The organism is Flavobacterium cellulosilyticum, assembly GCF_004349355.1.
GTDB lineage: Bacteria > Bacteroidota > Bacteroidia > Flavobacteriales > Flavobacteriaceae > Flavobacterium > Flavobacterium cellulosilyticum.
Genome location: NZ_SMFK01000001.1, coordinates 288,358 through 346,028 on the forward strand (window position 1 = coordinate 288,358; position 57,671 = coordinate 346,028).

Consider the following 57,671-nt stretch of genomic DNA (forward strand, 5'->3'; position numbering starts at 1 on the left):
TTCGATTTTTGCTGGGGTTCTTGATGTTTCCACCAAGAGCGTTGGTAATAGGGGTCGGTAAAATAAATACCTCCTTTGGAATCTACCCAAAGATCATTGGGACCATTGAATTTTTTACCTTCAAAATTAGTAAGAAGCACGGTTACTTTTTTATCCACATCAATGCGCCATATTTCATTTTTTTCATCGGCAACAGCCAGCAAATTTCCTTGGTTGTCAAAATAGAGTCCGTTGGAACGACCGGATGGTTTCATATATTCCAAAACTGTATTATCAAGAGCGTTCCATTTTAGGATGCGGTCATTGGGCTGATCTGTAAAATAGACATCGCCATTTTTGTCTGCGGCAGGGCCTTCTGTAAATTCAAAACCGTCGGCAACTAAAGTAAGTTGAGCTCCATCAGCAATTATCGCTGAGTTTTTGTTTTTTTGAGCTTTGCAAGATATATTTACTATCATAAGCAAACTGATGCCAATTAAATGTAAACAATGGTTTGATGACTGTTTATTTGTTATTGTTTTCATCATGTTATTCCTTTTCTATTTTCACTTTTAATCCCTCTAGAAAACCAAAATAGGCAGGTTTTGGCTTTAAATCATCATCATAAATAGTAGGCCAATCTTTCATATTGAAAAAGCCTTTAATCCAAGAATCTCTATCTGTAAAATCCCATAATGTAATTCCAAATTGCTGTTTTTTCGGAACGATGCTACGATACATCAAAACTAGATTTTTATATTTTTCAGCCTGGGCCTGTTTCATTTCATTTGTTAGTGAACTATAATTTTCAATACCACCTGATCTTTCGTCATTGTGTGTATTAAAAATAATATCCACTTCAGACAAATGAATTTGCAAGCCTGTTTCTGCAGCTTTCTTCAATGAATAGGCGATAACTTCATCTGGTGTATCCATACGAATATGCATTTGAAAACCAATACCATGAATGGGCACACCCTCTTTCTTAAACTCTTCGACCATTTTCAAAACGGCATCTAATTTTGTCGTATCACGCTCAATATTGAAATCGTTATAAAACAATACAGCAGCGGGATCCGCTTCATGAGCATACCGAAAGGCATTTGCTATGTATTCTTTACCCAAATTATTGTACCAGAAGGTTTTTCTATATTCACTACCCTTAGATTCAAAAGCTTCGTTGACAACATCCCAGCCAGCTACTTTGCCTTTGTATCTACCTACATATTTATGAATATACTCTTTCATAAATTCCCCCAGCCATACGTTGTCTTTGGCACCTTTTTCTTCTACCCATTTAGGGGTACTGCTGTGCCAAATAAGATTATGACCAAAAAGACGTTGCTTGTGCTTGTTGGCGTAATACAATATGGTATCGGCCTTTTTCCAATTAAACTGGTTTTCAGCAGGTAAAATTTCACGCATTTTCATATCGCTAGTAGCTGTTATACTATTGAAATTTGAAATCTGCAACGCCATTAATGCTTCGTCATTGATCAATTTATTGATATTAATTGCTGTACCAATTGGAAATTCTGAAACGTTTTTCAGACCTGCCAAATCAGTTGATTTTTGGTTTAAACTTTTACATGCTGTAAAGGAAAACACAATCAAAATAACATGGATTATTTTAATTTGAGGATAATTTTGTTTTTTAGATATCATGAGAATATAATTAATATTATTTATAAAAAACGAATTTAAAAACCTTTATACTGACTCAGATCGTCGGTTGGTTTCAATTCCTATTGAACATTAAATAGAAATACTTACTAAATTATTTAGGTGTCTGTATGTGGATAAATATTGGTTTCTCCATTTCCGTTTTATAAGCCTCCAATACAAATGCATTTTTTTCTATACGGGCCTCTTTCCAATCATGCCATGGAAAACCATTTTTGTTAGACCAATATTCCCAATCCCAATTGATGTAGCAAAATGCCTTTATCCCTGGATTATCATTTAACATTTCGAAAAAAGGTTTGAACCATTTATCCCAAGAAATTCTACCATCCAAAACTCCAACAAATCGTGGTGTACACTCGCCAATCATCACTGGTTTTTTATGAATATGCGCTGCATCAAAAAAGTTTTTTAAGCCACTATGATCAAATTCTTCAGGACTAAAAACATCAATACCCCACCAATCTACATATTGATCACCAGGATAATAGGCCATTAACTTTTCAAGACCTATAAAATTTGCAGAGCCACCACCCGAGCACCAAACCGCAGCCGACTTTATATTTTTTTCCTTAAATGCTTTGAAAATAGTTATAAATACTATTTTATAACTTTTAGGTGAATACCCATTCCAGTCGCATTCAAACTCGTAGCCAATTCTGGTAAAGGATGGTCTATCCAAATCCAAAAGCACCTTATAAAATGCTTCCAATTGCGCATTGTATTTTCCGTTGGCAACTTCTTTATCTAAGGCTGCTCTAGTATCCTTACCGCCAATACATCCTAACCCAATTTGGGGCATCATCCCTTTGGGCAAGCTATCTCAAACATGTTTTAAACTTTTCCCCCAAGTTTCAATCCTTTTTACTGGAGCGGTTATATTAACATACGTCATATAAATTGCTGGCATTTTATCTTGACCAATAGCATTTACATAATCATTAAAACCCTTTTTATCCTGACCAGCACCGTGATAAATTCCTGTTTCGGGTTCGTACTTAGCATTGTAAAACTCACGGATAATCTTATTCTCTTGGGCATTACCTTTTAAACCCTCTAGAAAACCATAATAGGCAGGTTTAGGCTTTAACTCTTCATCATAAATGGTAGGCCAATCTTTCATTTTGAAGAAACCTCGAACCCAAGTATCACGATCCGTAAAATCCGATAATGTAATCCCAAATTGCTGTTTTTTCGGAACGATGCTACGATACATCAAAACTAGATTTTTATATTTTTCAGCCTGGGCCTGTTTTATTTCATTTGCAAGCCTGTTTCTGCAGCTTTCTTCAATGAATAGGCGATAACTTCATCTGGTGTATCCATACGAATATGCATTTGAAAACCAATACCATGAATGGGTACACCATTTTTTTTAAATTCTTCGACCATTTTTAAAACGGCATTTAATTTTGTAGTATCACGCTCAATGTTGAAATCGTTATAAAACAACACAGCAGCGGGATCCGCTTGATGGGCATAGCGAAAGGCATTTGCTACATAGTCTTTACCCAAATTATTGTACCAGAACGTTTTTCTATATTCACCACCTGAAGATTCAAAAGCTTCGTTGACAACATCCCAACCAGCTACTTTGCCTTTGTATTGGCCTTTTTCCAATCAAATTGGTTTTCGAGGTTTTAGATGTATAATAAGACTTCTTCAACATAGAGAAATTCATTTAAAAACTAAATTATATTTCAATTTAAAAGACTCCTTTTTTGAAGAATCAATTATTTAATAGTAACCGCCAAGATACTTACAATATCCTTAGCCGATGTGGCCACAGATAATACAAATTCGCCCGGTTCAACTTTCCAACTCGATGCTTTTTCATCGTAGAAAGCCAAATCTTTTACTTTTACTTTCATTTCTACTGTTTTTTGTTCACCAGGAGCCAAGAAAACTTTATCAAAAGCTTTCAATTCTTTTTTAGGTCTTAAAACCGAACAAATTGTTTGACTTGAATACAACTGAACAACCTCAGCTCCATTGGTTTTACCCGTATTTTTAACATTTACTTTCACTATAATTTCATCCTCTTGATTGTATTCTTTTTTGTTTGTAGTTGCGTTTGAAATAGCAAAGGTAGTATACGACATTCCGTACCCAAAAGGAAATTGAGGCACAATACCTTTGGTATCAAACCAACGGTAACCCACCAAAATATCTTCGTCATAATTCACTTTCAGATCATGCCCCGGATAAGCTCCCATGGCGTGTGCTGGCGATTGGCTTAAAGTTATTGGAATAGTAAAAGGCAATTTTCCTGATGGGAATTCTTTGCCACTCAATACATCAACAACAGCATTTCCAGCTTCCATACCTCCGTACCATCCCCAAACTAAAGCAGGAACACGTGATTGGATACCGGCTAATTCTAATGGAGAACCTGCTATAATTACCACTATCGTTTTAGGATTGGCTTTGGCCACTTCTTGAATTAAGGTTTCTTGTCCGTATGGCAAACGCATATGCAATCTATCGAAAGATTCAGAATCAAAATCATGATTCAAACCTGCAAAAACAATAGCCACATCCGATTTTTTGGCTTGGGCCACCGCTTCGTTTATTAGATTCCAATCTACTTTATCGGTATTCAATTGTCCTATGTTACTTCTTTCTGCTACAAAAGATTGCTTTTCATAGCCTTGTGCAAAGTTTATTTGCACTGTTTTACCAAATTTTTCGGTCATTGCCTGAAGCGGAGTCACTTCGTATAAGGCTTTTATTTCTGAACTAAATCCGCCACCACAATGTTTACGAGTTGCATTGTCTCCAATTACCGCTACCGATTTCAGGGCACTCATATTCAACGGTAAAATTTGCTTTTCGTTTTTCAGTAAAATAACCGCTTCTACTGCAGAACGATAAGCCGATTGCTGGTGTTCTTTTGTATTTATCGAACCTGTTTGACGTGTTTTTGGATCTAATACTTTGGTTTTTATCATCACTCGCAGAATGTTGGCCACTTTTTCGTTGATCAAACTTTCTTTCAAGCGACCTTCTTGCACCGATTTGATCAACGGATCTGCAAAATACCAATCGTTGTAATTGTCTTTTTCGGTTCCCATTTCTAAATCCAAACCAGCCAAGGCCGCTTGGTCTGTACTATGAACAGCATCCCAATCGGACATAAACACTCCTTTGAAATTAAACTCTTTGCGCAAGATGGTTCTACCCAAATAATAATTCTCAGTGCAATACTCCCCTCTAAACTTATTATAACCCCCCATCACTGTTAATGCACCCGCATCTACAATTGAAGATTTAAAACCTGGTAAATAGATTTCGCGAAAAGCGCGTTCGCTCATATTTACATCAATAACAAAACGATTTTCCTCTTGATTATTGGCTACAAAATGCTTTACACAAGCCGCAACTTCCTGAGTTTGCAAGGCTTGAATATAATTGATAGAAAGTTGTGATATGAGGTAAGGATCCTCACTCAAATATTCGAAATTTCTACCACAAAGTGGCGAACGAATGATGTTGATTCCGGGACCTAATAAAACATCTTTTTTACGAAAACGAGCCTCTTCACCCAAAACAACACCGCGTTGTTTGGCTAATTCCATATTCCAACTGGCAGCCATGGCTGTACCCGGAGGAAAACAAGTAGAGGAATCGTTGGTTTGTCCCGTATATTTCCAATTATGGCGATTCATTTCTGCTCTTACCCCATGAGGGCCATCAGACAATGCCCATTCTGGAATTCCAAGTCGTTTTATATCAGAAATATAAAATTTTGAATTCCCATGCAACAAGCTCACTTTTTCTTTTAAAGTCATTTTTTTAATCAATTGTTGAATTCTTTTTTCTGTCGCAGCATCCTGTTGGGAAAAGGAGTTTTGAAAAAATAGGGAAAGTAAAACAATAACAATAAATCGTAATCTCATATCATCTTCTGTGTTTGTTAACCTCAAAAGGTTATATTAAAAAAATTGAACTCCTAGATGCCTTTTAAATTGAAATTAAAAAAAACACTCTAAATTAATGTGTTTCCAAAAATAGAAGAATAACAACTATCAAAATGGCACAAATCAAGCATATTATAAAACAAATGAAGCAGATATAGCAAATAAGCCCTTATACAGCAAGTGTTTTAAAAAAAACAGGCCTTTATCACATTGGTATCGCCTACTCATTCGCAAAACCCATGTGATTCTTCATGTTACTGTTTTTTGTTATGGATTGGGTACTATTAATTTATTTGCTGCCAGTTCGCCACTCGGAATAGGCCAAATATAATTACTACTAGATGGCAACACCAAAGGAGCTGTACCGATAGATCCTTTTTTGGCAGGCAAGGTTTGCACTTTTCTTTGCAAATCCATCAAACGGAAACCTTCTCCCAAAAATTCGATATCCCGTTCTTTTTGAATAGTTGCAATAAGCCCTTCTTTTGTTGCTACATCAATTACGGGAAACAAATAATTAGGGTCCGAACGATTTCTTACTGCTTTTAGTAAGGCTAATGCGGTAGCTAAATCATTGGTGCTGGCAGCAGCTTCGGCATAATTTAGCAAAACTTCTGCATAGCGAATAACAGGCACATAATCTCTAAATGGAGCTGTTGTGACATTAAACTTTTTTACTATTTTTTGATTGGCCACATTGGTACCAATTAAACTTGCACGAGCATCCGAACTTGAATTCAATGCAGGATCGCTTGCCACACCTGCAGCAGCTAAAAAGAGAATTGGCTGCGTTACATAATTATAAGCTAAGGCAAATTGCGCCGCAGGAGTTTCTGTGGTTGAATTTGCGAAAGGAATAGAAAAAATTGCTTCGCTTCCGGTATAACTACCTCCAAAAAGACCTGCAAAACTAGCTTCTAATTTTAGGGTCAAACCTTCTCCTGTATACTGAAAAGGAGCTGTGGCAGATACTATTTTTTGGGATTCGGCAATCACTTTTTCAAAATTGTTCTGCACTAATAAAACCCTTGTTTTTAATGCTATCGCTGTGACTTTTTTTGCTCTTGAAGCATTCAACAAGGACGTGCTGTAACTCAACGGCAAATCAATTTCGGCTTCGTCTAAATCTTTTAGGATTTGCGTATAGACTTTATCCACCGTACTTCGAGCCAAATCATTATTTCCCGAAGTCGTAATTGGCGTTAATCGCAAAGGCAAACCCAAAGCATTTTTGTCTTGATTATAAGGTTTGGCATAAGTTTGAACCAAACTAAAATAACAAAAGGCACGAATAAACTTGGCTTCGGCAATATAATTTTTGGCCAAAGTGCCAGGAATTACATTGGTTTCATTCATCTTGCTAATTAGAATATTCGAAGCATTTATGGCAGTATAACCCACCGACCACACATTGTTTACAAAATCATTTGTCGATGCCATATTCTGATTCCAAACTGCGGAACCGGTGGCGGCATTACCATCATTTTGACCAAACTGGTCGGCGCGTTGCTCATTAAAAACAATAAATCTCCCGCCATAAAAACTTTGATTTTGCAATTGCTTGTACAAATTATTGGTTTGCGCCAAAATCTTTTCGGGCGTGCTGTATGCAATGGCTTCGGGGATACTCGTTTGGGGTTGGGTGTTTAACAAATCGTCATTGCAAGCAGTAGCAAACATCAGAACAAGCCAGCTTATTAGAATATATTTTTTCATTTTTTTTCTTTTAAATTAAAATCCAATATTTAAACCCAGCGTATATACTTGAGCATTGGGTGGAACATTTTGATCTTTTCCTGAATTAATTGAATTACCATTGATAGAAACCTCGGGGTCTGAACCTCTATATTTAGTTATGGTGTACAAATTATTTCCTTGCAGATAGACATAAATAGAGCTAAACGTATTTTTTAAAAAAGCGGCATCCATTGGCACATTATACCCTAAAGACACATTTTTAAATTTTAAATATGACCCATCCTCTACTTTTGATGTGCTTGAAAATGAAAATCCTGCCGACACATTATCCCCATAATATAATTTCTGAATGTCGGTAATTTGTCCTGGCGTTGTCCATCTGTTTTTTATAAATTCTCCGTTATTAAAGTAACGCTGGTCAGAATTGGTCGCTCTTGTACCGTTGTACAATTTGTTGCCTTGGGCAAAAGTTAGGTTTACGCCCAAAACAAAATTTTTATAACGAAAAGTATTGTTTAATCCTCCAAATAGCTTTGGTAAAGAAGGTCCTTGAATCACTCCATCTTTGTAATTATCTATTGCTGGCGCTGCGCTTCCATCAAGATAAGTCCATTTTGGAGAGCCAATATGATTGTACTGCACTTCTCTGCCTTCTCTGTTTACAAAAATCATCTGACCATTTGCTGGATTCACCCCATTGCAAGGCACTGCAAAAACAGACCCAATAGAATAACCTACTCTAGTCATATTTTGAACTCCAAAAACACTTGGCACAAAAACATCATTTACCAATGACGTTACTTTATTTTTAAGTGTAGAAAGGTTTAAATTCAAGCTCCAATTAAAATCTTTTGTGTTAATAGCAACTGCATTTATCCCAACTTCGTAACCCGTATTGTACATGCCGCCCACATTTTCGTTGATATAATTGTTCGGAATTCCTGCCGAAAGAGCTTGAGGTGCTTTTAGAATTAAATTGCGTATTTTGTTGTTGAAATAATCAAATTCTACAGAAACACGATTGTTCAACATGGTAAAATTCAATCCCAAATCGAGTTTAGAGCTGGTTTCCCATTTTAGATTGGGATTGGCAGTCTGAGAATATCCTAAGGTGGGCGCACCTCCATATGTAGACGAATTATACGTACCTATTGCAGGATAGCTCCCTATTTCACTGTTACCAACAATTCCATAACTGGCTCTAATTTTTAGATTATCCAAAAAATATTTGATGTTTGAATTTTTAAAAAAAGATTCCTCAAACAAATTCCAACTAACAGAACCTCCGCCAAAACTACCGTACTTATTCCCTTGGGATAAAGCAGACAGGCCGTCTATTCTATAATTAAGCGTCATAAAATATTTGCTCTTGAAATTGTAGTTTACATTGGTAAAATACGACAACAAAGCATTTTCTGTAAGTTCATTACCCAAAGGCGAAATATTAGCATAACTTCCTTGATAATTGGTATAATACGAATCGGTGATGTTGCTTTGTGATGCTCCCCAACTATTCATTTTAGTACTTATTCGTTCTTGACCCAAAAGAATAGCTATAGTATGATTGTTCTGAATAGAGGCTTTATAATTAAGTGTATTAGCCCAATCTGTACGTGTTAAATCGGTAGCAATATTCGTGGCCACCCCATTGTACGAAGCTCCTCCACCGTGAATTGGATTTAAAACTAATTTATTTTCAATTCCAATATCATTCAATCCGAAACTAGTTTTAAAAGTTAGATTTTTTAATAAATCAATCTCTCCAAACAAATTCCCCAACATCGATTTACTTAAGGAAGTAGTCAAATCTAGCGTTTGCACCATGGCCAAATTATAGGCATTTATACTTCCTATATTCGCAGGAATATTAGCTCCATAACCTACACTGATACCATTTTGAATGCTATAAGAACCATCGGGATTGTAAACGGGTACGTTCGGAGGCAAGACATAGGTCATTCTACCCAAAGGTTCATTTGTAATATATTCTGTATTATATGTCGATGATGTCAAAGTATTTCCAGCAACTGCACCAGTATTAGGCCCAACATTTTTTGCATTACTATACGAGAAATTTACTCCGACTCTCACAAAATCATTAACAGCATGACTGATATTCAATCGAGTCATATAGTTTTGAAAAGTATTGTTTTTGATAAAACTATTTTGGTTGCTATAATCTGCCGAAAAATAATATTGAGTAGACTCATTCGCTCCCGAAATATTAATATTCTGATTGCTCGATAAACCAGGAGCATAAGCCACATCATACCAATTGGTATCTACCGTGCTCCCATCGGGATTCTTGGCCAGAAAAAAACCTGGCGCCTTACCCGCATTGACCAAGGCTTCGTTTTTTATCATGGTGTAGTCTTCTGCATTTAATAATTTGGGTAAGTTAAAAGGAGTGCTTCTACTGTACCAGCTGTTGTAATTGAATTTGGTTTTGCCTTTTTCACCTTTTTTGGTGGTAATAACCATCACACCATTGGCTGCTCTTGAGCCGTATATGGCGGCTGCCGAAGCATCTTTGAGCACATCGATAGACTGTATGTCGTTGGGGTTTATACTCGAAAGTGGATTATTCCCCACAAAACCTCCTAATGAACCTGTAAAAACCGCAACTCCATCGACCACAATCAAAGGAAAAAGTCCAGATGTAATTGTATTTAAACCACGAACCCGAATGACTGGGGTATTATTTAACACACTGGTAGATTGAATGACATCGATACCTGTTCCTTGCCCTCCTAGCAATTGATCAAAACTAGTAGATGGCCTATTTTGCAATTGCTTGGCCGAAACGGTAGAAACCGAACCAGAGAAAGCCGCCTTTTTTTGAACCAGATACCCACTAGAAATCAAAACCTCTCCCAACTGATTGGTATCTTCAAACAAAGTAATTTTGAATTGCTTGTTGGATTTTAACACTAGCTGTTGGGTGCTATACCCTAGCATGGATACTCGGATAGTTATAGGAAAAGAAATGGATGTTGATATCGAAAAAAATCCGTTTGTATCTGTTATCTCATTTTCCTTGGTTGCTATAATTTGCACGGTTACTGCTTCGATGGGCTTATTATCTATGCTAACCACTTCTCCTTTTATGGTGCTTTTTTGCCCTAAGACCGATATCGAAACTAAAAGAAAAAATAATAGTAAAAATTGATTTATGTTTGTCCGCCAAGCTAACAAACCTTGTATGTATAGCTGTTTCATTTTTTTTGCATATAAAGTACAACCAAACCAGTGCGGATAATTGCACTGGATTTGAGCTATACTGTTTAATTGATTTTTTTCTTTGAAGATTATTTTGCCACTAATTCGAAAAAATCAGAAGTTTAATTGATTTTAACACTTTGTAAAAATGAATTGTTTTTGGTAATCAAAAGATAGGTTTTTCCTTTTACGTTAATTTTTTCCATATTCTTAACATCGCCTGGAGTAAAAAACCCACTTTGAACAGCGGATATAGAACGGAATTTTCCTTTACCATTTCCTTTTAAAAACAAACCATGACCAGCATCATTCCGAGGTGTTTCTACTTCAGAATTGTACATATTTCCAGTGATTAAAACATCTAGATTACCATCTTTATCATAATCATCTACCATAATTTGGTTGATGCAAGAAAGTTGCGCTTCGATAGGCAATTCGTGAACAATAAATTTTCCGTTTTTATTTTCTAAATAAATACTGGCAAAAGATTTCACTTTGTAATGCAAGGCTTCTTCAAGAGATTTCTCAGTATAAACATCGACTAAAGTAGCTTCTGAAAAGCTTTCGTAATCTTTGAATTTTTTCTTGATGTTAGGAATTTGTTGAGAGGAACATCCACGACCGCGTACGGGATATTGCTTGCCATCATTGTAATAACTCAATACAATATCTTTGTGTTTGTCGTTGTCAAAATCTTTTACAAAAATGTCGAATGTTTCTTCTGGAGTGGCTTTGTATTTATAGTTCAAACCATTATTCCCAACGATATAATCCATATCACCATCATTATCAAAATCGCCTTGTTTGATGCTCCACCACCATCCGGTAGTATCAACGGTAAGTCCGAGTGCATTTGAAACTTCTTTGAAACCTGTTTTTGTATTTTCGAAAACACGAATTGGCATCCATTCGCCTACAACAATTATATCATCCAATTTATCATTGTTATAATCGGTAATTACAGCACTTGTTGCCATTCCTAAATTGACAAACTCTTTGGGTGCGTTTCTGGAAATTTCAAACTTTGCTTGTTTTGTTGTGCTAGTATTGTGCAACAAATAAGTAGTTGCAGGAGATGGATATTGCCCCGGTACTTGTCTGCCCAACACCAAAAGATCTTGTTTGCCATCCTTATCATAATCTATTGGATATACTTTTGAACCACTCGTTAGCATCACCGGAAGCACTCCTTTAGGTGCTTTGGTAAAATTTCCTTTGCCGTCATTTAGGTACAAACGATCTTGCAGTAGTGGGTCTTTTACTAAAAACTCATAACCACCACTCACTACATAAATGTCATTATCTCCATCGTTGTCGGCATCAAAAATCACAGCTCCCGTATCTTCACTAGATTTATCATCTTCTAGGGCTTGAATTTTTTTCTCTACAAAAGCATTTTTGGTTTGCAAAAATACTTTGCCAGAAAAAGTTGCAGAACCTCCAATAAAATAATCATCAAGTCCGTCTTTATTCAAATCTCCAACAGCAATTACAGGTCCAAAAGTAGACATTTTGTGCGGCAATAAAACTTGATCTTTAAAGTCGTCGTATGCATTTTCCTCATGTTTATAAGCTGGAAAAATGGAACTCTCTGTTGAAAACAATGTTTTTGAAGCTACAGTTTTTGCAGCAGCTTCCTCCCTTGCATCTTGCTCCTTTAAAGTCAAAATTTGATTGGCTTTTACATTTTTTAATACTTGCGTTTTTCCATTGACCCAAACTACTTTTACCTCATCGATTGTTTTGGCTTTGTTGATTCCGAAATGTAGTTCTGGCGCCACCGAGGATTGATATCCACGTGTTAAAGTAAGTTCTTGCATTTGCGTACTTCCATTCACTTTGAGGTACACACGATTTCCTAAACCTTGACTATTTTTTGAATTACTTTTAAAACGTACTGTCAAATAATTAGTGGTTTTAGCACTGGTATTCTCAAAAACGCATGCATAATCGTCGATGTTATTGGTAATAATTTCTAGGTCACCATCATTATCTAAATCGGCATAAACCACACCGTTTGAAAACCCTTTGTATTCGATTCCCCATTTTTTATTGGCCTGTTCAAATTGTAGTTTTCCTTTATTTTGAAAAATAAAATTATCTATTTTTTCAGAAGGAATCGCTAATGATTTTTTGAGTAAGTCATTAGGTTTTAAATTTTGATCTTCTAAACTATGAAAATAGTCGTTATTGTTTACCTCTCTCCTTGTGCCATTAGTAATAAACAAATCTTTATTTCCGTCATTATCAAAATCAGCAAATAAAGCACCCCAGCTCCAGTCTGTAGAAGAAGTTCCTGTTATTCTGGAAACATTAGAAAAATGAGGAATGCCATCTGTGTACACACCCGAATTGAGTTGCATGCAGTTGTGCATGTATTGGTATTGAAATCCAGCATTGACTACATCCCAAAACAATTGTGGATTCATACTAGACATATTTGCTTTTTTACGGCGATTGTCTTTGGCATCCATATCTACTTGAAAAATATCTAAATTTCCGTCGTTGTTAAAATCCGAAATATCAGCGCCCATTCCGTAAAATGCGGTATGACCTGTTGCATTATTTACCACTTCTTTAAATGTACCATCGTGGTTGTTGATGTACATAAAATCCGGAGAATTGAAATCATTAGACACATAAATATCTGGCCATGAATCGTTATTGATGTCTCCTATTGTTGCACTCAGGGATAATCCATAGGCTTTCACTCCTGCAGCATCGGTTACATTAGTAAAATGATTGCCATCGTTTCGATACAAATGACCCGATTCTTGGTCTTTTACATTACGCATCATTTGTACATAGGCAAATGTAGGTGAGCTGAACTTTGTTGGAGGATAATTGGCTACGAATAAATCTAAATCGCCGTCTTTATCATAGTCGAAAAAAGTACCTTGAACACTATTTCCAATATCATCAATGCCATATTCCTTGGCACGTTCTGTAAATGTTCCGTTGCCATTATTGATATACAGTTCATTATTTCTTGGGCCAAATTTACCTCCTACACTACAATAAATATCTAGAAAACCATCACCATTGACATCGGCCATTGTTACTCCAGTGTACCAGCGAGTATCACCACCAACACCAGCTTTTTTTGTAATGTCTTCGAACTTGAGGTTTCCTTTGTTCAAATACAATTTGTTAGACACTTGATTTCCTGTAAAAAAAACATCAATAAGTCCATCATTGTTAATGTCTCCTGCTGCAACACCACCTCCCATGTAGATATAGGTATAGGTAAAATAATTTAAGGAGTCGGTTTCTTTTAGATTATTACTAAAATCAATTCCAGTATCGGTATGATCTAAGGTCGTAAAGATTTTGTTCTCGGAATCATTATTAGAACAGCTAATAAGCAATAGCAAGCCCACAATACTTAATATATATTTTCTCATTTTGGTTGATTATTTTTAATTTCTTTAGATTTAATTACTCGAAGCTCTGCTTCGTTTTTTTTTGCCACAGATTTAAAGAAAGTGGTGCGACTTTGACAAATAGTTACTAACTTTTTTTACCGCTGATTTCACAGATTTACACTAATTAAGAAAAAGAGTTAGATAGAATTCACAGATTAAAAAAGATTTTTTAAAATCTGTGAATCTGTGGCTATTATTTCACTAATACCATTGGTAATCTGTCCCGAGTCAGTTTGTTTTTTTATTTTTCATCTCTTTCTTTAGTGTATTTCTAGAAATCAAAATAATTTGATTTACCCTAATTACAAAGAAACTCAAAATCTAAAACCACTCTAATGAATAGTTTCAATTATTTTTTGTAAAAACTGGGAATTAAATAAAATCGGGGGGAGGAAGATTTATAAAAAGGTGTCCTGAATGGATTCTTTTATTAGGTAAATTAGAAGAAACAGAATCTTTAAAACCATTTTTCAGATTGAAATCATAACAAACCTCATCGTTGGGTATGTAATCCTTAATAAACGATTTTAATAATTTCTTTGTTGGATTTTCTTTATTGGAATTGGTTTCAAATAATTGAGAATCAACAATTTTTTTTAAGTCTTTGTTTATTGCCGCTTTATGGATATTTTTGATGCAATATAATTTTAAAACATTGTTTTGTATTCTGTTTTTAAAAACGTGGTACGTGGTATTATTGATGATTATATCTTCATTTTTTTCTTCAAATCCTGAATCCACAATATAAGCATAGGGTTTAATGTTAATTTCAAATATTTCAAATTTTGAATCATCCGTTTTTTCCATAGCAGTCACCCACGATTGCTCTTTTTGGTCAGCAAACATCATATAAAATCCCAATACATTATAAAACAATGTAACGATTAAAAAGAGTGATGCGAATTTCTTCATATTTGATTAAAAAGAGTTTCTATTAAATTTACTTTACCAACGAAAAAATACTCATTGGGGCATCGTTATTCGCTATAAGCAAATGTTGTTTTCCTTTAATTTGTATTTTTTTCATTTGTTTGGCATTTTCGCTATTGTAAAAATTTAAATCTTTATACGATTTCAAGTTTCCTTTAGTATCTCCTAACAATATATAACCAACATTGCTGTCGTAACGAATGGTTTCTACTTCGGATTCATAAAGCCCACCTACACCTATAACATCCTGAAAACCATCTTTGTTTACATCTGCAAAAACAAAGGACATTGTTGGTCCCAGTTGTGCTGTATTTGGTAGTTCTTTGAAAGTAAACGAACCTTTTCCGTTATTAATAGCGTAACCCGATTTGAATTGAAATGCTTGTTTATGATAGGAAGCTTTTAATTCTTTATCTCCATAAATATCGGCTAATTTTGATGTTGCAAAACTTTTGAAAGTGGGCATCTTTTTACTAACAAATGAATTTTGTTGTGTAGAGCATTCTTTTCCTCTAACGGGCACAAGGTTTCCTTTGTAAAGCTTGCTCAACACCATATCATATGTGGAATTATTGTCAAAATTGTTTCCATAAATATGCAATGGTTTTTCGACAGAGGGATGAAACTTATTATTTCCTCCAATGTTTCCAAAGAAATAATCTAAATCTCCATCATTATCAATATCAACTTCTGAAACTGTGTTCCACCAGCCTTCAGTATTTTTGAATTGCGGTGTGTCAATAATTTTAAATTGTGATTTGGTGTTTTTTAATACCGTAATTGGCATCCATTCGCCCACAACTATTAAATCTTTATTGCCATCATTATCATAATCTGAGAAAATAAAATCATTGACAATTCCTATTTTCGAAAATTCAGGCGCAACAGTAGCTGTAACATCTTTGAAAATTCCCTTGTCATTTCTCAAAAAATAGGAGTTGGGTACTAATGGATATTTTCCTGGAATGCAATGTCCTCCAATAGCTAAATCTAAATCACCATCATTGTCAAAATCTACCGCTTTTACAGCTTTTGTACATGATAACATTTTAGGTAATGATGTACTTTTTATAAATTTGCCTTTTCCATTATTTAGATACAAGCGGTCTTGGAGCAAAGGGCTGTTTTCTACTAACTCATAGCCGCCACTGGTTACATACAAATCTAGATAACCGTCATTATTAGCATCAAAAAACAAAGATCTATTGTCTTCATAGGACTTGTCTTTTTCAAAATCCGTTTGTTCAGAAACATCAAATTTTCCAGAACGATTTTGTAAATAGAGTTTGCCGGATTGTCCTTGTGCGCCACCAACATAAAAATCGTCTAATCCATCTTTATTTACATCGCCAACTGATAATGCAGGTCCTTGTTGTGATAGTTTTTGGGGTAACAATACTTGTTTCGAAAAATCATTGAAACTATTTTCGTGATGTGTAAAAGCGATTCCTAATTGTAAAGGATCAACTTTAGTGAAATTTCTATTGGCTTTTGCAACAAACGGTTTTGTTAAAACGGCATCTTTAATGTTCAGTTCTAAAGTTTGATTGGCTTGTTCATTTTCTACAATAGAAACCAATCGATTATCCCAAACGACCTCTATTTTTTTGATTTTATCTTCATTCCCTAAGCCAAAATTCAAAACATTTGTCATACAAGATTGATAGCCTCTAGTTGGGTATTGTTCCTGGTATTGTTGAAGTTTTTCTGTAAATACTTTTACTTTAGCTCCAATTGCATTGATGTTATTCGGTCCTCCGATAAGTTTTATATTTACAAAATTCCCTGTAGAATTATTTTTATAAACTGATGCTTTTTCCGATATATTATTGACAATTAAGTCTAAATCTCCATCGTTGTCTAAATCGGCATAAGCTACCCCATTAGAGTTTACTTTTTTATCCAATCCCCACGATTCGGTCGTGTTCGTAAAAGTTAAATCACCATTGTTTTTATAGCCATAATTAGACAGTTTTTCTGAAGGCATCATATCTACAACATCCAGAACGGTCATGTGAATTTTATTATCCAAATTACTTTTTACTTTTCGAGCATAATCTTGATTACTAAAATTACGATCAATTCCATTTGTAATAAATAAATCCTTATATCCATCGTTGTCAAAATCAGCAATAAGTGGTGCCCAACTCCAATCGGTTTTAGAGACGCCAGCTAATTGGCCTATGTCACTATACGTCCCGTTACCATTGTTTAATTGAAAAACATTAGCCATATAAGGATGATTGTAATTAGCTTTTATAATTTTCTCAAATCCCTCAGTATTCATACTTGGCATATTTTCTTTACTCCGAATATGATCTTCGGCTGACATCTCTAACACTATTAAATCGGGTAAAAAATCATTATTGATATCTGCATAATCCGTTCCCATACTATTGAAAGAAATATGTTTGAAACGGGTGTTTATTTGGTTCGAAAAAGTACCATCGTGGTTGTTGATGTATAAAAAATCGGGCATTATATAATCATTGGCTACATAAATATCGGGCCAGCCATCATTATTATAATCACCAATCGATGCACTCAAACCCCAAGCTTTATTGACAAGTTTAGCTTCCACGGTAACGTCTGTAAAAGTGTTTCCATCATTTCTAAACAAATGGTCGGAAGTTTCTGGATATTTTTTTTGAGATTCTTTCTGTTCAATACGCAAAGTGTTTTGGAAATCAACGCGATGATTTACGAGATACATATCTAAATCACCATCTTTATCATAATCAAAGAAATACGATTGAATAGAAAAACCATCATTATCTAAACCAAAAGCATGGGCTTCTTCTTTGAAAGTACCATCTTTTTGATTGATAAATAATTTATTTTTTCTCCATTCATTCGATTCTAAAGAAGCTGATTTACAAACATAAATATCTAGCCAGCCATCATTATTGATATCAATCATTGAAGTTCCAGTGGTCCAGCCATATTCATCAGAGACATTTGCTGATTGTGTAATATCTTCAAACTCAAAATTTCCTTTATTTAGGTATAACTTATTTGATTGTTGATTCGAAGTGAAATATATATCTTGTAACCCATCGTTATTAATGTCGCCGACAGCAACACCGCCTCCGTTTAAAGCATACATATATCGAACACAATTAAAAAGGGTATCCTGTTTAACAACATTTTCAAAATTTATTTGTGTGTGTTCACTTGGAACTAAAGTAAAAAGGGTTTCAGCATTTGAAGTTTTTTTCTTTAATTCAGAATGGTCACAACTATTTAAAAGTGTTAAAATAAAAATCGAAACAACGACTTGAAGTATGCGCATATGTTATTTTTTATAAATAGAAAAAGATTTAATTTAATGATCACAATATAGTGATATACTGATTTCTATTCTTACTATTAGATAGTTATTTAGCATTAAAAAACAGCGCATTTGCATGCGCTGTTTACCAAAAATACTAACTCAAACTAACCAAAGTTTTTTATATTTTTTACCAATTTGGGTTGTTTCCCTTAATGTTAGGGTTTGACGAAGTCTCTCTGTTTGGTATTGGCCATAATTCACTTTTACCTACTTTAAAACCACTTCCTGGTATTTCTGTAGCTGCATTTCCCCAACGCATAATGTCATCAAAACGAACTTGCTCACCTGCTAATTCTACTTTGCGCTCATGAATAATGGCTTTGAAAACTGCATCTTTAGTAGGAGCGATTACTGTAAGTAATCCAGCTCTATCTCTAACTTCTTTTATGTATGCGATGGCAACTGTTTGAACACCTGAAGGTCTTTGATTTTCACATTCTGCTTTCATTAGTAATACATCCGAATAACGCATTACTTTAAAGTTGATACTTGAATCTTGGTTTTCATCAGTACGTTTGTAATAATTTTGGTATTTTTTCCAACCTGCTCTTCTATTTCCTTCAGATGAACCAAAATTAGCAGCTGTCATTGTACTGTTTCCATTGTTGTATTTTGAACCGGGAACATAAAAAGTATCGCCAAAACGCTTATCGCCAACTTCATATTCGTCTAATAAATTGCTAGATGGATACACATTGTACCAACCTAAGTTACCATATTCTTGGCCTCTAAAAGTTGCTTCAGCTGCACCTGTTCCTGAAATATCACTACCCCATTTGTCTCCAACTCCTATTTTTTCATCGTATTCGATTTCAAATATAGATTCTGGACCGTGCTCCGTTTCATCCATAAAGTTGTTGTAGAAATTAGTTTCTAAACTGAAACCAGTAACTTTATTCAAAGTAACTAATGCTTCATCGTATTTTTTTAGATACAACTGCACTTTTCCTAAATAAGCTAAAGCAGCTTCTTTCGTAGCTCTTCCTTTTTGTTCTACACTAATAGCCAAAAGGTTTTTAGAAGCAAAATCAAAATCATCAGAAATCAATTTGTAAACATCTGCTTTTGGACTTCTAGCGTTACCTTCAATAGTTTGTTTCGTGTAAATTGGCAAATCTCCAAAACGGTTTACCAAAAGAAAATAATAGTAGGCTCTTAAAAAATGAGCTTCTCCAAGAAATTTATTTTTATTCACATCACTAAGAACTGATGTTGGCAGTTCTTTAATTTTAGCTTCATTGTCTAATACAAAATTAGCTTTTGATATTCCTAAGAAACAAGTTTCCCAATAAAACTGTATAATGTCACTACTTGCATCGAAGGAGAAATCAAGAAAGGGTCTTTTATTTCCTTCTAATTGCGGGTTTCCTTTGTTTTCTTGAGACATGTTGTCTAAAGCAAAGAATATATGTCTTCCGTATAGTCCTCTTGTTTGCAAATTTGCATAAGCAGCATTTACAGCTGATTGCACCTGAGCTTCAGTTTTAAAGAAAGTCTCTGGTGAGAGTGCATTAGGGTTTGTTAATTCTAAATCTTTCGTGTCGCATGAATTTATGGCGAAAATTCCCGACAATAATATAAGTATATATTTTATTTTTTTCATGTTTTTATATTTTAAAATGTAACGTCAAGTCCAAAGATTACAGATTTTGGTTGTGGATATCTACCTAAATCAATTCCAGCAGAATTTGCATTACCATCAGCACGTGCAACTTCAGGATCTAAACCAGAATATTTAGTAAGTGTAATAAGATTTTGCGCACTTAAATACAATCGCATTTTTGAAAAATATTTATTATATGAATTCCCTGAAAGTGTGTACCCAACAGTAATGTTTTTCAATCTTGTATAAGAACCATCTTCTACATATCTATCACTTGCTGAAGCCCAGTTTTGATTTGCGCCTAATGCTCTTGGCAAAGTAGCGGATGGGTTAGTAACAACTCCATTGGCAACAATAGATCTTCCTATAACATCAGTACTTGCATTAAACAAACGTTGCATTCCTTGTAAATCAAAAAGAGGTGCATTAAAAATATCATTCCCTTGAACTCCAGTTATAAAACAATTGAAATCAAAGTTCTTATAACCAGCAGTAAGGTTTAAGCCATAAGTAAAATCTGGATATGGATTTCCAATATTAGTTTTGTCGGCAGAGTTGATTACTTTATTATTATCTCTATCTACAAATCTAATGTCTCCAGGCTTAATAGCAGTTTGTCCTGCACCAAAAACAGCATCAACTTCTGCTTGGTTTTTGTATATACCATTGGTTTGCAAACCATAGAAATAGAATAAAGGTTGTCCCACTTCAAGTCTTGAGAAGTTTTCTAAACCTGCTCTAGGTACTGGACCAGCTAATACGGAAGTTATGCCAGGGGCCAAACTTACCACTTCATTTTTACTTGTTCCTAAATTTGCAGTTGCTGACCATGTAAAATCGCCTTCTCTATCGTTATAACCTAAACTCAATTCGAATCCTTTTGTTTTAACATCGGCAATATTTACAATTTGATTTCCTCCTACTGAACCTACAGAAGCCGGAAGAGGCACTGCAAAAAGAATGTCGCTACTTTTATTATTAAAATATTCGATAGCACCTGTGAATTTTTCATCCAATATTCCGAAATCTAAACCAATGTTTCTATCATTTTTAGACTCCCATTTCAAATCTGGATTAGGAGCATCACCTAATGTAACACCGGCTGCAGCAGCTCCAGCAATAGGATAAATATAGTTAGCAGCTAACGAAGCACTATAACGATAATTGTCTATTCTGTCATTTCCTGTTGTACCATTACTAGCTCTTAATTTTAAGGTGCTGAAAATAGAATTTTTCATAAAGCTTTCTTTAGCAATATTCCAACCTAAGGCAACAGAGTAAAAATTACCCCAACGGTTGTTTGCTCCAAAACGAGAAGAAGCATCACGACGACCTGATACTGCTACAAGGTATTTTTCATCATAATCATAATTGATACGAGCTATATAACCTAAATTATTTTCCTCATAAGTATTTGAACTTAAATTGGCATCTTGAAGTCTTAGTTGATCAATTTCATTTGAAATATAATAACGGCTACTTGCATTTATACTTTGCCCTTTTCCAGAAATTTTAGAAACAACCCCTATGGCTTCGATATTGTGATGCTCAGCTATTGTAGTCTTATAAGATAGACTGTTATCAAAAACTGTAGTTTGACCAAATTGATTCACTTCATTTGTTGTAGAGTACCCCTGGCTATGCGCTGAACCGTCTCTAAAACTAGGAACAAATGTATGATCTTTTCTAGTGTAATAATCCAAAGAAACTTGTGATCTCAATTTTAATCCTTTATAAAGTTCGAATTCTCCATAAATATTTCCAATTATAGATAAGCCATTTATTACTTGATTTCCTAAATTTTGAACACGTACAGGATTTTCGGCATCTTGTCCATCTGCAGCAGAAGGTCCTTGGTATCCACCTAAATTGTCTGCATTATATATAGGCAAGTAAGGCGCCATTTTTATAGCATGTTCTAATAGTGTTCTTCCACCAGCACTACGCTCAGGATTCGTTTTATTAAACGAAACACCAATATTACTTCCCATTGTAAATTTTCCGATAGTTTGTTCGTTATTTGCTCTAAAAGAATAACGCTCATAACCAGTATTTATAATAGAACCTTCTTGTTTTAAATATTCTGCTGAATAGCGACTAGATGATGTATCGGTTCCATTTGAAAAACTCAAATTATAATCCTGCATCAAACCTGTTTGAAATATTTGATCTTGCCAATTTGTATTTGTATTTCCAAAAGTGGCAGCACGTGCAGTAAGATCACTACCTAAATCTTTAGCATACTGTAAGTATTGTTGCGTATTCATAACATCAAATCTTTTTGAAACTGATTGAGATCCTAAATAAGTATTAAAAGTAAGTACTCCAGCTCCTTTTTTACCTTTTTTAGTAGTTACAATAATTACCCCATTAAAAGCTTTAGAACCATACAGAGCCGTTGTTGAGGCGTCTTTTAAAACTGATATGGTCTCAATGTCATTAGGGCTTAATCCAGATAGGTTTCCTGTTAAAACCCCATCTATTACATACAAAGGACTACTATTTCCCATTGTGGATAAACCACGAATGCTAACTGTAGGACTGCTTCCTGGTGCGCCATTAATAACAGTAACCCCCGCTGCTCTACCCTGCAAAGCTGATTCTGCATTTATTATAGGTACTGACGCAATTTCTTTAGCACCAACTACTGAAATTGCTCCAGTAACTTTAGCTCTTTTTTGAGTTCCGTAAGCAACAACAACAACTTCGTTTAAGCTTTGAGTTGATTCTACTAATTTAACATTAATCGAGGTTTGATTTCCTACAGTAATAGTTTGAGAAACCGTACCAACGAAGGAGAACGTAATTTTGTCAGTAGTTTTTACATCTTTTAAAAAGTATTTCCCGTCAAAATCTGTTGAAGCACTATTTTTAGAGCCTAGTATATTTACGCCTGCACCTGGCAGAGGAACGCCTGCAGCGTCAGTAACGACTCCTTGAATGGTCTTTGATTGCGCCATCACATCGTGAGTGCAAATCATTACCAATGCAATTATTGCAAATTTTAATTTCATAATCATATTTAGTTGGTTTTAGTTGGTTTAAAAATTGTTTTGAATTTAAAAAATTGTTCTTTTGATTTTCATTGAGTATAATTTTATCATACTTTAATAATTTCTGGGTTAATAATTTTTCTAAAGAGATTGATGGTTTTTCATCAAAAAATTATTTTTTCAAATCAGATGATTCTTTATTTTTTTTGACAAAAAATATAAATCTGTTTTCATTTCATATCTTTTAATTTTTAGGATTATACATAGTTTTGGTTTTTAGTTGATTCCTGTTCTACGTTATCAAAAGTATGTGGTTTAATCTTGTTTAATCTAAAACAAATGATGCAAAAAATAACACATATGTAGCATACAACAGGAAAAATATAGAAAATGCAATACATCACAACCTATTTAGCAAAAAATACACAATTACCATATTGTTACTAATACTCTTTTATTTTTTTACTATATGAAAAAATAAAAGAGTATTTTAAAGTTTTTGACAATTAGAAAAAAATCAAGTTGATCAAAAAAACAGGTTGTAATTTGAGTTTTAAATACATTTCTATTAGCCTAAATGAATGTATAAACCAATCCGTTTGAGCACAAAAAAAAGCGGTTTAAAACCGCTTTTGGAGACTATTTCTAATTATTCCTATTTATTATTTTGAGTAGGAAGGTGTCCAAACTTCTCTTTGAAGCATTTGGTAAAATAAGAAGGAGAGCTAAAGCCAACTTTATAACTTATCTCATTTATATTATCATTACCAAGTTCTATTAATTCTTTGGCTTTTTCTAATCGAACATTTCTAATAAATTCATTTACAGAAACCCCGGTCAAAGATTTTATTTTTCGATACAACTGACTTCTACTCAAAAACACTTTAGATGCTAATACCTCAACACTTAATTCCGATTCGCTAATGTTTTCATTTATAAAATCGAGGGCATTTTTTATAAATTCATTATCCAAGGTCGTCGTTTTTTCTTTTGCCTTTGGACTTATTCCATTATAAAATTTATTGAAAATAATTTGTCTACTATTAATCAGTTGTGCCAAACTAGATCTCAAAATATCCATGTCGAAAGGTTTACTCAAATAAATATCTGCGCCAGAATCTATGCCTTCCAATTTGTCTTTAATTAGTGCCTTTGCAGACAGCATCAATAAGGGAATATGACTGGTTTTTAGATCCTTCTTGATACTTTTACATAATTCCAAACCGTTCATGACAGGCATAATAACATCGGTCAAAATCAAATCGGGCGATTTTTGCAATGCCAATTCCAATCCAACTTGTCCATTCTCTGCTACTAAAACCTTGTATTCTTTTTTCAATTCGTTTTTAAGGTAATTCCGCAATTCTACATTGTCTTCTACAATTAAAATTGTGTGAATGCGGTCCTGAGCTTCCTCATCCACTTCCGACAAAACTTCGACTTGTTTGACTATTGTAGTGTAACTTTCTTTTTTCTCGTTTTTAAACTCATTTAGTAGCACTTCGTCTTCATTGAAAAAGTCCTTGCCAATAGGAAATAGTAGTTTAAAAGTAGTTCCAACTCCCAATTCGCTTTCTACAATGATTTCTCCTTTATGCAATTCTACAAACCCACGCACCACTTCTAAGCCAATCCCGGTACTACCATAATAGGTTTTATTTAAGTTGTTTACTTGATAAAAACGATCAAAAATTTTCTTGATGTCTTTTTTATCCAAACCAGCACCTGTATCTTCAATAATCACTTCAAAAGAGGGTGTTTTGTTATTTGAATTTATCAATGGAAAATGAATCAAATCTTCGTGAATGATTATTTTCACCATAATATTCCCATTATCTGGAGTAACTTTGAATGCATTTGAAACCACATTAAAAATAATTTTTTCGAACATTTTAGGATCAATCCAATCTTTTAGCGCTACTTTATTCGATTCAAACTTTAAATTCACACCTCTACTTATGGCTTCCTCCTCAAAACAACTCACGATTTCTTTGGTAAAACTAATTACCTCTATTTGCTGTACTTTCAAGCTCATTTTATTAAATTGCAATTGATTAAAATCCATTAATTCATTAATCAATCGCGAAAGTCTGTCGGAACTTTTTTGAATGGTTTGCAATTTATTCAACACTCCAGAAGGCAATTCAGTAGATTTATTTTTAATGATATCTGCCAGAGGATTCAAAATCAACGTAAGTGGCGTTCTAAACTCATGAGAAATATTGGTAAAGAATTGCAGCTTTTTATTGTTTAGTTTTTCTATTTGAATGTTCTTTTCCTTTTCAAATTGAATCATTTGTTTTTGTTTGAAACGATTTTGAAAGTATTCGTTCAAAAAATGAATCGATGCTAAAATTATCAATGAATAAAACAAATATGCAAAAGAAGTTTTCCACCAAGGCGGTAGGATTTCGATTTTCAGTTCCAGTGGATTTTGACTCCAAACTCCATTTTTTTCGGCCGATTTAACGTTAAAAACGTAATGACCAGGCGCTAAATTTGTATAAGTGGCCGATCGTTTACTGCCTACATAATTCCACGATTCCTCAAAACCATCTAAATAATAAGCATATTCGTTTTTGGCGGGATAAGAATAATTGAGTCCAATAAAATCAATGGTAAATACAGACTGATCGTGTTTAAGAATAATCTTTTGGGTTTGAGAAATCACTTTAAGCAATGGCGAATCTTTTTCTAAAGGCTTAACCGATTTATTAAACAGTTTAAAATCGGTAAGATAAACAGGTAGTTCCTTACGGCTTTTAATTAAACTTGCGGGATTAAAATAATTTAGACCTTCGTAACTCCCAAAATAGAACCAGCCTTTTTCGTCTTTCAGAACGGCATTGTTATTAAAATCGTTTCCTAATAAACCATCATCTGTAGAATAATTGATGGTTGTTTTATTTTGCAAATCCAGTTTTGTGATCCCTTTTTTTCCGCTTAACCAGATCGCTCCGTCATTAGATTGCACAATAGATGCTATAGATTTTTCATAGAAGCCTTTGTAGTTTACATACCATTGCAAAACATCCGTTTTTTTATTGTAGCTAAACAATCCTGCACCATCAGTTCCAATCCAGATTTCTTTGTTTTTTGCTTCAAACAAAGTATTAATGGTATGGGTGCTTTTATGGTTTTTATATTTTTCATCCATTTTATTACGAAAAGGAACTACTGTAAAATGCACCAAATCCTTTGAAGTTACCTGATACAAACCTGTTGTTGTCCCAACCCAAACCATATCGTCTGAATCTACCATTACTTTTCTGATGTCTGAATTTAACGCTCCACTGGTATAAAACGGTTTGGAGTTGCAATAATGAAACTGATTGTCAGCCGGATTATAATAATGCAAACCTTTCAAAAAAGTACCAATCCAGATGACTCCTTTAGAATCTTCTGCAATATCCATAATGTGATCGGAGGCAAGGCCAGGAGTATTTCTGGTGTTGAAATTCACAAAATTCCTACTCCCTTTTTTCAAAACAAAAACGCCCTCATTCCAGCTACTAAGCCAAATGTTCTGCTTTTTGTCAATAAATACCTTTGTAATATTATCATTAGTCAAGCCAGAACAAAAACTCGCGTCGTATTTGGTAATATGTTTAAAATTTTTAGTAATCGGATTGTAAACATCAACTCCACCACCCTCCATAGTTATCCATAGCTGACCTTCATGATCTCTGGCAATACTGGTAACACAATCGGTTTGCAATGATTGAGGGTTTCCAATCAAACTTTCGATAATATTGACTTTGCTATTTAATTTATCAAAAACGCCAAGTCCTTTATTATAATAACCCAACCAGATTCTTTTGTCTTTATCCAAATACAAAGACCAAACAGAATTAGAACTCAAACTACGTTTATCAAACTTACTGTTTACATACTTTTTTTGAACAACACCTTCATGGTTTACAACTATTAATCCGTCGTTTTCTGTAGCGCAAAGGATCGTATTGGCATCTGTTGCCATTATTGACATTATCCTTTTGGTTGTAATGGGATAGGAAAATAATTGCTTTTCATTTGACGAAAGATCAAGTTTTACAAGACCTAAATAACCATTACCAATCCATAAGTTTTGCTTACCATCAAAATATAAAGACACAATAGATCCTGAAAGTGTTTGGTTGTTTTTGCCAAGATCTACTTTTTTTACCTCATTTTTTACGGGGTCATATGTTTTTAAACCAAAGCTAGTTCCTAAATAAATTTTGCCTTTTTTATCTTTTGCAAAGCAATTTATTAAATAATTTGTTGTCGTTGGAGCATCTATTTTAATTTTAGTTACTTGACGATATTTTATATTAAACTTAAGCAAACCATTACCAAGGGTTCCTAAAAAAAGATTCCCGTTGTTATCTTCAATAATACTTTTAACAGAAATCACAGTGTGTTTTTTAAACTGTTTTTGAAGATCTATTGTTTCAAAATTATTTAAATTCCGATTATAAAGACACAAACCTTCATCAGTACCGATCCACAACCGGTTGCTTTTATCTACATGAGTTGCATAAATTAAATTACTATTTATAGAACTGCTAACCTTAGAGTTTTGCTCATAAGCTATATAATTCACCCCATCATATTTGTACAAACCCGCACCATTTGTACCAATCCACATAAAACCTAATTGATCTTGTGAAATGGTGTAGATACCACTTTTAGAAGTTTCTTGATCTACAATACGGAATTGATAGTTTTCGAAAATGTTTTGAGAAAACAAGTTGTTTACGACAAATAATAATAAGACAATTATTCTAAAACACTTTTTTTGGGACATTATAAAATGATTGGTGAAATTAAACTTTAAATACGCAAGACAACAGGTGTAATTATTCTATGAAAATAAACTGATAAATCATTACTTAACCTCTTTATATTCACAAAATTACTATTTAAACACAACCTAGATTTTATCAAATATAATAAAAAAAACAACCGTTTGCTTTTTAGTCTCACATATAACAACTTATTTTTAGAAATTCTTACTAATCACTATTTTACTTATTTGTCATCTAAAGCCTTTAACTCTAATTATTTTTTCAATGCTTCTAAAAACATTTTCTTCAATAATCAGGCCTTTAACTTCTTTTAAAGAAAATCTATTTACCCGTAAAATTAAAATCTAGAAGCCTTTTTATTATAAGGGTCTAGTGTTTGAATCTTACCGTATGCATCGTATTTTATTTCAGCGACTTTTATGGATCTTAAATGGGTAATTCCTTTTGATAGGCTTGAATCATGATAAAACAAATACCATTTATTTTCGAATTCACAAATAGAATGATGTGAAGTCCAACCTACAACAGGATTCAAAATTCGGCCTTGGTATAAAAAAGGACCATAAGGATTATCCCCAATAGCATAACAAATAAAATGAGTGTCTCCTGTAGAATATGAAAAGTAATATTTACCATTGAATTTATGCATCCAAGAAGCCTCAAAAAACCTACGTTCATTGTCGCCTGCAAGAAGTGAATTCCCATTTTCGTCAAGAATTTCAATCTCTTTAACTGTTTCAGCAAAACTTTTCATATCGCTGGAAAGTTTTGCTATTTTTGGATTTAAAGCTTTTTCGTTTGCCATGGGTTCTTGATATTCTGCATCATATTTATTCTCTCTATAACTTTGCATTTGTCCTCCCCATATTCCTCCAAAATACATATAATAACTACCATCATCATCACAAAAAACGGCTGGATCAATTGAATAACTGCCCGTAATAGGTTCAGGCTCTGCTACGAAAGGACCAACAGCTGAATCACTAATTGCCACCCCTATTTGAAAAATTCCATCCGCCTTTTTAGCAGGGAAGTAAAGATAGAATTTCCCGTTTTTGGTAGCTGCATCGGGCGCCCACATCTGCCTTTCGGCCCATGGAACATCGTTTACGTGTAGAGCCAAACCATTATCAACAGCTACCCCATTTGGATTATCCATAGAAATGACATGGTAATCTTCCATCCCAAAATGATCGCCATTGTCATTAAATGCAATTCCTGCTTCAATATCATGTGATGGATAAATATATATTTTACCCTCAAAAACATGTGCAGATGGATCTGCAGTGTAAATATGTTTTATTAAAGGCTGAGAAATAGCTATCTTGTTTAACTCTTCAAAATCAATTTGATCAATATTTTTTTCTGGCACTTTATTCGTTTTTAAATTAATTCTTTCTTCTATGTTCCAAATCACTTTCTATCTGAACTTCCATTTTTTTATCAATCAAATAAAAGCACAATAGAACAGCACTTATTATTAATATAAAACCTGGATAAATACTCACAGAGAGTTTAATTCCTTCCATAGCTGCCGGCACTTGATTGACGACCTCGGCTATATAACCATATTTTGCTAGTAAAGCGGCACCAAAAGCACCGCCAATACTTATCCCTATTTTTAGTCCAAAGATCATTACCGAAAATATAATTGCGGTTGCTCTACGACTATTAATCCATTCGCTGTAATCGGCCACATCGGCTATCATTGCCCACAATAATGGAATGGTAATCCCATAAAAAAAACCATGTGCTAATTGAGTTATGAAAACTATCACAATTGAGGTTGAACCATAAAAATTAAAGAGCAATAAGGTCAAAGCAGATAAAAAGATGAAAGTGATAAAAACATTTCTTTTCCCAAATGTATCTGCTAATGATTTTGAAAACAAAATTCCAAAAATCATAAAAAAGACACCACTGGCATTAAAAAGACTAAATGCTGAAGTTGGAGCATCTTTTGGCCATTGAAACTCAATAAGCCCCATAATTGCTAATAAATTATTTATTTCAGAAATAAAATAATTAAATCCAATGTCATTCAAAAAGCTCGTTTGAGCAATTGGATCCAAATAATACTTAAAGTAAAAAATATACATTCCTCCCTTTAGTGACAACGTTATAAAAACCAAAAAGGTAACCAGTAACAATACAACTAAAGGACCGTTTTTAAACATATCGACAAAATCCTGTTTAACGGAAGACTGCTGTTTATCTGCCGGTAAAATTCTTTCTTTGGTTGTGAAAAAAGTAATAACAAAACAAATTATACCAACAATTGCAAAAATCATCATTGTGTTTTTAAATCCAACTGCTTTATCACCATGCCCTAAAATTAAAACCCAAGGCAATAAAAGCGATTGAATTAATAATTGAGCTAGCATCACAGCCACAAACCGATAGGATGACAGACTATTTCTTTCCTTCATATCGCCTGTTATGACCCCACTTAAAGCTGCATAAGGCAAGTTATTAGCCGAATAAATGATAACTAACGAAAAATAAGTGGCCAATGCATAAATCACTTTACCATTTGCATCAAAATCTGGTGTCGAAAACACAAGTACAGCCAAAACACCCAAAGGCAGCGAAGTCCATAATATCCAAGGCCTAAATTTACCCCAAGAGGTTCTGGTTCGATCAGCAAAAACTCCTATTATTATTGTAGAAAATGCACCTATAAAACCACCAAAGAAAATAATAGCACTCGCTGTTCCAGCAGGTATTTTATATACATCAGTATAGAAAAAAGCCATAAAGGTCATTATAGTTTGAAAAATCAAATTGGCTGCAAAATCACCTAGCCCATAACCTATTTTTTCGGTCATTGAAAGCTTTTGGTAGGAACTACTCATAAATTACAACAGATTTTTTTAAACTTTAATAAGTAAAAGCTTTTTAGATATCTTGAAATAAGGAATAAAATCATATTAGCTAATTTTAACATCACTATTAAACACATGCAGATCTAATGTAAAAATAGTTTGAAAGTTTAATTTAACTTATCACTTTTGAAGCTATTACTACTATAATTGAAGCGTAATTACCTATTTACAACCCCATTTAGAGAAGAACTCGCATAATTTGCGAACCTTGCTATTATTTGGCATGAATTTATTTTAAAGAAAAAAGCAAACCACTTAAAGGCATGAACCCCTATTTATGAAGTTCTAATAATTTCCAAAACCATCAATTTTGAAGCATATCCTACTACTTTTGGCGCAATAATTAGATTCTTTATTTCTATTCCATTAAAATTCCTATTTTAGCTTATTGATAAACCCATTTCCCTTTTTTGACAACTCTTATTTATTAAGATGAAGTTCAAAATTCATATAGTAGATTTAATTTTTCATCCTTCCATTATGCGCACGATTTACCTGCTTTTTTTTATTCCTTATTTTTTTATGAGTTGTAATGGCAAACGAGCAAAAGAAGAAAACTACAAACACACCAACGATTTGATCAACGAAACCAGTCCGTACCTTTTGCAACATGCCCACAATCCAGTTGATTGGAAGGCTTGGAATCAAGAAACGCTGGACATAGCCAAATCCGAAAACAAACTAATGATAATTTCAGTTGGCTATTCAGCATGCCATTGGTGTCACGTAATGGAAAAAGAAAGTTTTGAAAACGAAGCAGTAGCCAAATTAATGAACGATAATTTTATAAGTATAAAAGTAGATCGTGAAGAGCGACCAGACATAGACCAAGTGTATATGAATGCCGTACAATTGATGACTGGTAAAGGCGGCTGGCCTCTAAACTGTATTGCGTTGCCCGATGGTCGACCTATTTTTGGCGGTACTTATTTCACCAAAGAAGAATGGGTAAAAGTGTTAACAGAGTTGTCGAACTTATATAAAAACAATCCAAAAAAAGCCAATGAATATGCAGATAAATTAGTAGAAGGGATTCAAAAATCAGAATTAATTACCCTCAATAGTAACGAAGCTACTTTCAAAAGTTCGGAAGTTACTACTGCCGTAAAATCATGGCAAAAAGAGTGGGATTTTAATGAAGGTGGTTTAAAAGGCGACACCAAATTCCCGATGCCCAATGCCTTGGATTTTCTACTTCGCTACAGCGTTCAAAACAAAGACAAGTCTATTCTAAATTATCTAGAAACAACCCTCACAAAAATGGCCTACGGAGGGATTTATGATCCTATTGGAGGCGGATTTTCGAGATATTCTGTAGATACCAAATGGCATATTCCCCATTTTGAAAAGATGTTGTACGATAACGCACAATTAGTAAGCTTTTATTCTGATGCTTACTTAGCGACAAAAGATGAATTGTATAAAAAAACGGTTCAGGAAACCTTGATTTTTGTAGAGCGAGAACTCATGGCTTCCAACGGAGCTTTTTATTCTTCATTAGATGCAGACAGCAAAAACAAAGAAGCAAAACTAGAAGAAGGCGCTTATTATGTATGGAACAAGGAGGAATTACAATCATTATTAAAATCGGATTTCCCTCTTTTTCAAGAGTACTACAGCATCAACAACAGCGGTTTATGGGAAAATAAAAACTACGTTTTATACAAAACCCAATCAGACCAAGATTTTTCAGTTAAGCATCAATTGACGACAAATGCACTTGACAAGAAAGTACAAAACTGGAAACAGATTCTTCTAACAGCCAGAAACAAAAGAGCCCGTCCGCATTTAGACGACAAAACCCTAACTTCTTGGAACGCTTTAATGATAAAAGGATACGCCAGCGCATACCGTGCTTTTAAAAACCAACATTACAAAGAAATTGCATTAAAAAACGCCAATTTTATTGCAAACAATCAAATACAAAAAGACGGAAGTTTGTATCATAGTTATAAGGATGGTAAAAGCAGCATTATAGGTTTTTCCGAAGATTATGCCACTGTTGCGGATGCTTTTATAGCCGTTTATCAAATTAGTCTTGACGAAAAATGGCTTGTAAAATCAAAACAACTTACCGATTATGCTCTGGCTCATTTTTGGGATAAAAAGTCGAATATGTTTTATTTTACCTCCAATGATTCGAGTACTTTAATTGCACGAAAAATGGAAATCGCAGATAATGTCATTCCAGGATCCAATTCGATTCTGGCTCAAAATTTATTCCGATTAGGACATTATTATTCTAATGACAGCTATTCTAAAACCGCCGAACAGATGTTGAACAATGTGAAAAATGAAGCTTTACAATCTCCAACAGCTTATTATAATTGGCTGAATTTGATGATGAACTATACCGATAAGTATTATGAAGTGGCTATTTCCGGCAAAGATGCATTAGCAAAAACAAGTGAACTACAAAGCTATTACTTGCCAAACATTCTAATTGCGGGAGCCACAAAAGATAGTAAATTAGCCCTTTTGGAAAATCGTTTTATAGCCAACGAAACCTACATTTATGTTTGCGTAAACAAAGCTTGCAAAATGCCTGAAACAGAAGCTTCTAATGCAGTTGCAGTTATAAAAAAGTAGTTGTATTCAAGGTGCTGGTCGTAAATAATTCTTGATAATATTATGAATCGACTGGGGGGGGGTCAATATTCGATTGTTTTCAACAGGATGTGGTAGCAAACATTCCTTTAATATCAATTTCATTAGAATACAAAAGCAAACGCACAAAGGATTGTGTATCACCTGGATCGGCTTCGATATCACTAAGAATGACCACTCTGTTTTTTTGGATATTTTGCGCTTTAACAGATATTGAAAAACAGCTATCAAAATACATAAAAATGGACTTATAAGGCAGCATAAACCCAAATCGAAATTATTTGAATAAATAACCATCGAAAGAATTATAGAAATACAAGAAAAATTAAATAACGGTCCGAGAAAAAGATTCAATTTTGAAACACCAAATTATTTGTTTAATCAAAAAATTGCATTTGTAACTTGAATCCAGCCGATGAATAAATATGAAATAAAAAAAATAGAGGCTACCATTTTAGACAGCCTCTTAAAACAATAAATTTTTGAACTATTACTGTACTACAAACTTAAAAACACTTCCGTTTTTACTTGTAAGAATATACAATCCTTTAGAAAAAGAAGATACATCTATAGTACTGTTTTGGCTTACATTTTTTAATTCCATTATTCTTGATCCTTTACTGTCATAGACTGCCATTTCAGATTCCTCAATATCAAAAAATACTACGTTTTTTGATTTAGTATTATACACCACTTTTACACTATTTGCATTAAAACTCTTTGTGCTTAAAGTAGATACAACATCCAAAATAGGGTTACTAGTGTAATAATCTACTCCACCTACTGTTAATTTAAAAAACCATTTGTATACAACACCTGGCGGTAAAGAATTGGATAAAGCAAAATCTGAAGGTATGGCAAAAGTTGTAGATTTCAAAGTAGATGTTGCCGCCGCCGAAACCGCACCAGTAAAATACAAACTAGTTCCTGCACTATAATCAATACTCCCAGAAGCATTAGTTTTGAACAACTGAATTTGACAAGTTCCGTCTACAGCAGCAGTGTAATTAAACCCTGCAGTAATTGTTGTTCCAGGTACTGCACTTGAAGGTGAACTTGTAGATACGATGGAATTTTGACTGAATCCAAGTACACTAATAAAAAACACCCCTAATAATTGTAATTTTGTTTTCATAATAATAAAGTTTTAAGATTAAATAATTTGTTTATCGTTGTTGTAAAAATAAAAAAGCAACTAGATAACAAATAACACTATTGAAGCATAAAACAGCAATAATGATGAATTTTAGTAAGACTTCAAAAGCGAAAAATAATTTTAAATGGATTGTTCTTAGTTATTTTATTATTTCGATAAAATTATACCTTACCTATACAAATTTATCCCTAATCATAATGAGGCGTCTCACGATGAAATGAATGCTTAGCATTTTATGCCTAAACTTTTTTTTATCTAATACTCTTAGAGAAACAAAAATGTTTGTCGCGCTATAAAACAAAAAATGCTCCCCTTTCGGGAAGCATTTTTTGTTTGCAGAGAGGAAGGGATTTGTATTCTTCTCCTTATATCAGTGTTTACGGTCTCTCGCAAACTATTAAAAACCAAGGGTCTCGATTTTACTCCTATAATTTATAGGCAAAAATCATGTAATCTTATCATTGCAAATATACTGACATTAAGCGATTTATCAAAGCAAAAACAGAACATTCCTTGTTTAAAATTTGAACTAGTTGACTTTTATTTTAGAATTGGCTTTAGTTCAAAATTTAGTTGCCTAAAACTCAATTTCTATCCAATTATTAAAGGTTCAACCTGTTCAATTTTTAGGCTCGTAAATTGGCAAAATTCCTCAATAGACACCAATTCATCTTCGAGCTTGTTTAACTTTTTCCTCATTTTTTGAAGTATTCTAATGCTTTGACGGTAACTTTTTCCGGTAATGCGTTGTATGTCTTTCGGGTAGATACACAACCTCTTGTTTTCGGTTCTCATACTCTATCTATAGCTTTGAGTGGGCTTTGCTTAACTTGAAACCCTTATGATTCAATTTAACCGAATAAAATTAATAAAAAATCTCTTTTGTTCAGAAGCGATGATTTACCTCAACTTATGACGGGGATGAATAGGCATTTATGTCGATTTGTGCCATTTGTGTCGCAAAGTGACATCTGGAATATATACCTCTTTTTTATATGATTTAATTGGCTAAAATTTGTTTCATAATCAATCGAAAGGTGTTGCAACAGGATGTTGATTGAAAGAGTTTTAAGTAAAATAATTAATCTAAATTTTAGGAATTATGGCAAGACAGAAAGGCATAATTAAATTAAAAGGTACTATCGGGGATATTACTTTTTACAAAACCAAAGACGGTCATTTGGCCAGAGAAAAAGGCGGCATCGATGCGAGCAGAATTGCGAGCGATCCAGCGTTCCAAAGAACGCGTGAAAACGGTTCTGAATTTGGTAGAGCCGGAAAGGCTGGTAAAACTTTGAGAACGGCATTGAGAACGTTGCTTTTAAATTCTGCCGACAGCAGAATGGTGAGCCGATTGACCCAAACCATGGGCAAAGTTATCCAAGCGGATTTGACGAATGAGCGTGGTTTGCGTAACGTGATTGATGGTGAAGCGGAGTTGCTTGCAGGTTTTGATTTCAATATCACAGGAAAACTCGGAACTACATTATTTACTCCTTTTACAGGAACAATTGATAGAGTGGCGGGTGAAATCTCAGTTGATTTGGTATCGTTTGTTCCTGCGAATATGATTGCTGCTCCGGGTGGAACGACTCATTTTAAAATTATTTCAGCTGGGGCTGAAATTGATTTTGAAGCCGAAACCTTTGTTGTTTCCAGTTCAGAAACTGCCATTCTTCCATGGGATTCCGCTCCAACGGCTGCGATCAACCAGTTGAATGCGGTGACACCAAACAGCGTAAGCCCCTTGTTTTTGGCTTTGGGAGTGGAGTTTTTCCAAGAGGTAAATGGTAGAATGTATCCGTTGAAAAATGGTACCTACAACCCATTGGCATTGGTTCAGGTAAGCGGTCTGTAAGATGGTTTTGGTGTTGAATAGAACGTATTTTCCCGAGGGAACGCAGGGAACTTTAGAATGGAACGGCACAATAGTTTGTTATACCATCGAGTTGCCCTGGTTGCATAACCAACAACGAGTTTCTTGTATTCCCGAAGGAGAATATGTTTTGCAGAAGCGGTTTAGCCCAAAATTCAAATGGCACTTGCATTTGAGAAATGTTCCGGGACGAGATTTGATCTTAATCCATCCCGCCAATGACGCTAAAACAGAATTATTGGGATGTATTGCTCCTGTAACGAAACACACCGGAATTGGAAAGGGAAGTTCTTCCCGGAAAGCGTTGGAAAAACTGAAAGCTTTGGTTTATGTAGCCTTAGAACGCAATGAAGAAGTAAAAATAAGTATCCAATCTAAAAAGTAGAAGTATGAATTTAATTGAAAGAGCAAAATCTCCCACCCCTAAGTTTTTTAGGGTTTTGAGAAGTATTGGATTGGCTTTGTTGGCCATTAGTGGAAGTGTTATTGCGGCACCAGTAGTTTTACCAGTGACAGTTGTTATGGTAGCGGGATATTTGGCAGTTGCAGGAGGCGTTATTTCGGCAGTAAGCCAAATGACTGTTGATCCTTCGACTACTCTCAATAGGACGAACAAGGGAGAAGAAGAAAACCAAAATAAGCCTCGTGATGGAGACTAATATTTCCCTCCGAATTGGCACCGCCTCAGGAACTTTGTTGAGTATTGTACCTAATATCCTTTCTGAAGATATTCTAAAAACGATTATCTTAGCGGTCGTAGGAGCAATAGTAAGTTTTACAGTTTCGCTCCTTTTAAAAGGATTGACAAAATCAAAAAAGAAATAATTCGGGTTTGGCTTGGTAACCTTTTCCCGAATTAATAGGAAAGCCTGGTCTGTTTGGATCAGGCTTTTTTTATCTAATTGCAATAAAATATCTGATTGATGCAAAACACTAATTATGAAAGAGCAAATACCATAATAGTCAATTTGTCTTACACCTCTTTATTCTTCATAATAACTTACACCATTTGATTTTAAAAAGTCTTTAATAATATCCACATGAATACAATGACCAACATGTAAAAAAGGCTGGTTGTTTACTTTAATAGTATCTCCATTTGATTTATATTCAAAATTTTTCATATCAAATCCTAGATGCAAAGCATTCGTTTGTGATTGCATACCGTATATCAATCCATTTTGGTCAAATAAAGGACCGCCACTTTGTCCACGAAGCCCTGGTGTGCTTAACTCTACACCATAAGTTTCATCTCCATTTATCAAATTTCTAGTTAACATACCTTCTATTGGAAAGCGTGGTGTACCATTTTGACCTTCATTAGTCCATTCAATATCATCAATATTTTGATTGTATTTAAAATTTGTGAATTCTGGAAACGGATAACCCAATCTGCAAAGAAATTTACCTTGTTTAAGTAAAGAACTATCTTTCACAAAACGAGCATAAGATTGATACATTGGATTTTTGAAATTTTCAAAAATAAGTATTGATAAATCATACTTTGGATGATCTATCCATCTGTAATTAATTGAGTTTTCAGAAGTACATCCAATAAAAAGTTCTTGAATTTGAATAGTTATTGGCTTATCTTTAGTAGTCTTTAGATTATATTTTGACTCTAATTCTCTCAATTTTTGAATATATTTATTTTTTCCTAATGCTAATTTTTCCTTATTGAAATTAGCATAATGATCATTCACTGCTTGCCTATTTCTTATTAAATCTATTACATGTTTACATGTTATAGCATATCCATTTTCGTTAACAAAAAATAATGTTGCAGCTCCCGGACGAACTATTGTTTCTTTGTAATTTCTTGTGATTGTATGGATTGGTCTTGTGAATTTTGAAACTTCCTCAATTGCATTAACGAACATAGTTTTGTTATTTAGAATTATTAGGTACTTATTTGTAAAATATAATTCCAATTCATCTCATTAAGTACCTTTTTTGAATGAAGAATTAATACTCTATTTATCAAATATATTAAAAACCTGAGATGATTAATCATTTTTTGTAATAGCTATTCAAAATTACTCTCCTCATTTCGTTTATAAGGACAATATTCTGATGCAACTGATCCTCTTTTTGTTCCAATAACCTCAACGCCTGGACTTGTTTTTTATGCAGCTCGTGTTCTTGCAGCATTTCGTTTACTTTTGAATTAAACTCTTTTTTGAAATCATAAATACGTAAAAAAGGAATTACGGACCCGATTAGCGATTGGTGCCAGAATTTTGCTTTCCAAAGGCTATACGCCAACCAATAAACAGTTTCAGCATCTTCTTCGTTTTGAAAGGCGATTACAAAACTATTTGTGAATGGCACTTTTTGAGGTTTTCCACTGTTCAATCCTTTGTTGAGGATGAATATTTGGTTTCCTTTATAAAGCGTTTCTTTTTGGTGGGTTTTGATAATGAAATTTAGCATGATTCGGAATTTAAAAGTTAGTTTTTCTTCTATTTTCCGTTTTTAGAAATGCTGAATCTGTCGAAACCGCCTTTCCTGAAATTTTTTCAAAAGAAAAAGAAAAAAAAGAAAGTCGTCTCTCCAGTGGAGGTTTTTAAAAAATCGAGTTTTTTAGAAAAAATACTACCCGATTCATTACCGTAAAAGTTATCCGAAGCAGTCGGTTGTACATTAAAAAAGATATGAAATGAAAAGAGAACGAGGGTGGAGATTTTTTCTAAAACCCGGAGGGCTTGAACTTGTATTTTTTATAAAACCGGAACTTATCTTTACTTTCTTTTTATTTATTTTTTTTCGAAGACGGATGTTGTTGTTTAAGATTTTTCGGGGGAGTTCTTATGAAAACGGCAATTAAACACCCCCAAGCACCGCAGAAAATAATGATTGTAGCGATAGCGGAAATTATTATTTTTCGAGGAGCGCAGTGGCGGGGTTGCGGCAATCGAACAGCCACCGCAGGACGGGAACGAGGCGTAGTTTACGGAGTGGAGAGAAGTACTGCGAGCGTGAAACGGCGGGGAAAATATAAAAATCATCCGCCTTTTCGGCGGAGTTCCTTGATTTAGGGCAAAGTGCTAACGGAGCCAACCCCGATGGCTGTGCGAAGGAGCAACCGCTGAAACAACCAGGGGCGACAGACATAATACGGCTGGAATGCAGTGGAGCATAGCCCCGATTTTTCTTCGGGGCGGAGTGTAACGGAATGAAGCGGTATTGTGGATGTAATAGCCCCGCCGAACGTAGGGTAGAGAACGTGTGAAGATGAGGAACGAAGCGGCGCAATAAAAATAGCTGCTTATTTCCAAGCTGCTATTTTTATTGTGCTGCGTAGTGTCTGCGGAATGGAGGAAGGAGGCTTTTTCTGCCGACGACTGACTGGAGCTGCCGAACGGAACAAAGAGAACGACCGAAGAGAGACCGCTTGATTGCTCGTGATATTTAACGTAAATGTTGTATTGAAATTAATTCTCTATGAAACTGTATAAATTCGGGATAGGCTTCAAAAAAAATGAATATTGGAAATGAGTTTCAATGAAGTATAATAGAGATTTCTGAATTTTATCTTTTTTTGTTTTGTTGTGAAGTAATGCAAGTAATAAAACCTGTTAGTGAAATATTTAACCAAAATTGCCAATTTGTTTTGTCGAAGAAAGTTACGATTAATGAAATAATTGTAAATGTGATTAGAGCTATAAAAGGTGTCAGATACTTTTTAATTTTTTTGATTTTATTTATTCGTCCAGTCTTATTCTTTTTTTGAAAAACAGTCACACCATAGTCCGTGATGTTATTAGTCGTTTTGTCGTAGACAGCCCAACCGATAGAATTTGTTCCTAAATCAAGTCCTAAAATTCGTCCCATTTGTTTTTATAATTAAAGATTAAAAATATAGCAAAGATAATTATTAACAAAATGAAGTAAATGAAGACGTAAATTTAGAAATACTTGAACTAAAAGAAGATTTTGGTGCGGATGAGTGAATGGAGATAGTGTATTTTTTTATTGGGCTTAAATCAAAATAAGAAGCAACTTTTTACCACTGTAAATCTTCATAGTTAACATTGTCGTCATTAAGCTCTAATGCGGATATTTTACAATCAAACTGCTTTGCAGATTTTTCAAGAGATTTTTCATATGTACTATATTCATCAGTATAGTTACATGCCGTTTTTAATAAATTAGGTAATTGCCTAAAAGATTTTTTTCCTCTTGGCATACAAAAGTATTCAGCATTTATACGTCTCATGTATAAATATAAATTAGGATTCCCACTATAAATATTCCCCTTTATATAATTGGACAAAACACTAGCGCCTTGGGGATCATAAGAAAACATAGCTTTCTCAAACCAATATTCTAATTGCATCAAAATAGATTGATCAAGTTCCGAAATACTATAATAACGAGTATTATAACGAAGTGCAGAAATAACAAAAAGGAGATGAATCCAAGAAAGTTGACATCCATAATATTTGCTTTCCGAAAAAATATAATAACCATGTTCACTAATCAGTCTTGACTCTTCATAACTTTTTCTTACTTCATAAGAAAAACTACTAATGATTTTATCTCTTGACTCAAAACCATCGTTATTGAGGTTACTTTCTTTGTTCCATAAGTTAGCAGTTACCTCGTATAGCAATGTTAAATCATCATAATTTCCCCATAGCTCTACACCAAGTCCTTTTTTAGTAGGTTTTATAAATAACATATTTATTTAGTTTTTAATTCTTTGATTGGTTATGCCACATGAGGATAATATCCCTAAACTTGTTTTTCTTTACTCTTGATTGCCTAAGAACATTTTCCCAATTAAAGTTAACTTGTATTTTTGATCTGGTGCTGTTGGATTTTGCGGGTTTGTTTTCTCAATCCATTGTAATTGTTCCAATGGTTTTACATAGTTATCCCAGAATGTTTTCTTGTTTGCATAACCAACCGCTGTCATTATATCTTCTAGTGTCATTGACTCTCCAATTAGAGACAAAATCGCAATTATGTATCTTATTTTTTTATGGATAAGCTCGGTACTTTTTTGAGACCAACTTGGTACCTTTTTAATTGTATCTTTATCAATAGATTGATTTCTAGACCAATCAAGATTGGATAGCTTGGTGCCTTTTTGTGTCCAACTCGGCACCAAATGCAAAAGACAAGTTTCCCAAGAAGCTTTAGCCAGTTCCTGCTCGATGTAAATTTTGCTTAATGAAATTTCCAAATGAGAAGTATATTCGGCATTTAATTCGAGCCAATTTAGCCATTCTTTAGCATAAGGTTATAATGTTGCTTAATTAATTACATTTCTTGCTTACCCTTTGTAAACCTTTATAAACAAAGGAAATAAACTCATTATATATCCCTTGCTTAGCTAAAGCCTAATGTTTTTTAAACATATAAATTGCATTTTTATCTCTTTGTTTTTCACTTATGCGATCCAATAATCCTTCCTCTTGAAACTTATTGACGTACGAGCGAATAGTATTGATATTGATTGCAGTAAATTTTGTCAACTCATCAATTGTGGCTTGGTGATTTAAAAATAAATAATTGAAAATACTCCTTTGAGTTACATTATACAATTCCCAATTTTTTTCAATTTTTTCTATCACAGAGTCATGAATAGTTTTGGAATGTTCGCTTATTTTATTTCTAAGTATCAAATAAACATTTCCATTCTCTTCTTTGTATTCTGGAATAGATAGCATCGATTTTTCCATCGATTCATAGATTCGAGAGACACCTTCATTGAGCTGTCTAACATATCCCATGTCTTCAAGTACTCTGGCTATTCGTGGATTTCTAGCAAAACGCTCTGTTTTAATGTTTTGAATCGTAACTTGTGAAGGGAGGGGGCCACTATTACTGATTTCTAATCTGTCATCAAAGTGTTTTATGTAAATCGCACTCCCTTGTACATTATATGAACGGTGGCACATGGCGTTTACAACACCTTCCAACCAAGCCTCTTCTGGATATTCGGGTACTTTTCTAAACTTACCTTCTTCCATATCCAAAAAATAATAATCTCTAAATGAGGCTCTAAGAAAGGTTCTCAATTCACTAATAAGTCTTGGGATATTATTTTCAAATCGCTCATCTTTTACCACATTATGGTTTACTCCAGTTAATGCCGCTATACCATCATAGCGTATGTAACGAACGGATGCAGAGGGAATATACTTCTCAGGATCTTTTGCAAATAATAATATAGAGGCATTTTTTAATGCATAACCATTTTCATTCTTTTTTGCTAGGTAGCGTTTTGTCAAAAGATCAAGAACTTCGCCGTTATAATTTAATTTTGCTTTGTATTCATTCAATAAGTCCTGGTCTAAATCGGCAAAATCAAAATCGGCAACAATCTCTTCCTCAAAGCGTCTTATACTTTTATCATATTCTAGTTTCTTTATCCTATCCCTGTTTAGTTTTCTGTTTGTATCTAATACCCTCAAGAAGACATCCTCATTATCTTTTCTACAAAAAATACGTTCCAATTCTTGTTCAACGTGAAATAGTAATATAAGATTCCCATTTACCTCAACTTCCTCAAGCTCTATATTACAAGCTGGCTGAATGAAATCGAAAATCAGTGTTCGGTAGCCATCAAGCTTTTCGCCTAAATTTCGCAAATCTTGAAATTCCCCATTATCTGAAACTCCAAAGACTAAAACGCCACCATCTGCATTGAGCATGCCAATCAATTCTTCGGCAATCTTCGTTGGTTTTATGTCTTTTTCTCCTAATCCTTTACGTTCAAAATACTGATTTTCTTTTTGGGTCCGCAAATACGTTTCTGTAATCAATGAGTTTTTACTCGAGATAGGTGTATTCATTCTTGCTAATTTAATCTATTTTATTGTTTATACTTTGAAACCCTTTTATTTTACTGGGTTTTTAGTTAGTTCACTTACCTTGCTTAGCGTTATGTAAAACTTGCTTACCATTAAAATCTTAACCGATACTCATACCCCTAAAACTGACCCGAAGTGAGGACATTTCGGAAAGCTGTTAGGGGCTCCGTTTTCCTGATGTAAATTTACTTTGGTAAAACACCCATATGTTCTCTGATTTTATGTGGTATTGTTCCTAACCGTTCCCTGTAATCTACCAAATGCGAATTACACCATTATCATCTTTACCAATGAAAATAAAACAACAAATATTAAAATTCTAATCAAAAACATATGTTTTTTTTAATTTTGAGTTATTGTTAATATTTTATAAAATTTTTAAAATTTTCTGATTGCACGGACATACATTAAAGCACTTTTTGAACTGGAACTATTTCCGGTTCCAGTACTAAAATTAATACTATATGCTGTGGTTGAACTTGCTTGTGAAGAACTCCAATAAGAAACTGCGCTAAAGCCACCGATAGTTGTTTGATTTAAGTATAGTTTAGTTAGATCAGTATAACTTGGTAAGTACCAATCTGTATATCCACCTGATGATAAATTATTACAGAGAGCTGCCGCAATTGTTGTAGTTGAGCAACTACCAATAATTGCTGATGTATTTGCCAATCCTGTTCCCAATGTTGTACTAGTTCCAGTTATTGATGTTCCTGAACAACCCCATTGAGCACCAGCACTTTGATTTGATGTAGTTGCAATTAAACCATGTGTTTGACCTGCGATATAACCACTATCACCTGAAACAAATATATAGGCAATTATACCTCCTTGATAAGATTGGCCCACTGATAAGTTGGGAAGCGTAATAAATGATATTGTATTACCATAGGCAGTACCAACACTATTTGTTGAATAAGCTCTTACATAGTATGTTGTGTTTGCTGTTAAACCAGTTAATGAACTTGTAAAAGAACCTATCCCAGAACCGTTATCAGTTGTACTATTAAAAATTGTTGGGCTTGATGTCGAGCTACTCCAACAAACACCATGCGATGTAATTGAGGCACCACCATCACCTGTAATTGTCCCTCCGCTACTGGCTGTGTTTTGAGAAATAGAGGATATGCTTGTAGTACTAATTCCTGTTGGAATTGTTGCTGATAATGTTGTAAACGATATTACTGAACCATAACTAGTTCCAGCACTATTTGTGGCATAAGCTCTAACATAATAAGTTGTATTTGCAGTTAAACCAGATAAAGAACTTGTAAAAGAACCTATACCAGAACCATCTACAGTTTTAGAATTTGTGATTGTAGGACTTGAAGTTATATTGCTCCAGCAAACCCCTCGAGAGGTTACAGACGCACCCCCATCATTAGAAATATTACCTCCACTAGTTGCAGTTGTTTGAGTTATTGATGATATTGTGTTCGTAGTTACACCCGTTGGAATAGTTGCAGACAAAGTTCTAACTGAAATAGCTGGTCCATAAGCTGTACCAACACTATTTGTCGCATAAGCTCTAACATAATAGGTTGTATTTGCTGATAATCCAGTTAATGAACTTGTAAATGTTCCTAATCCTGTGCCGTCCACTGTTTTAGAATTTAGTATTGTTGGACTTGTTGTTGTATTGCTCCAACAAACACCACGGGAAGTAACTGTAGCTCCACTTTCACTAGTCACATTTCCTCCGCTAATTGCAGTTGTTTGGGTAATAAATGTTGCAGTTGTTGTTATTGAAACTACTGGAATGGTTGCAGATGTGGTAGTAAAGGATTTTACATCACCGTAAGCTGTTCCAACACCATTTGTTGCATAGGCTCTTATGTAATATAATGTATTGGGAGTTAAGTTAGTTAAAGAGCTTGAATATTGTCCAATTCCAGTTCCATCATTAGTTTTTGTGTCAGTAATAGTTGGAATTGTATTTGTTTTACTAAAACACACACCTCGACTAGTAACATTTGAAGCTCCACTATTTGTTATAGTTCCTCCAGCAACTGCTGTGGTTTGTGTTATAAATCCAACTGCTGTTGTAGAAGAAATTATTGGAATAGTAGCCGCTTGTGTTGTGAAACTGATTTCATTTCCATAAGCAGTTCCATAGCCATTGGTAGCATAAGCTCTTGCAAAATAGGTAGTACTCGGAGCTAGATTGATTAAAGCGCAAGTGAAACTACCTAAAGTTGATTGTGTGTCCGGGGTTTTAGTTCCTGAAATAGTTGGATTATTATTTATACTATAGCAAATTCCTCTAGACGAAAGGCTTGCGCCATTATCAGTTATTACTTTTCCAGAAACCATTGCTGTAGTTTGTAAAACATCGCTAAACTCTAACGTTTTTACTGCATTTTCCGACTTTCCATAATCAAATTCTTCCGTACAACTATATAATAAAAGGATACTTATAAGTGTTGTAAATAGAATTTTTACGTTATTTATTATTGTTTTTTTCATTTTAAATATTTTTATATAAATCAAACTAACTTAGTATGAATACTTCTTTTTAAGATTAAATGATATTCCAAAAGTTATTTCAGGTTTGTAAAATGCTTTATCAACATCCATAAAAGAGACCCCACCATTGATATTAATAACTCTGCTGATTCGTAACATTAATCCTGAAGTTGCTACCAAATAACCCGTTTTTTCCAGAGATAAAGTGCCTGCATAATCGTTTCGGAGTATTTTGTCATAATAGCCATAACCAACGCCAATATTTAAGTAAAATCGGTTGAAGAGTTTAAAGTTTGGACCTAAGTCAATTTCTGTTTTGTTCTCAATACCTGAACCATTAAGAATTTCTTCTTCAGAAGTATTACTAGTTCTAGCTGAAATATGAAAACCAACAGTTCTCTTACCACCTCTTTCATAAAGTAAACCATATTTTGCTATTTCTCCGCTCTGGAAACCTAGACTTGAAAATGAGGATAATTTTTGTCTGTCTTTCCCCTTTCTTGAAGATGTTGGTTCTGGACTGTATGGAGTTGTTTGATTAGTTGTACTCTCTTTTATTTCACTGTTAATAAAATACATTTCATTGATATATCCAATTTTTCCATTGTATTCAACTTTGTAATAGCCGCTAGTTGTTAAACCTAAAATATTTACTTGTGTTCCAGTGGGCAGAGTATAAATTGTATTAGAAACTGGACTATCTAATTTCCTCATTTTTGCTTCACTTTTTAAAATATTAGTTTTAATTGTACTTTTTGCTACTTGTGAACTACTTTGAACAGGAGCAGTAGTAGGGTAAGAAGATGGAGTAGAAATAGGATTGTTTTTGTTTAATCTTGTTGTTTCTGCTTCGTTTATTTTAGTATTGCATTTCTCTATTTGGGTTATGGCAAAGTTGTCTTTAGGATTTGAATCCAATATAAATTGATAATTTTCTTTCGCTTTTATATAGTTTAGAGTTGCAAATGCTTGATTGGCTATTTTTAAATTTTCTTTACACAATTTAGCTTTTTGAATTTTTATTTCACCAAATTGCATATCTGTTTCACTAGCTGCTGACTTATATAATTCTTTGTATTTGGTTTCAGCACAAGTGTAGTTACCCTCATCAAAACATTTATCTCCTTCTTTATAATAGTTTTGGGAATAAGTTGTATATGAACATATTATTATAAAAATTAATATTATATATTGTTTCATTTTATTTGTTTATTAATTTAGAAATGTCTTGATCAGGATTTGGAAACTTTATTTTTATAATTTGAAACGCTCTATCTGACAAGTAGGGATAATAAGAATTAATATCAGAGTTATAAATATAATCGGAAATTTCATTTAGAATTTTGTTTAATTTTTGTTTTTTAATAATTTCATCGTCACTTATATTAGATCCATTTTTGTCTATAGAGTTAATTTTAGCAATACAATCTTTAAACATCTTATCAATCAATTGATAGTTTTCTATTTGATCCTTTAATTTATCAAGGAATACTGACTGTTGCTTAATTGTAAATAATTCGTTTTGAGTCTTTTTTGCTTTTTCAGCATCAAAGGGCTGGTCAAGCAATGATTTGGCCTCAAAATACTTTTTTAAATCAATAAAAATTTGCGTCAATGCATTATTTTCACCAATAAGTTGAAAATCACGTTCTACTGAGAATTTATTAGATAAAATAATTAAATCATCAAAATTTTTTCCTCTGTAAGTGTTAATTATTTTAGTCAAAATTTCACTTTTGGCTTTTTCTTTTTCATCAAGTTTTTTTTGCTCACAAATCATTCTTTCCTGAGATATCTTTTGACTTAATTCCGTTTTTTGGTTTTTTAATAGAATTATAGAGTCGTTTTTTTGTTTAAGCAGATTATCTACCTTTCCCTTTTCTGTTTTAAATTTTTCTAATTTTGACAGCGTCAATTTTAAAATCTTTATAGAATCGTTTTTGTGTTTTAAAGTTTCGTTTTGAATTCTACAATTTTCTTTTTCAGTTTTAGTCACTTTTTTTAAACTATCAATGATAACAGCTTGTTTTCCTAATTCTTTTATTAAATCCTGTTGAGAAAAAACAGAGAATAAATTAAATAATACAAATACTATAGTAATTTTAATTTTCATAGTTTTTAGCTAATTTTAATGTGGTTATTCGAAAGATAAGTAAGCTTCTCTGCGATCGTAAATTAATTTATTCGATATAGTCTTATATCGTTCTTTATCATAAGTATAATTATTACAATTTATTTTAAAGTCTTCTAATTCCTTTTTTAATGGATTATAAATTATACTTTGGTATTCATTAAATGAAGTCAATTGAAATTGTTTGTATTTACCTGTCCATTTGTAAATTTTCGTATCTAAATAAGTTAAATACGAATCGATTAATTTTTTTTTATTTGTATTCAATTCACTGTGTAATCGTGCACAATTATTCACGTAATTATTCTCTAGTTTATTTCTCTTATAAGTATCCATACGAGCAATTTTCACTTTCAAATTTGAAAAAGGGAAATCAGCTGTTAGTTTATAATCTGAAAATAAAATATATTTTGATGTTGCAATGAAATTATTAATTTCATCATATTTGGCTAGAATTTGCTGGATTTTTGAAAAAGATTTATCATCGGGAGTACCTCTTTCAAGAAATTTAGATTTTCTTAATGTATTACATTCCTTCCTAATAAATGACAGGTCATTAATTTTCCATTCCGTTGTATTAAATACATTATAGGTCTGCTTAATAAACTTAGCTGTATATACAGAATATAATTTTTTAGAAAGTATCTCTTTCCATTCATCGTTTTCAAATTTATTCTTACCTAAAAGCTTGTCTTTGTAGTAATCATCAATATAATACTTTACTTCATCGTATTTATCTTTACAAAATTTATTGTCAGGCAATGCACTAAGATTGCTAATTTCATTTTCAATACGAACAATAAAAGTATTATTTGATGGCGGTACCTTATCAATTTCGGGAATGTCACCCATTGATTTTATTAAAAAATATGATAGTATACCGACTACTGCAATAGCCAAACTTATTTTAATTATTTTCATAGTTTCCTTTTTAAATTTTTTAAAATATCATCTGCATTTTTCAAACCTGCATAATCAAGAGCTTCCCTTTTCTCCTTTTCATTTATATTCTTTAAAATTTTATTGAGTTCGCTATCTTTTAAATTCTGATCATTGTTGCAAGATTGTTGTGCACTATGATATGTGGTATTATTTTTTCCTAATTCCCAAATTTTCAAAACTATATCAATACTTCTTCTTAATTTAGAATCTGTTGAATTCTTTTTATAGTCTTCTAATTTATTTTTTTTCAACTCACCTCCTTTAAGATATTGAATAATTTCTTCATTTTTAACAGATGAAATTTTAGTTGTTTGTTTCTGAGGTGTTTGTGGCTGTTCTTCACGATTTATAATCTGAGTTTCTTTTATTTGTTCCGTTTTCTTTTCTTGTTGTTTTACTTGTGATTCGCTATCATTTGAGGATTCTTTTGGCTTAAGAATTTCGTTTATAGCAACTGCAATTTCACTTAGAGTTTTATTATTAACGTTTCCAAGTTTGTTGCTAATCTCTTTATATTTAGAGCTATCAATATTCTTAATAGCCGTTTCTATATTATGCTGTTCAGATGAATAATCAAGTTTTATTAATTCTTTAAATTTTTTATCATTTATCAAATTCCTTTTATTTATTGCATCTTCAATGCTTTTCATATTGTCTTTCCATCCATTATATTCAGTAGAGTCATTTTGTTTTTCAAGCCCCATAAACCAATCATATATACTTTGACTCTTTTCTTGTACATCTGGTTTTTGCTTCTCAAATTCTTGTTTGTAATTTTTTAATGTATCAAGAATAAGAGAATCTCCTTGAACATAGTTTTGTATATATTCAGGAAATACATTAGGGGATTGAGGATTATCTGAAACGGATAAATTAAAAATCAAAGTAAATGCTACTATGACAAGTAATGCGATACTACCTATCCAACTCCATTTATTGTTGTACCACGATTTTTCGAAAATAGCTTCATAATAACCATCATAATCTTTTGAAGATTGTTCTTGATATTTCCATTCAATAAATTCGTATCCAAAATTCGCGTCACAACCAAAATTTGGCTTAATCATAACATATTTACCAATTGACTTATTCTTAAAACTCCTTTTCCCAAATTTATCATCTATTACTAATTCATATTTTTCCTCTTTCGAATTTTCTGTCAATTGTTTAAACTTTAAATTTACAAGTTTCGAGTTTTCATCTTTTGCGGGACAATAAGGAAAACTTTTTCTTTCATACTTATTACTCAAAATAGTAATATCATATGATTTGTCAATATCTTCTCCAATAAATTTAGGTTCCTTGCTTGTAGAAAATAAATCTCCTTGTTGATTTCGAATTTGTATATTATAATCATTAACTATTCCTATGTCATCGATAACAATAAATGAAACATTAATATGTTCTTGTAGAATTAAATCTACATTTCCTGTTTGATTTACGGGTATAAGGTCAATTTTACCTGAATAGTCTCCTTTTTTAATTGAAATATGGAATGTTTTTATTAAATCTTCACCACTAAAAGTACATTCGTATCGATGCCCACTTATTTTTTCCCACGGTTTCGTTCCAATTTGTATTTCCGCATCATCTATAAAATTCCCCTTTCTATCTTTGATTTCGATAGTTATGGTTTTAATTTTCGGTTCAGGGTTATTAAAAGCATCGTACTTTATATTAATTTGATTATTGTTTTTGTTTAATTCTAAATACTTATAAATTTCAGAATCAGGATTAGACAGTGTTCCTTTTGGTTGTATTGGCCAAAAACATCTTTCATCTTTCGAATAACTTATTTCTACTTGCCATTTTGACCTAATGCAATTGTTATTTTTTCTGTCTGAACGTTCTTTCCCATTTGCAGAGATTAAAATTCCTTTGCTAGGGTCATAATTTTTTATATAGTAGTATTCATTTTTTAAATCAATGTCTTTCAGTTCTATACCAGAATTAGACAAAACAGTAAGAGGGTTTTTCGGATTTTCTTTCAAATCCTCACTTACCAAAAAAACTTGTTTATAGGCACTATATTCTTCTTGAAATGGCTTGTCAAAATATTCTCTTAAATCACCTTCATTTTTATAATATAGAATTGCGGCATCTTTTGTTCCAGAATGAAGTTCTTCGTTTTTTTGAGTTTTATCTTGTTCTTTATACTTGTTCAAAATATCACCTACAAAATTCCACTCCTCTTTAATGAGGTTTTTTTCTCCTCGATTTAGATAATTATTTTTAATATAATTATCAGTATAAGTTTTTGACAACTCGTCAAGTACATTTATAATTTCTTCTCCTTTTAGTGTTTTATTATTATTGATTAATAGAGAAAATGCTATAAAACCCAAAGCATTACTTCGTTGTGAATCTTTTACAATCATATATTTTGTATACACAGAATCATTTATTGTAAAAGCAATAGTATAAACAGATTGACCTAATGAATTATCATTATTTGCCCCACTTCTCCTTTCCTCTGCAATTAAATAGGCAAGTTCTTCATTAGTTGTATATAATGTCCGTAAACCATCTTTAGTTGCGTAAATTACTATATTCATTACTAGTTATTTATTAAATACATCTAATATACTCTTTCCTGTTGGATCAATTCTACGCATTAAAATATCAATAATATTTTCAGCTGTTTCTGAATTAAAATCACAAATTTCCTCAAAATAAACTTTACCTAAAGAAAAAGGAAGACCTAATATCCGGCCACCATTTATACTATTTTTTTCACATTTATCTCTCAATGAATTAACAAAACCTATATAATTTTCATCATTAAGATAATGGCGAACTTGATCTTTTTTTAGGTTTTTATCTTCAGGTATTAAATCACTTTTGGTAACTACTACATATATTGCATCAGTTGTTTTACTAAAAATATTATAAATAGGATTGTTAAAAAAAGTAGCGGCCGAATTTAAATAGTTGGATTGTTTATAACTATCCTGATCGGCATTATTACCTTTTTCATAATCAACAAAAAAGAAATGCATCTTACGGTTTTTTCCATTCAAATAGTTAATCAATGTATTAAAAGTTTCTTCGTGTTGTTTAGTAGGAAGAGGTTTCCCTGCGTTTTTATAAAGAAAACATTGAAAAATCTCTCCACTTAATTCAATTAGAGAAACAGAACGAGAGTTTCTCTCATTCCTTTTTTTTAAGGTAAATGGAAGATATTGTGTTTTATCTGAGGGTGTACCCGCTGGTAAAATAGAAATCTGTTCATCAAAAAGATTCTGTAATTGTAACATATAATTATAACCTGGTCCCTGAGCTATCTCTAATAAGCCTTTTTTGTTAGCAGTGCTTAAAACCGCCGAAAGAGCCGTTGTTTTGCCAGAACCTCGAATCCCCCAAAAATAAACTTCGGTGAATCCATCAGGAATTGACTTTGGGGTTTCTCCTAGTTTAAAATCTGATACTGAATCATTTTTAATCAATTTGTTAATCACTTCTTTAGGAATGCCATTTTGTATTAGAAGTTCAGGTGTTAATAACCCATCTGACAAATAATTTCTAATAGTATCTGCAGGAAATGCTGCAGGATTTTCTAATATTTTTATTAGTTTGTTACTGTCTTCTTCTAACTGAGATTTTTTATTTTTCGCTTCCAAAGTATATTTACCATTTGGATACGTATTAAGGTATTCCGAATAACTTGAAATTGTATTCTGTATTTGAGCATTATTCCAAGTATTTTCATCTTCTAACTGAGATATTTTATTTTCCGCATCCAAAATATATTTACCATTTGGGTACTTATCTAGATATTCCGAATAACTTAACACAATGTTTTGTGCTTGAGCATTATTCCAGGCATTATCTTCTTCTTGTTCTCGATTCTTTTGTAAAGTTGTTATAGCATTTCTCTTTGTGGCATCTAAATCACCTGTATGTCTTAAATCCTCTAGAGTTACAATTCCCTGATTGATAAATTCAAAAAGTTGCTCTGCCGAGAAATCATCTATGTTGCTAAATATATCGTTTTTGTCCATTATATTAATTAATTTTTCTGATTTATAAAACTACTTCATAATCTGCTGTTGTTAATGCGCCTGTGCATCTTGAGTCACGTTTTGTTACATACCAGGATAGAAGCATTAGCACGTAACCAATTATTGCCAAAACAATAGAAAATGGTGAAGGAGTTCCAATTGTTGTAAAGTAATTTTTTACATTATGTAGAGTTGGTGTGCTTGGAATAAAATCTGGGTAATCTTCTTCACCGCGAGCTTTCTCTTTAGAAAAACTTACAAGTTTATTTAGGCTACTCGTTGTGTTTGTTCCTATATTGTTAATTACATCAACCAAGCTTATAGGTTCCCAATTATTAATACTGACTTTTGCCTTTGCTAAGTAAGTAGAGTCAATAGTTTTAATATTATTAAAGGTTTGAGGAAGCAATATATTATTTATTTTATCGAGTTGAGTATTTTTTTGTATTTCAAGAGAAACAGTGCCATTTATATCCATCCCAAATTTATTTAATTCTCTTTGTTGACCGTTTTTATTAAGTATTGCAGCGCTTAGCTTATTTTCGTAAATATTAACTCTTGTTTCGACATATGCTTTATAATCAGGATACATTTTCTCGACCTCAGATATGTTGCCAATAAGTTTACGTTTAATTTCACTTTCTTTCGCACTAACCACAAAATAATGAGAAAAATATGAATAAGTAGAATAAGCTGTTATACTTGTGAAAAAAAACAATAAAACAATCTCCCATATTAAACATTTTTTGCAATTACGTTTTGTTTGTTTTAATTTTTTTGCACCAAGCGATGTTCCAATCAATAACAAGATTATAACTGCAGCTGAAATGATACTTTTTTCTTTATCACCCATAGTGCGGAAGTTTTCACCTAGAAAACAATAATATCCAAATGTAATGGCGGTTAATATGTTAATTACAACTGCTAATGAAAATTTTAATCGTTTCAAATTCATAATTATTTAATATTTTATTTATACTTTTTTTAGCTATTGTTTCCAATGACTTTTAATTCCCTGTCTATTCTATCTAATTCTTGCTGTAAACTTTCTCGCTTTTTCAAAAGAGAATTTCTTCTTTCGCTATCGGCTGGTGTATTCGGTCTGTTGGAAGGGTTTTGAATCGTACTTCCATTCCCTACTGTAAAGGAACATATATGTAAAGTTTTGTCTTCTTTTGTTATGTTCCCTTTATAATTTTCTGTTTTTCCACCATATTTTACAGTAATGGTATAGGGTGTTTTATTTATGTTTGGTTCTTGCTTTTTATAATAGCGAAGATAAACGTTGTAGGTGCCATTAGGAGCTCCGTTATTGGGCCAAAATATATTTTCAATTGGCTTTTTACTGTCAGGATACTCTACATTCATATCTATTTCAAGTTGCCCGCCACTAGAAATACTTTTATTTTTGAACCAAACTGCTTCACCTTTAGGGTCAGTACAATACAAGTCCAAATCATTGTAATTATTCCAATTTAAAAGTATTTGTACATCTCCAGTTGAAGGTTTTGGCGTACAATCTATCACATTACCCGACTTCACCATTTGCAAGGCTTTATCTAACTGGATCAACTTCCCTATATTACCTTGAGTAGGTAATCCTGTGTTTTGTAAAATGCAAATAATTTGCTTGGTCGTTAGGGTGCTTTTAAGACTTTTCATCAGGGCAATTGCCCCAGAAATGATTGGAGCAGCCATACTTGTTCCGTCCATTGTTTGATAACTATTAGAGCCAACGGTACTGTATATGCCAACACCTGGTGCAGAAATCTTGGAATAAGAGCCATAATTACTAAAATTGGCTTTGGTACTATTCTGGCTATTTTTATCTACTGCTGAAACGGTAACAAATAGTTCAGGACGTTGCAATGCTTCTATGCCAGCCAAGACATTATCGTTTCCGGCAGCCACAACTAGTGTGGAATTATGATTTGCTGCAATTCTCATTATTTCGCGCCACAACCGTTCTTCTTCTTTGAAATGATTTTGAATCAAATCTCTTTGTTTACTTTCTGGAATTTGTGAAAGACCACTGAATTGACTGCCTAATGAAACGTTTATCACATCTGCTCCTTGGTATAAGGCATATAATATACCATCCAATACAGAGGTGGTTGTCATCATACCCTTTTCATTAGCAACCTGAATGGGCATAAACTTACAGTTTGAAGCTATTCCACATATTCCTTGTTCGTTATTAGCGATTGCTAATGCTGTTCCAGCAACGTGTGTTCCGTGGTCTATCTGCTGTGGATAAATCTCATCTGAATGTTTCCATACATTATATGGTTGCACCACTTTAGTTCTTAATTCTGGATGTTTTATATTGAAACCATTATCAACAATAGCAATGGTGATTTTGTCTGAGCCACGAGATATATCCCAAGCTTTAGGTGCATTTATTTTTCGGAGATACCAGTTTTTATTATTATCTTTAAAAGCAGGATCGTTAGGAGTATATGCTCCTTCTAACAAAGCTTCGTCAAAGACAAAGAGATTGTAAGCGGGTTTAAATTTATCCGGAATTTCCTGTTTCAACTGCTCTCGTTTTTCCGAAGGAATTTCGATTTGCAATCGCTTTACTACATTGTCGTAATAAACTACTTTATATTTCGCATCCGGATATTTTGCTTTGAAATCTTTGGCAAAATCCATAATAGATTTGTCTTCATTTTCCATCAGGATATTCAAACGGTTCCCTATAATAGCTGGATTTCCGGGGATTATCTCTGGATTATCTTCTATTGGAGGCATTACACCTTGTTGCGGAGGTAATATATCTTCATAAGCTGGCGGTGTTGGTTCAGGTGTGTAAGGATCGTGAGGATTATAAATTCCTCCTCCATCACCAACACGAGGGTCTTTCTTAACCCAAGTAGAATCATTATCGCTGAGAGCAGCACCACCAGTTAAGTGATGACCGTTACAATTTCTGAATAACCACCCAAAGAACAATAGTAAAAGAAGTAATAGCAGTAACCATAGCAACCATTTTAAACATCCATTTCCTGTAAATAAAGCTTTTAACCAATTCCAAAAACGAATATACCAAGGTAATTTTGGAACTTCAACTGGGGTTTCAACAAGAGGAACAACTGGTGGAATTACTGATTTAGGTTTATATAATGCTGTAAATTCCTTGTTGGTTGTAACCTCATATCCATCAGGTTTTTCGTCCCAACGGTCAAATTCATATCCTTCAAGTGGTTCAACCTCTGGAATATCCTCTTCTGAAAGCAATTCGTTTGGTTGTTTGGTAACAAAATTGTTCCCATTCAGATTTCCATTATTGCCTTCATTGAAAGTTATGGTAAATGGGGATTGCGGTAAGGGAATAGCTTCCTTCTTTGTCTTTACAGCTAGATTTTTGCAAATCTCACTAATGTCTGCTCTTATATTATCACGTAATTGCATTCCCCAAACCCCTAAAACTACTATTTCGTCATAGCAATAGATAAAGCGGTTATCCACATACTTAATCGCATATTCAAGAAACTTCGATTCATCATTTTTTCCTGAATCTCGAAGAGTGTCTATTACGGTATTGTAATAAGCAAGTGTCTTATCTTTTATGATTGTATACTTTGTCAAATCATCACCTTGCAACTCCGACAGTAGTTGTGGCGTTTCATTATATTTTGTACCGTAAAAGACAATTGAATTACCTTCTTGAACAGGATGTGCTAAGAACCCCCGATATTTAGCTTCAATGTACTTATTTATTATACTAGGTTCTGCCAATATATAACGTCGAAACAACGTTTGACCATCAATGCCTTGTATAGCTTTGAAATATTTTAAATCGGTACTTAGCAATTGTTTCTTGCCTATTACTGTAGCCATAATTTTTAGTAATTTATGGTTTCAGATTCTTTAATAATGCTACCTAATTTTTCATTAGCAACTATATCATAATTTGGAATATCGCAAACAGATACGAAGCCTATTTTTAAACGATTGTACCACGATAGATAATTGTGATAACTTGGTAACGATTTCATTTCTTCTGGCTTGGATTGAATAATATCAGTCCAATTTTCTATTTTTTCAAACAATTCGGAAACTGATTTCTCTTTCGGATTAGTATGTTGGTCTAAAACTAATCCCAAATTATTATTCTCGTTTGCTTGACGTAAATCGCTGATTTCCGATTCGTCAAAATATTCAAAACCTACCGTATTGATACATTTATTCAAAAGTTCTGCACTTATGTCGGCAATAATTTCATAAGGAAAATCAGTTTTATTGTAACCATCAATATAGCGACGTATTTTTTCAGCAATTAGTTTGGCAAGACCTAATTTTTCAAACAGTTTTTGGAACAGTTCTGTCATATCCTGTAGTGCTGACGAACCTTCAGAAGCTAAAATTTGCTGGATTGTATTTTTATTATTAAGAGCTACATAGGCAATCCAATGTTCAAGTAATACCTCAGCTAACTGTTGCGCATTGTTTTTAATGAGATTGGAATTACTATGTATAAGTTCTTCTAAATCAATCTGTTTTAATTCGAGTTCGGTGCGAAAATATTCTTTTTGTTCTTCCGAAGTCTTCTCATAATGGGTACACAAACGTTCAAAATAAGCGTCAACAGTATCATTTTCAACAACTGGTATTCTTTGTCTATAAGTACTGTAAATGTTCATATTGATTACGTCTCTGTGTTCAATATCATCAATTTTTTTACGATAAAGTTCAAGTACAGCACCTTCGTCAATCATCAATTCCTTCATCAACTGTCCATAAAGTTTAATGCCATCCCCTCTGAAAGCAGTATCTAACTTGAACTGAATATCTCCAGCTATTGATTTAGCCTTTTGCAATTCCTTGTCTTTGTCATTGCTGTGGAAATGTTTCAGGAGTTCTGCACAAATAGTTTGAGAAATTTCATTGAGCTCAGTTTGTGTTTTTTCCAGTCTTGCCGAATTTATATTATTAGCGGCAATGGTGAGTTTTTCAATAATCAATTTTGTTCCGTCTTCGTTAATGCTTGCCGCTCTATCCCAAGATTCTGATGGATTTTCAAAATGGCGCTTTACAAAATCGAAGTCAATAAACGATCTCTTTAAGTCTTCTCTAAAATTAGGATAATCATTGTGGATCTTCTCTTCCTTTTCTTCTTTATATTGATTGAACCCTATATAAATTTGACTGTTAAATTCTGAGGATTTATCAAAATCTCGTAAAAGGAAGATGTTTTGGAAATTAG

At 33.3% G+C, this 57,671-nt stretch carries 37 protein-coding genes and 1 pseudogene (2 of these 38 only partly in view); 5 read left to right on the forward strand and 33 right to left on the reverse strand.

Annotation, left to right across the window (positions count from 1 at the left end; translation table 11 throughout):
- From E0F76_RS01145 to E0F76_RS01215, 15 genes and pseudogenes are all read right to left on the reverse strand, one after another.
- A protein-coding gene (locus tag E0F76_RS01145; RefSeq protein ID WP_342773041.1) for an SMP-30/gluconolactonase/LRE family protein crosses the window boundary here: on the reverse strand, nt 1–527 show its 5' portion. The gene continues 415 nt to the left of window position 1, outside the view; only the first 527 of its 942 coding nucleotides appear in the window; its start codon is at nt 525–527; its stop codon lies beyond the left edge, outside the window.
- A 1-nt stretch (nt 528) separates the two neighbouring features.
- Nucleotides 529–1,644: an endo-1,4-beta-xylanase gene (locus E0F76_RS01150; protein WP_132000505.1), complete on the reverse strand. Its 1,116-nt coding sequence runs from the start codon at nt 1,642–1,644 to the stop codon at nt 529–531.
- A gap of 112 nt (nt 1,645–1,756) precedes the next feature.
- Nucleotides 1,757–2,467 (reverse strand): glycosyl hydrolase, encoded by a 711-nt coding sequence (locus E0F76_RS01155; RefSeq protein WP_132000506.1) that lies wholly within the window; start codon nt 2,465–2,467, stop codon nt 1,757–1,759.
- An 18-nt stretch (nt 2,468–2,485) separates the two neighbouring features.
- Nucleotides 2,486–3,282, reverse strand: a pseudogene (locus tag E0F76_RS01160) (endo-1,4-beta-xylanase).
- Between the two features lie 113 nt (nt 3,283–3,395).
- On the reverse strand, nt 3,396–5,588 hold the full coding sequence (locus E0F76_RS01165; RefSeq protein WP_220398885.1) for a beta-glucosidase: 2,193 nt from the start codon (nt 5,586–5,588) through the stop codon (nt 3,396–3,398).
- Nucleotides 5,589–5,849: 261 nt separating this feature from the next.
- A complete protein-coding gene (locus E0F76_RS01170; RefSeq protein ID WP_132000507.1) occupies nt 5,850–7,298 on the reverse strand; it encodes a RagB/SusD family nutrient uptake outer membrane protein in 1,449 nt (482 codons plus the stop codon).
- 15 nt (nt 7,299–7,313) lie between these two features.
- Complete coding sequence (locus E0F76_RS01175) at nt 7,314–10,499, reverse strand: SusC/RagA family TonB-linked outer membrane protein (RefSeq protein ID WP_132000508.1); 3,186 nt, start codon at nt 10,497–10,499, stop codon at nt 7,314–7,316.
- 122 nt (nt 10,500–10,621) lie between these two features.
- Entirely contained in the window at nt 10,622–13,903 is a 3,282-nt protein-coding gene (locus E0F76_RS01180; RefSeq protein ID WP_132000509.1) for a VCBS repeat-containing protein, read from the reverse strand.
- 393 nt (nt 13,904–14,296) lie between these two features.
- A complete protein-coding gene (locus E0F76_RS01185; RefSeq protein ID WP_132000510.1) occupies nt 14,297–14,836 on the reverse strand; it encodes a hypothetical protein in 540 nt (179 codons plus the stop codon).
- A gap of 28 nt (nt 14,837–14,864) precedes the next feature.
- Complete coding sequence (locus E0F76_RS01190; protein WP_132000511.1) at nt 14,865–18,146, reverse strand: VCBS repeat-containing protein; 3,282 nt, start codon at nt 18,144–18,146, stop codon at nt 14,865–14,867.
- A gap of 169 nt (nt 18,147–18,315) precedes the next feature.
- On the reverse strand, nt 18,316–19,791 hold the full coding sequence (locus E0F76_RS01195; protein ID WP_132000512.1) for a RagB/SusD family nutrient uptake outer membrane protein: 1,476 nt from the start codon (nt 19,789–19,791) through the stop codon (nt 18,316–18,318).
- Nucleotides 19,792–19,802: 11 nt separating this feature from the next.
- A complete protein-coding gene (locus E0F76_RS01200; protein WP_246021947.1) occupies nt 19,803–22,805 on the reverse strand; it encodes a SusC/RagA family TonB-linked outer membrane protein in 3,003 nt (1,000 codons plus the stop codon).
- A gap of 634 nt (nt 22,806–23,439) precedes the next feature.
- On the reverse strand, nt 23,440–27,573 hold the full coding sequence (locus tag E0F76_RS01205) for a hybrid sensor histidine kinase/response regulator transcription factor (protein WP_132000514.1): 4,134 nt from the start codon (nt 27,571–27,573) through the stop codon (nt 23,440–23,442).
- 338 nt (nt 27,574–27,911) lie between these two features.
- Nucleotides 27,912–28,946, reverse strand: coding sequence for a glycoside hydrolase family 43 protein (locus E0F76_RS01210; protein WP_220398886.1), 1,035 nt, complete (start codon nt 28,944–28,946; stop codon nt 27,912–27,914).
- A 16-nt stretch (nt 28,947–28,962) separates the two neighbouring features.
- Entirely contained in the window at nt 28,963–30,402 is a 1,440-nt protein-coding gene (locus E0F76_RS01215; protein ID WP_342773042.1) for an MFS transporter, read from the reverse strand.
- Nucleotides 30,403–30,891: 489 nt separating this feature from the next.
- Here E0F76_RS01215 and E0F76_RS01220 point away from each other — a divergent pair, with 489 nt between their 5' ends.
- Nucleotides 30,892–33,048: a thioredoxin domain-containing protein gene (locus tag E0F76_RS01220; protein WP_246021949.1), complete on the forward strand. Its 2,157-nt coding sequence runs from the start codon at nt 30,892–30,894 to the stop codon at nt 33,046–33,048.
- 79 nt (nt 33,049–33,127) lie between these two features.
- Here the strand turns inward: E0F76_RS01220 and E0F76_RS01225 are convergent, their stop codons facing one another.
- From E0F76_RS01225 to E0F76_RS01235, 3 genes are all read right to left on the reverse strand, one after another.
- Nucleotides 33,128–33,304: a nucleoside hydrolase-like domain-containing protein gene (locus tag E0F76_RS01225; RefSeq protein ID WP_220398887.1), complete on the reverse strand. Its 177-nt coding sequence runs from the start codon at nt 33,302–33,304 to the stop codon at nt 33,128–33,130.
- Nucleotides 33,305–33,556: 252 nt separating this feature from the next.
- Nucleotides 33,557–34,201 (reverse strand): T9SS type A sorting domain-containing protein, encoded by a 645-nt coding sequence (locus tag E0F76_RS01230; protein ID WP_132000516.1) that lies wholly within the window; start codon nt 34,199–34,201, stop codon nt 33,557–33,559.
- Between the two features lie 612 nt (nt 34,202–34,813).
- Entirely contained in the window at nt 34,814–35,017 is a 204-nt protein-coding gene (locus tag E0F76_RS01235) for a hypothetical protein (RefSeq protein ID WP_132000517.1), read from the reverse strand.
- Nucleotides 35,018–35,324: 307 nt separating this feature from the next.
- On the opposite strand from E0F76_RS01235, the gene E0F76_RS01240 reads away from it, so the two are divergent.
- The 4 genes from E0F76_RS01240 to E0F76_RS19210 are packed head-to-tail and all read left to right on the forward strand — an operon-like array spanning nt 35,325 to nt 36,923.
- A complete protein-coding gene (locus tag E0F76_RS01240; protein WP_132000518.1) occupies nt 35,325–36,080 on the forward strand; it encodes a hypothetical protein in 756 nt (251 codons plus the stop codon).
- A 1-nt stretch (nt 36,081) separates the two neighbouring features.
- On the forward strand, nt 36,082–36,483 hold the full coding sequence (locus tag E0F76_RS01245) for a DUF5675 family protein (protein WP_132000519.1): 402 nt from the start codon (nt 36,082–36,084) through the stop codon (nt 36,481–36,483).
- Between the two features lie 4 nt (nt 36,484–36,487).
- Nucleotides 36,488–36,757 carry a hypothetical protein gene (locus tag E0F76_RS01250; protein WP_132000520.1) on the forward strand — a complete coding sequence of 90 codons (270 nt, stop codon included), beginning with the start codon at nt 36,488–36,490 and terminating at the stop codon, nt 36,755–36,757.
- The gene (locus E0F76_RS19210; RefSeq protein ID WP_165932614.1) at nt 36,747–36,923 is read left to right on the forward strand and encodes a hypothetical protein; all 177 of its coding nucleotides are present in this window, start codon (nt 36,747–36,749) and stop codon (nt 36,921–36,923) included. Before E0F76_RS01250 ends, E0F76_RS19210 begins: the two co-directional genes overlap by 11 nt.
- 158 nt (nt 36,924–37,081) lie before the next feature.
- On the opposite strand, the gene E0F76_RS01255 is transcribed toward E0F76_RS19210, so the two are convergent.
- The 15 genes from E0F76_RS01255 to E0F76_RS01325 all read right to left on the reverse strand — a co-directional run.
- Nucleotides 37,082–37,978 (reverse strand): trypsin-like peptidase domain-containing protein, encoded by an 897-nt coding sequence (locus E0F76_RS01255; protein ID WP_132000521.1) that lies wholly within the window; start codon nt 37,976–37,978, stop codon nt 37,082–37,084.
- A 130-nt stretch (nt 37,979–38,108) separates the two neighbouring features.
- The gene (locus tag E0F76_RS01260; protein WP_132000522.1) at nt 38,109–38,531 is read right to left on the reverse strand and encodes a DUF6943 family protein; all 423 of its coding nucleotides are present in this window, start codon (nt 38,529–38,531) and stop codon (nt 38,109–38,111) included.
- 1,098 nt (nt 38,532–39,629) lie between these two features.
- Nucleotides 39,630–39,932, reverse strand: a complete 303-nt coding sequence (locus E0F76_RS01265; protein WP_132000523.1) for a hypothetical protein — start codon at nt 39,930–39,932, stop codon at nt 39,630–39,632.
- A gap of 172 nt (nt 39,933–40,104) precedes the next feature.
- A complete protein-coding gene (locus E0F76_RS01270; protein WP_132000524.1) occupies nt 40,105–40,782 on the reverse strand; it encodes a DUF6904 family protein in 678 nt (225 codons plus the stop codon).
- A 69-nt stretch (nt 40,783–40,851) separates the two neighbouring features.
- Nucleotides 40,852–41,289 (reverse strand): Fic family protein, encoded by a 438-nt coding sequence (locus E0F76_RS01275; RefSeq protein ID WP_132000525.1) that lies wholly within the window; start codon nt 41,287–41,289, stop codon nt 40,852–40,854.
- Between the two features lie 157 nt (nt 41,290–41,446).
- Complete coding sequence (locus E0F76_RS01280) at nt 41,447–42,904, reverse strand: ATP-binding protein (RefSeq protein WP_132000526.1); 1,458 nt, start codon at nt 42,902–42,904, stop codon at nt 41,447–41,449.
- Nucleotides 42,905–43,300: 396 nt separating this feature from the next.
- Nucleotides 43,301–45,388 (reverse strand): beta strand repeat-containing protein, encoded by a 2,088-nt coding sequence (locus tag E0F76_RS01285; protein WP_132000527.1) that lies wholly within the window; start codon nt 45,386–45,388, stop codon nt 43,301–43,303.
- 30 nt (nt 45,389–45,418) lie between these two features.
- Nucleotides 45,419–46,588, reverse strand: a complete 1,170-nt coding sequence (locus tag E0F76_RS01290) for an SH3 domain-containing protein (RefSeq protein ID WP_132000528.1) — start codon at nt 46,586–46,588, stop codon at nt 45,419–45,421.
- A 1-nt stretch (nt 46,589) separates the two neighbouring features.
- On the reverse strand, nt 46,590–47,501 hold the full coding sequence (locus tag E0F76_RS01295) for a hypothetical protein (RefSeq protein WP_132000529.1): 912 nt from the start codon (nt 47,499–47,501) through the stop codon (nt 46,590–46,592).
- A 24-nt stretch (nt 47,502–47,525) separates the two neighbouring features.
- Nucleotides 47,526–48,440, reverse strand: coding sequence for a hypothetical protein (locus E0F76_RS01300; protein WP_132000530.1), 915 nt, complete (start codon nt 48,438–48,440; stop codon nt 47,526–47,528).
- Nucleotides 48,437–51,016 (reverse strand): hypothetical protein, encoded by a 2,580-nt coding sequence (locus tag E0F76_RS01305; protein WP_132000531.1) that lies wholly within the window; start codon nt 51,014–51,016, stop codon nt 48,437–48,439. The genes E0F76_RS01300 and E0F76_RS01305 overlap by 4 nt, the downstream gene beginning before the upstream one ends.
- Before the next feature lie 6 nt (nt 51,017–51,022).
- A complete protein-coding gene (locus tag E0F76_RS01310) occupies nt 51,023–52,462 on the reverse strand; it encodes a hypothetical protein (RefSeq protein ID WP_132000532.1) in 1,440 nt (479 codons plus the stop codon).
- Nucleotides 52,463–52,484: 22 nt separating this feature from the next.
- On the reverse strand, nt 52,485–53,411 hold the full coding sequence (locus tag E0F76_RS01315; RefSeq protein ID WP_132000533.1) for a hypothetical protein: 927 nt from the start codon (nt 53,409–53,411) through the stop codon (nt 52,485–52,487).
- Nucleotides 53,412–53,446: 35 nt separating this feature from the next.
- Nucleotides 53,447–56,305 carry a S8 family serine peptidase gene (locus tag E0F76_RS01320; protein WP_132000534.1) on the reverse strand — a complete coding sequence of 953 codons (2,859 nt, stop codon included), beginning with the start codon at nt 56,303–56,305 and terminating at the stop codon, nt 53,447–53,449.
- Nucleotides 56,306–56,310: 5 nt separating this feature from the next.
- A protein-coding gene (locus E0F76_RS01325; RefSeq protein ID WP_132000535.1) for a virulence factor SrfC family protein crosses the window boundary here: on the reverse strand, nt 56,311–57,671 show its end. Its footprint extends 1,477 nt past the window's final position; the window shows 1,361 of its 2,838 coding nt (coding positions 1,478–2,838); the start codon falls outside the window, past its right edge; the stop codon is at nt 56,311–56,313.

What these genes read in the sequence shown, in the direction of transcription:
- E0F76_RS01215 (WP_342773042.1), bottom strand. Translation starts at nt 30,402, where the DNA reads ATGACCGAAAAAATAGGTTATGGGCTAGGTGATTTTGCAGCCAATTTG.
- E0F76_RS01240 (WP_132000518.1), top strand. Translation starts at nt 35,325, where the DNA reads ATGGCAAGACAGAAAGGCATAATTAAATTAAAAGGTACTATCGGGGAT.
- E0F76_RS01195 (WP_132000512.1), bottom strand. Translation starts at nt 19,791, where the DNA reads ATGAAAAAAATAAAATATATACTTATATTATTGTCGGGAATTTTCGCC.
- E0F76_RS01200 (WP_246021947.1), bottom strand. Translation starts at nt 22,805, where the DNA reads ATGAAATTAAAATTTGCAATAATTGCATTGGTAATGATTTGCACTCAC.
- E0F76_RS01225 (WP_220398887.1), bottom strand. Translation starts at nt 33,304, where the DNA reads ATGTATTTTGATAGCTGTTTTTCAATATCTGTTAAAGCGCAAAATATC.
- E0F76_RS01175 (WP_132000508.1), bottom strand. Translation starts at nt 10,499, where the DNA reads ATGAAACAGCTATACATACAAGGTTTGTTAGCTTGGCGGACAAACATA.
- E0F76_RS01190 (WP_132000511.1), bottom strand. Translation starts at nt 18,146, where the DNA reads ATGCGCATACTTCAAGTCGTTGTTTCGATTTTTATTTTAACACTTTTA.
- E0F76_RS01310 (WP_132000532.1), bottom strand. Translation starts at nt 52,462, where the DNA reads ATGGACAAAAACGATATATTTAGCAACATAGATGATTTCTCGGCAGAG.
- E0F76_RS01170 (WP_132000507.1), bottom strand. Translation starts at nt 7,298, where the DNA reads ATGAAAAAATATATTCTAATAAGCTGGCTTGTTCTGATGTTTGCTACT.
- E0F76_RS01205 (WP_132000514.1), bottom strand. Translation starts at nt 27,573, where the DNA reads ATGTCCCAAAAAAAGTGTTTTAGAATAATTGTCTTATTATTATTTGTC.
- E0F76_RS01305 (WP_132000531.1), bottom strand. Translation starts at nt 51,016, where the DNA reads ATGAATATAGTAATTTACGCAACTAAAGATGGTTTACGGACATTATAT.
- E0F76_RS01150 (WP_132000505.1), bottom strand. Translation starts at nt 1,644, where the DNA reads ATGATATCTAAAAAACAAAATTATCCTCAAATTAAAATAATCCATGTT.
- E0F76_RS01245 (WP_132000519.1), top strand. Translation starts at nt 36,082, where the DNA reads ATGGTTTTGGTGTTGAATAGAACGTATTTTCCCGAGGGAACGCAGGGA.
- E0F76_RS01270 (WP_132000524.1), bottom strand. Translation starts at nt 40,782, where the DNA reads ATGTTATTTATAAAACCTACTAAAAAAGGACTTGGTGTAGAGCTATGG.
- E0F76_RS01320 (WP_132000534.1), bottom strand. Translation starts at nt 56,305, where the DNA reads ATGGCTACAGTAATAGGCAAGAAACAATTGCTAAGTACCGATTTAAAA.
- E0F76_RS01185 (WP_132000510.1), bottom strand. Translation starts at nt 14,836, where the DNA reads ATGAAGAAATTCGCATCACTCTTTTTAATCGTTACATTGTTTTATAAT.
- E0F76_RS19210 (WP_165932614.1), top strand. Translation starts at nt 36,747, where the DNA reads ATGGAGACTAATATTTCCCTCCGAATTGGCACCGCCTCAGGAACTTTG.
- E0F76_RS01285 (WP_132000527.1), bottom strand. Translation starts at nt 45,388, where the DNA reads ATGAAAAAAACAATAATAAATAACGTAAAAATTCTATTTACAACACTT.
- E0F76_RS01220 (WP_246021949.1), top strand. Translation starts at nt 30,892, where the DNA reads ATGAAGTTCAAAATTCATATAGTAGATTTAATTTTTCATCCTTCCATT.
- E0F76_RS01300 (WP_132000530.1), bottom strand. Translation starts at nt 48,440, where the DNA reads ATGAAAATAATTAAAATAAGTTTGGCTATTGCAGTAGTCGGTATACTA.
- E0F76_RS01180 (WP_132000509.1), bottom strand. Translation starts at nt 13,903, where the DNA reads ATGAGAAAATATATATTAAGTATTGTGGGCTTGCTATTGCTTATTAGC.
- E0F76_RS01155 (WP_132000506.1), bottom strand. Translation starts at nt 2,467, where the DNA reads ATGATGCCCCAAATTGGGTTAGGATGTATTGGCGGTAAGGATACTAGA.
- E0F76_RS01255 (WP_132000521.1), bottom strand. Translation starts at nt 37,978, where the DNA reads ATGTTCGTTAATGCAATTGAGGAAGTTTCAAAATTCACAAGACCAATC.
- E0F76_RS01290 (WP_132000528.1), bottom strand. Translation starts at nt 46,588, where the DNA reads ATGAAACAATATATAATATTAATTTTTATAATAATATGTTCATATACA.
- E0F76_RS01235 (WP_132000517.1), bottom strand. Translation starts at nt 35,017, where the DNA reads ATGAGAACCGAAAACAAGAGGTTGTGTATCTACCCGAAAGACATACAA.
- E0F76_RS01295 (WP_132000529.1), bottom strand. Translation starts at nt 47,501, where the DNA reads ATGAAAATTAAAATTACTATAGTATTTGTATTATTTAATTTATTCTCT.
- E0F76_RS01230 (WP_132000516.1), bottom strand. Translation starts at nt 34,201, where the DNA reads ATGAAAACAAAATTACAATTATTAGGGGTGTTTTTTATTAGTGTACTT.
- E0F76_RS01260 (WP_132000522.1), bottom strand. Translation starts at nt 38,531, where the DNA reads ATGCTAAATTTCATTATCAAAACCCACCAAAAAGAAACGCTTTATAAA.
- E0F76_RS01280 (WP_132000526.1), bottom strand. Translation starts at nt 42,904, where the DNA reads ATGAATACACCTATCTCGAGTAAAAACTCATTGATTACAGAAACGTAT.
- E0F76_RS01250 (WP_132000520.1), top strand. Translation starts at nt 36,488, where the DNA reads ATGAATTTAATTGAAAGAGCAAAATCTCCCACCCCTAAGTTTTTTAGG.
- E0F76_RS01265 (WP_132000523.1), bottom strand. Translation starts at nt 39,932, where the DNA reads ATGGGACGAATTTTAGGACTTGATTTAGGAACAAATTCTATCGGTTGG.